46 protein-coding genes and 4 tRNA genes (1 of these 50 running past the window's edge) are annotated in these 57,671 nt (G+C 30.8%); 32 read left to right on the top strand and 18 right to left on the bottom strand.

The genetic code is table 11. From position 1 onward, the window contains the following. The 4 genes from BM072_RS04490 to BM072_RS04475 form a co-directional block, all read left to right on the top strand. Positions 1 to 9 (top strand) — tRNA-Gly (locus BM072_RS04490) (it extends 64 nt beyond the left edge of the window). Between the two features lie 32 nt (positions 10 to 41). Then, positions 42 to 125 (top strand) — tRNA-Leu (locus tag BM072_RS04485). 27 nt (positions 126 to 152) lie between these two features. After that, positions 153 to 225, top strand: a tRNA-Gly gene (locus tag BM072_RS04480). A 20-nt stretch (positions 226 to 245) separates the two neighbouring features. Continuing rightward, a tRNA-Leu gene (locus BM072_RS04475) sits at positions 246 to 329 on the top strand. A gap of 126 nt (positions 330 to 455) precedes the next feature. Here the strand turns inward: BM072_RS04475 and rho are convergent. Next, complete coding sequence (gene rho / locus BM072_RS04470) at positions 456 to 2,108, bottom strand: transcription termination factor Rho (protein ID WP_092906982.1); 1,653 nt, start codon at positions 2,106 to 2,108, stop codon at positions 456 to 458. Positions 2,109 to 2,282: 174 nt separating this feature from the next. Between rho and BM072_RS04465 the strand changes: the two genes are divergently transcribed. From BM072_RS04465 to prfA, 5 genes are all read left to right on the top strand, one after another. Then, positions 2,283 to 2,696 (top strand): DUF4293 domain-containing protein, encoded by a 414-nt coding sequence (locus BM072_RS04465; RefSeq protein ID WP_092906980.1) that lies wholly within the window; start codon positions 2,283 to 2,285, stop codon positions 2,694 to 2,696. Positions 2,697 to 2,902: 206 nt separating this feature from the next. After that, complete coding sequence (locus tag BM072_RS04460; protein ID WP_092906978.1) at positions 2,903 to 5,086, top strand: glutamine synthetase III family protein; 2,184 nt, start codon at positions 2,903 to 2,905, stop codon at positions 5,084 to 5,086. A gap of 184 nt (positions 5,087 to 5,270) precedes the next feature. Then, complete coding sequence (locus tag BM072_RS04455; protein WP_092906976.1) at positions 5,271 to 6,104, top strand: T9SS-dependent choice-of-anchor J family protein; 834 nt, start codon at positions 5,271 to 5,273, stop codon at positions 6,102 to 6,104. 438 nt (positions 6,105 to 6,542) lie between these two features. Beyond that, positions 6,543 to 7,349 (top strand): T9SS type A sorting domain-containing protein, encoded by an 807-nt coding sequence (locus tag BM072_RS04450; protein ID WP_092906974.1) that lies wholly within the window; start codon positions 6,543 to 6,545, stop codon positions 7,347 to 7,349. A gap of 110 nt (positions 7,350 to 7,459) precedes the next feature. Continuing rightward, positions 7,460 to 8,551: a peptide chain release factor 1 gene (prfA, locus tag BM072_RS04445; RefSeq protein ID WP_092906972.1), complete on the top strand. Its 1,092-nt coding sequence runs from the start codon at positions 7,460 to 7,462 to the stop codon at positions 8,549 to 8,551. Positions 8,552 to 8,696: 145 nt separating this feature from the next. Here the strand turns inward: prfA and BM072_RS04440 are convergent, their stop codons facing one another. From BM072_RS04440 to BM072_RS04425, 4 genes are read right to left on the bottom strand one after another with little or no spacing between them, the layout of a single operon-like run. Further along, on the bottom strand, positions 8,697 to 10,268 hold the full coding sequence (locus tag BM072_RS04440) for a DHA2 family efflux MFS transporter permease subunit (protein ID WP_092906970.1): 1,572 nt from the start codon (positions 10,266 to 10,268) through the stop codon (positions 8,697 to 8,699). Between the two features lie 21 nt (positions 10,269 to 10,289). Further along, positions 10,290 to 11,483, bottom strand: a complete 1,194-nt coding sequence (locus BM072_RS04435) for an HlyD family secretion protein (RefSeq protein ID WP_092906968.1) — start codon at positions 11,481 to 11,483, stop codon at positions 10,290 to 10,292. A gap of 11 nt (positions 11,484 to 11,494) precedes the next feature. After that, the gene (locus BM072_RS04430) at positions 11,495 to 12,796 is read right to left on the bottom strand and encodes a TolC family protein (RefSeq protein ID WP_092906966.1); all 1,302 of its coding nucleotides are present in this window, start codon (positions 12,794 to 12,796) and stop codon (positions 11,495 to 11,497) included. After that, on the bottom strand, positions 12,786 to 13,415 hold the full coding sequence (locus tag BM072_RS04425) for a TetR/AcrR family transcriptional regulator (protein WP_092906964.1): 630 nt from the start codon (positions 13,413 to 13,415) through the stop codon (positions 12,786 to 12,788). The genes BM072_RS04430 and BM072_RS04425 overlap by 11 nt, the downstream gene beginning before the upstream one ends. Before the next feature lie 116 nt (positions 13,416 to 13,531). Between BM072_RS04425 and BM072_RS04420 the strand changes: the two genes are divergently transcribed. The 3 genes from BM072_RS04420 to BM072_RS04410 all read left to right on the top strand — a co-directional run bounded on the left by BM072_RS04420 (position 13,532) and on the right by BM072_RS04410 (position 16,345). Beyond that, positions 13,532 to 14,794: a DUF2851 family protein gene (locus BM072_RS04420; RefSeq protein ID WP_092906962.1), complete on the top strand. Its 1,263-nt coding sequence runs from the start codon at positions 13,532 to 13,534 to the stop codon at positions 14,792 to 14,794. Further along, on the top strand, positions 14,795 to 15,016 hold the full coding sequence (locus BM072_RS04415) for a PspC family transcriptional regulator (protein WP_092906960.1): 222 nt from the start codon (positions 14,795 to 14,797) through the stop codon (positions 15,014 to 15,016). It begins immediately after the preceding gene. 135 nt (positions 15,017 to 15,151) lie between these two features. Beyond that, positions 15,152 to 16,345, top strand: coding sequence for a ComEA family DNA-binding protein (locus BM072_RS04410; protein WP_092906958.1), 1,194 nt, complete (start codon positions 15,152 to 15,154; stop codon positions 16,343 to 16,345). 80 nt (positions 16,346 to 16,425) lie between these two features. Here BM072_RS04410 and BM072_RS04405 read toward each other — a convergent pair whose 3' ends face one another. The 6 genes from BM072_RS04405 to dnaN form a co-directional block, all read right to left on the bottom strand. After that, on the bottom strand, positions 16,426 to 19,338 hold the full coding sequence (locus tag BM072_RS04405; protein ID WP_092906956.1) for a M16 family metallopeptidase: 2,913 nt from the start codon (positions 19,336 to 19,338) through the stop codon (positions 16,426 to 16,428). A 79-nt stretch (positions 19,339 to 19,417) separates the two neighbouring features. Further along, complete coding sequence (gene crcB / locus BM072_RS04400) at positions 19,418 to 19,792, bottom strand: fluoride efflux transporter CrcB (protein ID WP_177190253.1); 375 nt, start codon at positions 19,790 to 19,792, stop codon at positions 19,418 to 19,420. A gap of 7 nt (positions 19,793 to 19,799) precedes the next feature. Then, positions 19,800 to 21,368 (bottom strand): NAD(P)/FAD-dependent oxidoreductase, encoded by a 1,569-nt coding sequence (locus tag BM072_RS04395; protein ID WP_092906954.1) that lies wholly within the window; start codon positions 21,366 to 21,368, stop codon positions 19,800 to 19,802. Between the two features lie 121 nt (positions 21,369 to 21,489). Further along, positions 21,490 to 21,921 (bottom strand): META domain-containing protein, encoded by a 432-nt coding sequence (locus BM072_RS04390; RefSeq protein WP_092906952.1) that lies wholly within the window; start codon positions 21,919 to 21,921, stop codon positions 21,490 to 21,492. Between the two features lie 15 nt (positions 21,922 to 21,936). Continuing rightward, complete coding sequence (gene pheT / locus BM072_RS04385; protein ID WP_092906950.1) at positions 21,937 to 24,363, bottom strand: phenylalanine--tRNA ligase subunit beta; 2,427 nt, start codon at positions 24,361 to 24,363, stop codon at positions 21,937 to 21,939. A 37-nt stretch (positions 24,364 to 24,400) separates the two neighbouring features. After that, positions 24,401 to 25,519, bottom strand: coding sequence for a DNA polymerase III subunit beta (gene dnaN / locus BM072_RS04380; RefSeq protein ID WP_092906948.1), 1,119 nt, complete (start codon positions 25,517 to 25,519; stop codon positions 24,401 to 24,403). Between the two features lie 266 nt (positions 25,520 to 25,785). Between dnaN and BM072_RS04375 the strand changes: the two genes are divergently transcribed. The 4 genes from BM072_RS04375 (at position 25,786) to BM072_RS04360 (ending at position 30,335) form a co-directional block, all read left to right on the top strand. After that, entirely contained in the window at positions 25,786 to 26,064 is a 279-nt protein-coding gene (locus tag BM072_RS04375) for a GNAT family N-acetyltransferase (RefSeq protein ID WP_092906946.1), read from the top strand. Positions 26,065 to 26,069: 5 nt separating this feature from the next. Next, entirely contained in the window at positions 26,070 to 26,696 is a 627-nt protein-coding gene (locus BM072_RS04370; protein ID WP_092906944.1) for a carbonic anhydrase, read from the top strand. Positions 26,697 to 26,758: 62 nt separating this feature from the next. After that, positions 26,759 to 29,581: a DUF748 domain-containing protein gene (locus BM072_RS04365; protein ID WP_092906942.1), complete on the top strand. Its 2,823-nt coding sequence runs from the start codon at positions 26,759 to 26,761 to the stop codon at positions 29,579 to 29,581. A 4-nt stretch (positions 29,582 to 29,585) separates the two neighbouring features. Further along, positions 29,586 to 30,335, top strand: a complete 750-nt coding sequence (locus BM072_RS04360) for an SDR family NAD(P)-dependent oxidoreductase (RefSeq protein ID WP_092906940.1) — start codon at positions 29,586 to 29,588, stop codon at positions 30,333 to 30,335. Between the two features lie 46 nt (positions 30,336 to 30,381). Here the strand turns inward: BM072_RS04360 and BM072_RS04355 are convergent, their stop codons facing one another. Both BM072_RS04355 and BM072_RS04350 read right to left on the bottom strand, forming a co-directional pair. Further along, complete coding sequence (locus BM072_RS04355; RefSeq protein WP_092906938.1) at positions 30,382 to 30,834, bottom strand: GNAT family N-acetyltransferase; 453 nt, start codon at positions 30,832 to 30,834, stop codon at positions 30,382 to 30,384. Positions 30,835 to 30,874: 40 nt separating this feature from the next. Further along, complete coding sequence (locus BM072_RS04350; protein ID WP_092906936.1) at positions 30,875 to 33,244, bottom strand: outer membrane beta-barrel family protein; 2,370 nt, start codon at positions 33,242 to 33,244, stop codon at positions 30,875 to 30,877. A 109-nt stretch (positions 33,245 to 33,353) separates the two neighbouring features. Here BM072_RS04350 and BM072_RS04345 point away from each other — a divergent pair, with 109 nt between their 5' ends. Together BM072_RS04345 and BM072_RS04340 are read left to right on the top strand one after the other, a co-directional pair. Continuing rightward, the gene (locus tag BM072_RS04345; RefSeq protein WP_092906934.1) at positions 33,354 to 34,676 is read left to right on the top strand and encodes a sensor histidine kinase; all 1,323 of its coding nucleotides are present in this window, start codon (positions 33,354 to 33,356) and stop codon (positions 34,674 to 34,676) included. Continuing rightward, positions 34,666 to 35,349, top strand: a complete 684-nt coding sequence (locus BM072_RS04340; protein ID WP_092906932.1) for a response regulator transcription factor — start codon at positions 34,666 to 34,668, stop codon at positions 35,347 to 35,349. The genes BM072_RS04345 and BM072_RS04340 overlap by 11 nt, the downstream gene beginning before the upstream one ends. 63 nt (positions 35,350 to 35,412) lie before the next feature. Here the strand turns inward: BM072_RS04340 and BM072_RS04335 are convergent, their stop codons facing one another. Further along, entirely contained in the window at positions 35,413 to 36,006 is a 594-nt protein-coding gene (locus tag BM072_RS04335; protein ID WP_092906930.1) for a DUF937 domain-containing protein, read from the bottom strand. 108 nt (positions 36,007 to 36,114) lie between these two features. On the opposite strand from BM072_RS04335, the gene BM072_RS04330 reads away from it, so the two are divergent. Together BM072_RS04330 and uvrA are read left to right on the top strand one after the other, a co-directional pair. Continuing rightward, positions 36,115 to 37,152 carry a GyrI-like domain-containing protein gene (locus BM072_RS04330; RefSeq protein ID WP_092906928.1) on the top strand — a complete coding sequence of 346 codons (1,038 nt, stop codon included), beginning with the start codon at positions 36,115 to 36,117 and terminating at the stop codon, positions 37,150 to 37,152. Positions 37,153 to 37,326: 174 nt separating this feature from the next. Continuing rightward, complete coding sequence (gene uvrA / locus BM072_RS04325; RefSeq protein WP_092906926.1) at positions 37,327 to 40,152, top strand: excinuclease ABC subunit UvrA; 2,826 nt, start codon at positions 37,327 to 37,329, stop codon at positions 40,150 to 40,152. Between the two features lie 66 nt (positions 40,153 to 40,218). Here uvrA and BM072_RS04320 read toward each other — a convergent pair whose 3' ends face one another. After that, complete coding sequence (locus tag BM072_RS04320) at positions 40,219 to 40,761, bottom strand: hypothetical protein (protein WP_092906924.1); 543 nt, start codon at positions 40,759 to 40,761, stop codon at positions 40,219 to 40,221. 250 nt (positions 40,762 to 41,011) lie between these two features. Between BM072_RS04320 and BM072_RS04315 the strand changes: the two genes are divergently transcribed. Then, a complete protein-coding gene (locus tag BM072_RS04315) occupies positions 41,012 to 41,476 on the top strand; it encodes a Dps family protein (protein ID WP_092906922.1) in 465 nt (154 codons plus the stop codon). 108 nt (positions 41,477 to 41,584) lie between these two features. On the opposite strand, the gene BM072_RS04310 is transcribed toward BM072_RS04315, so the two are convergent. Then, positions 41,585 to 41,911, bottom strand: coding sequence for a YegP family protein (locus tag BM072_RS04310; protein ID WP_092906920.1), 327 nt, complete (start codon positions 41,909 to 41,911; stop codon positions 41,585 to 41,587). 176 nt (positions 41,912 to 42,087) lie between these two features. Between BM072_RS04310 and BM072_RS04305 the strand changes: the two genes are divergently transcribed. Genes BM072_RS04305 through BM072_RS04285 form a run of 5 tightly spaced genes read left to right on the top strand, consistent with a single transcriptional unit; the run spans position 42,088 to position 45,776 of the window. Next, entirely contained in the window at positions 42,088 to 42,549 is a 462-nt protein-coding gene (locus BM072_RS04305; RefSeq protein ID WP_092906918.1) for a hypothetical protein, read from the top strand. Between the two features lies 1 nt (position 42,550). Next, positions 42,551 to 43,429, top strand: a complete 879-nt coding sequence (locus tag BM072_RS04300) for a DUF6175 family protein (protein WP_143080473.1) — start codon at positions 42,551 to 42,553, stop codon at positions 43,427 to 43,429. Continuing rightward, entirely contained in the window at positions 43,429 to 44,358 is a 930-nt protein-coding gene (locus BM072_RS04295) for a hypothetical protein (protein WP_092906914.1), read from the top strand. The genes BM072_RS04300 and BM072_RS04295 overlap by 1 nt, the downstream gene beginning before the upstream one ends. Positions 44,359 to 44,383: 25 nt before the next feature. Continuing rightward, positions 44,384 to 44,959, top strand: a complete 576-nt coding sequence (locus BM072_RS04290) for a hypothetical protein (protein WP_092906912.1) — start codon at positions 44,384 to 44,386, stop codon at positions 44,957 to 44,959. A 1-nt stretch (position 44,960) separates the two neighbouring features. Next, positions 44,961 to 45,776: a CsgG/HfaB family protein gene (locus BM072_RS04285; RefSeq protein ID WP_092906910.1), complete on the top strand. Its 816-nt coding sequence runs from the start codon at positions 44,961 to 44,963 to the stop codon at positions 45,774 to 45,776. Between the two features lie 62 nt (positions 45,777 to 45,838). Here the strand turns inward: BM072_RS04285 and BM072_RS04280 are convergent, their stop codons facing one another. Continuing rightward, positions 45,839 to 47,788 (bottom strand): KUP/HAK/KT family potassium transporter, encoded by a 1,950-nt coding sequence (locus tag BM072_RS04280; RefSeq protein ID WP_092906908.1) that lies wholly within the window; start codon positions 47,786 to 47,788, stop codon positions 45,839 to 45,841. Positions 47,789 to 48,111: 323 nt separating this feature from the next. Between BM072_RS04280 and BM072_RS04275 the strand changes: the two genes are divergently transcribed. From BM072_RS04275 to BM072_RS04250, 6 genes are all read left to right on the top strand, one after another. Further along, positions 48,112 to 48,573: a MarR family winged helix-turn-helix transcriptional regulator gene (locus tag BM072_RS04275; RefSeq protein ID WP_092906906.1), complete on the top strand. Its 462-nt coding sequence runs from the start codon at positions 48,112 to 48,114 to the stop codon at positions 48,571 to 48,573. After that, a complete protein-coding gene (locus BM072_RS04270) occupies positions 48,557 to 50,956 on the top strand; it encodes a 3-hydroxyacyl-CoA dehydrogenase/enoyl-CoA hydratase family protein (RefSeq protein WP_092906904.1) in 2,400 nt (799 codons plus the stop codon). The genes BM072_RS04275 and BM072_RS04270 overlap by 17 nt, the downstream gene beginning before the upstream one ends. Before the next feature lie 3 nt (positions 50,957 to 50,959). Then, complete coding sequence (locus BM072_RS04265) at positions 50,960 to 52,141, top strand: acetyl-CoA C-acyltransferase (protein ID WP_092906902.1); 1,182 nt, start codon at positions 50,960 to 50,962, stop codon at positions 52,139 to 52,141. A gap of 30 nt (positions 52,142 to 52,171) precedes the next feature. Beyond that, entirely contained in the window at positions 52,172 to 53,974 is a 1,803-nt protein-coding gene (locus BM072_RS04260; protein WP_092906900.1) for an acyl-CoA dehydrogenase family protein, read from the top strand. 512 nt (positions 53,975 to 54,486) lie between these two features. Continuing rightward, positions 54,487 to 55,155, top strand: a complete 669-nt coding sequence (locus BM072_RS04255) for an SIR2 family NAD-dependent protein deacylase (RefSeq protein ID WP_092906898.1) — start codon at positions 54,487 to 54,489, stop codon at positions 55,153 to 55,155. Between the two features lie 45 nt (positions 55,156 to 55,200). Next, positions 55,201 to 56,346: a M20/M25/M40 family metallo-hydrolase gene (locus BM072_RS04250; RefSeq protein ID WP_092906896.1), complete on the top strand. Its 1,146-nt coding sequence runs from the start codon at positions 55,201 to 55,203 to the stop codon at positions 56,344 to 56,346. 14 nt (positions 56,347 to 56,360) lie between these two features. On the opposite strand, the gene BM072_RS04245 is transcribed toward BM072_RS04250, so the two are convergent. Then, complete coding sequence (locus tag BM072_RS04245) at positions 56,361 to 57,026, bottom strand: class I SAM-dependent methyltransferase (protein WP_092906894.1); 666 nt, start codon at positions 57,024 to 57,026, stop codon at positions 56,361 to 56,363. Between the last annotated feature and the right edge of the window lie 645 nt (positions 57,027 to 57,671).

Here is a 57,671-nt window from a genome sequence, read left to right as displayed (position 1 = left end):
TTTCCCGCTCTTTGAAATATTAGATTCAAAAATCAAATTTTGCCTTGGTGGTGGAATTGGTAGACACGCAGGACTTAAAATCCTGTGCCCATTAGGGCGTGCGGGTTCAAGTCCCGCCTGAGGTACTTTTTATTTGATTTTTGCAATTTTACGCGGGAATAGCTCAATTGGTAGAGCGTCAGCCTTCCAAGCTGAATGTTGCGAGTTCGAGTCTCGTTTCCCGCTCTATTACTAAGGTAATGGATGCCTTGGTGGTGGAATTGGTAGACACGCAGGACTTAAAATCCTGTGTCCATTAGGACGTGCGGGTTCAAGTCCCGCCTGAGGTACTAAAAGCTCAAGAATTTATTTTCTTGGGCTTTTTTTACGTCCAATAATTTTAGAATTTAATTAAATAAAAAAAATCCATCTTGAGATAATCAAGATGGATTTTTGTGTTGTATAAAAATTAATTTCTATCCGTTCATAGAAATTAAAAATTCGTCATTGTTACGTGTGTTTTTAATACGCGAATGTAAAAATTCCATTGCCTCTACAGGATTCATATCCGATAAATGGTTACGTAAAACCCACATTCTTTGTTGTGTTTTATCGTCAAGTAATAAGTCATCTTTACGTGTAGAAGAATTAACAAGGTCAATTGCAGGGAAAATACGTTTGTTGGCAATCTTACGATCCAATTGTAATTCCATGTTACCAGTTCCTTTAAATTCTTCGAAAATAACTTCGTCCATTTTAGATCCTGTATCAATTAAAGCAGTTGCAATAATTGTTAAAGATCCACCATTTTCGATGTTACGTGCAGCTCCAAAAAAACGTTTTGGTTTGTGTAATGCATTTGCATCAACTCCTCCAGATAATACTTTACCAGAAGCAGGCGAAACAGTGTTGTATGCACGCGCTAAACGTGTAATAGAGTCTAATAAAATAACAACATCATGTCCACATTCAACCATACGTTTTGCTTTTTCCAAAACAATATTCGCAACTTTTACGTGGCGATTTGCTTCTTCATCAAACGTAGATGCAATAACTTCTCCGTTTACAGAACGTTTCATGTCTGTAACCTCCTCAGGACGCTCGTCAATTAAAAGAACAATCAAATAAACCTCTGGGTGATTTTGTGCAATACCGTTCGCAATATCTTTTAATAAAGATGTTTTACCGGTTTTTGGTTGCGCGACAATCATACCACGTTGACCTTTACCTATTGGTGTAAATAAATCAATTACACGATTTGATAAAGCTTTGGAATGACTAAGATTAAATTTTTCGTTAGGGAAAAGTGGAGTTAAATGCTCAAAAGCAATTCTATCACGTACATAATCTGGTGTACGACCATTAATTTCTTTGATTTTAATCAGCGGAAAATATTTTTCACCTTCTTTCGGTGGGCGAACTTCTCCTGTAATTGTATCTCCGGTTTTTAAACCAAATAATCTAATTTGAGATTGAGAAACATACACATCATCTGGTGATGATAAATAATTAAAGTCTGATGAACGTAAAAAACCGTAATTATTATCCGGTAAAATTTCTAAAACCCCTTCTGTTTGTATAATCCCATCAAATTCATAATTCGCAGCGCGGTATTTATTTTTTTGATTTTGATGATTGTTGTGATTATTTTCGTTTTGAGGGCGTTGATCAGATTGATTCGTATTCTTATTGTGATTATTTTTCTTCTGATTCGGGTTTTGATTCGGATTTCTGTTGTTACGATCTTGGTTTTTTTGTGGTTTTTGATCGTTACTTTCTACTTTTTCAACTTCAGTTTCTGTAGTAGTAGAAGTTTCTTTTGTAGTTTCAGCTTTTATTTCGGTTGTTTTAACCTCAACTTGCTGTTCAACTTTTTCGTTATCCGAATTTTCAACGCGCTTACGCTTTGGTTTGTTATCCTCGTTCAGCTTAGCTTCAGGCTTTGCTGTAGTTGGCTTTTTAGGTTCGGCTTTTACTTCTTCAACCTTTGGTTGACTTTGTAATTGCGCTAAAATTGCATCGTGCAATTCACCTTTTTTTAACTTTTTATAACCATCTACCTTAAGTTGCTCGGCAACTTGTTGTAAATCTGGTAATTTGAATGATTTTAATTTTTCGATATCGAACATAATCCTATAACAAAGGTATTAATGTGTATATTTTTTTGAATACAATAAAGTAATTGGGAATCATAACAATAGAATTGTTATAAAGCGTATAAATTTGAGATTTATTAATGCAATAGTACGAATAATTATAAAAACTCAAAATTTTTTTTTACATTTGTATACGAAATAAAAGAAATGATTCAGAGAAAGCAAAGTATTTATTTATTCTTTAGTGGAATAATCTCAAGTATATTCGCAATGAATTTTGATAAGTTATTTGATATTCCATTGCAATGGTTATCAAATCCAGAAAAAGGAGATTATATTTTTTCAATTGCGTTTTTTGCATCAGCTTTAATTTCATTTTTAACCATCATGCTTTTCAAAAAGCGTAACATACAATTAGTATTAGATGGGTTAAACATTGTGTTGAATGTTATATTAATTGGTTCTTTTTTATACTGTCTATTCACATTACCTGGAGAAGAAAATTCTGAGAAGGGTATTTGGGCATTAGTTCCTTTAGCTTCGATTGTGCTTCTGTCAATTGCCAATCGTTTGATTAAGAAGGATAATGACCTTGTAAAATCAGTAGATCGTTTCAGATAAGGCCAACAACTTTTTATATTATGAGTGTCGAGAGCAGTTTTAAAGCAATTTAAAACTGCTTTTTTTGTTTCTATACATTTTTCAGCTACTATATTTAGACGGTTTATGTAAAATAATAGTAAAAATTTTATTTACCCCCTAAAAAAATAGGGGTGTGTATTATTTTTTGTTTTATTTTTGCTTCATCAAACAAAAAAACAACCATAATGTCTACATTACGATTTAAAGCATTAGAAAAAACAGTTAATAAACAAGCTGAAAAGATTGTTATTGAAGAAAGATTATCAGTTTTATTCAATCAAAATGTATTTTCTCATGACACAATGAGAGAATATTTGCCAAAACCAGCTTTTAAAGCAATTATCTCTGCTAAAGAGAAAGGAACTAAAATTCCACGTGAATTTGCTGATCAAGTTGCATCTGCAATGAAAGATTGGGCTATTTCTAAAGGAGTAACACATTTTACACACTGGTTTCAGCCATTAACTGGTACAACTGCAGAAAAACACGATTCTTTTTTCCGTCCAACAGAAGATGGTCGTGCAATTGATACTTTCGAAGGTTCTACATTAATTCAACAAGAGCCAGATGCTTCTTCATTTCCAAATGGAGGAATTCGTAATACATTCGAGGCACGTGGTTACACAGCTTGGGATCCTACATCTACAGCATTTATCATCGGAACAACATTGTTTATTCCATCTGTATTTATTTCTTACACAGGAGAAACTTTAGATTATAAAGTACCATTGTTAAGAGCTTTACAAGCAGTTGATGATGCAGCGACAGATGTAGCAAAATTTTTTGACAAAAATGTAACAAAAGTTCAATCAACTTTAGGATGGGAGCAAGAATATTTCTTGGTTGATTTAAATTTATATAATTCTCGTCCAGATTTACAAATGACTGGTCGTACTTTGGTAGGACATTCTCCTGCAAAAGGTCAACAATTAGATGATCATTATTTTGGAGCAATACCAATGCGTGTAATGGCTTATATGCAAGATTTGGAAGTAGAATCTATGAAATTAGGTATTCCAATTACAACTCGTCACAATGAGGTTGCGCCAAATCAATTTGAGTGTGCGCCAATGTTTGAGGAGGCAAATCAAGCGGTTGATCACAATTCATTGTTAATGGATTTGATGGGACGTATTGCTAAAAAACATGATTTTAAAGTTTTATTACACGAAAAACCATTTGCAGGTGTTAATGGATCTGGTAAACACAATAACTGGTCTTTATCTACAGATACAGGTGAAAACTTATTATCTCCAGGTAAAAATCCAAAGAAAAATTTACAGTTCTTAACGTTTTTTGTCAATACAATTAAAGCGGTTTCTGAATATGGAGATATGTTACGTTCTGCAATTGCAGAAGCTGGTAACGATCACCGTTTAGGAGCAAATGAAGCACCTCCAGCAATTATTTCTATCTTCATCGGATCACAATTAACAACTGTTTTAGATGAATTAGAAAAAGTAAGAGAAGGAAAATTATCTCCTGAAGAAAAAACAGAATTAAAATTGAATGTTGTTGGTAAAATTCCAGAAATTTTATTAGACAATACAGATAGAAACAGAACTTCACCATTCGCGTTTACAGGAAATAAATTTGAAATTAGAGCTGTTGGTTCATCTGCAAACTGTGCAGAAACAATGACGGTTATTAATACAATTGTTGCACAACAATTAAAAGATTTTAAGAAAGAAGTTGATGCTTTAGTTGAAGGTGGATTATCTAAAGATGAAGCAATTTTTAATGTATTGCGCGAGTATGTAAAATCTTCTCGTAATATTTTATTTGAAGGAGATGGATATTCTGATAATTGGGTTGAATTGGCTGAAGAGCGTGGTTTAAACAATTATAAAACAACTCCTGAAGCTTTAAAATTAGAATTAAATCCAAAATATATTGAGATTTACGAGAAAACAGGTGTATTATCTGCTCGTGAAGTTGAAGCGCGTAACGAAATAAAGTTAGAAAAATATTCGACTAAGATTTCTATCGAAGCAAATGTTTTGGTTGATTTAGTTTTATCACAAATTATTCCGGCAGCTGTTACTTACCAAAATGTTTTGGTGAAAAACGTAAAAGGTTTAAAAGATATTTTTGCTGATGAATTTAAAGATTTAGCTAAAAATCAAATTGATATTATCCGTGCAATTTCTACACATATTAATGCAATAAAAGCTGCAACAGATAAATTAGTTATCGAAACAAAAGCTGCAAGTGAAGTTTCTAATCACCAAAAACAAGCAGAATATTATGGTGCTAATGTGAAACCATTGTTTGATATAATTCGTTACAATTCGGATGAATTAGAAGAATTAATCGATAACAATTTGTGGCCATTAACAAAATACCGTGAAATGTTATTTACACGATAAAATATCTAATTATATATTAAAGCCTTCGTTATTGAAGGCTTTTTTTATTTATATTTTCAACAAAAACGTGTTTATTTTGAATAATTATAAAAAAACAAATTTTTGCATTATAATATTGTTGTTTCATTTTTTTTTGTTAGTTTTACAAAAACATTAATATTTAATTAACACTAAAAATTTATTTATGAAACAAATTTTATTTTCTTTTTTAACAATTGCTGCAGTTTCTGCAAATGCTCAAAGTGTAGTTTATTTCGAAGACTTTAATAAAGCAACAACAACTACTCCGCCTGCAGGATGGGTTTTTGAAGACATGGATGGAGATGGTTATAATTTTGGAGATATGTATTTTGTGCCAGATACAGCTGGACAACCATCTACACCAATTTCTTTGATATCAAGATCTTGGCAAGTTGCACCATTAACACCTGATAATGCTGCAACGTCACCATTAATTGATTTAACAAAGGTATCTGGACCTATTAAATTAGAGTGGAAAGTTACAGCAGCTAATAACACAGCATGGAATAGTGAGAATTATTCTGTTTATGTACATACTTTAGAAGATGTTTATGAAGCAGTTTTAGAAACTCCAGTTTTTACTGAAACTTATAAAGGAGCTGGTGGTATTCCAGGGGTGCAAACTAAGAGTGTAGATATTTCAGCATTTGCAGGTAAAAGTGTTTTTGTAACATTTAGACATCATAACGTGACAGATATGGATTATATATCTTTAGATGATGTAAAAGTAACGGGAGAAACATTAGGTGTAAGTGATTTAAATCAAGCTAAAGTTTCTATTTATCCTAATCCAGTTCAGGATGAATTCAAATTAAATTTAAGTCAATCTTATAATTCGTCTAAAGTTCAAGTTACTGTTACAGATTTAACAGGGAAAAAAGTTAAATCATTCTCAGGAAATGAAACTTATAATATTTCTGAATTAAATAAAGGAATTTATATTCTAACTGTTACAGATGGAGTAAATAAATTTACTCAAAAAATTATCAAAAAATAATTTCTAAATTTTTAAAATAATTATAAACCGACGATTAATCGTCGGTTTTTTTTTAATTCAATTTTTAATTGCTAGAGTTATTGAACATTTATATTCAATAAAATAATACGCAGACTTAATTAATGTGTTTGAAGGAGAGTAGATAAATGAAACTGGTTGAATTAACTAAAATCGAAAAAAAAGATGTAATAATCAATAAAATTCAAGAATTAGCAGAACAATTTGTAGGTATTTACAAAGTATATGGAATATTATTTGTACGATAAATATCTAATTAAATGAAAAAATTCTTAATATTAATATGATTCTTTTATATTATTTCAATAAAACGGTATTTATTTTAAATAATTATAAAAAGCAAACTTTAATACAAAAATATTCTTTTTCATTTTTTTTTAAATAAGTTTATAAATCATTAATTAAACATTAAAAAAAATCATGAAAAAATTTTTATTCTCTATTTTAACACTATCTACCTTATCTACATTATCAGCTCAAACGGTTATTTGGTCTGATGATTTTAATGATAAAGACATAAGTGATTGGACGCTGATTGATGCAGATGCAGATGGATTTAATTGGTATGTAGTTCAGATGGCAAATACAAATTTGTATCCTACTCCTGTATTAAGATCTATTTCATGGGCTAATAAAGCATTAAAACCAAATAATTATGCTATTACTCCAAAAATTGATTTAAGTAATTATAAGCAAGGTGAAAAAATTACCTTAAAATGGAAGGTTTCTTCTATTGATAAAAATAGTGATAAAGAACAATATACTGTATGTGTTTCTAAATCAAATGTACAAGCTGATATATTAGCGAGTGACGTTTTTTTTAATGAAAAATCGTTAGATGGCGTAAATGTATTGACAGATCGCTCGTTAGATGTCTCTAAATTTGCAGGAGAAAGCAGTGTTTATATTACTTTTAGACATCATGATGTAACAGATCAATTTTCGATTGAAATAGATGATGTATCTCTTGTTGCAGGAACCTTAGCTGTATCTGAAGTTAATTCTAAAAAAATATCAGTTTATCCAAATCCAATAACAGCCGATTTTAAAATTGATTTACCAGCAACAGCTAAAAATATTAAAGTTGAAGTTGTTGACCTAACAGGTAAAAAAGTCGCTTCATTTTATAAAGCAGATAGTTACAATATCTCTAATTTACCTAAAGGTGTTTACATCTTAAAAGTAAAAGGAGATAGTGAATTTACTCAAAAGATTATCAAAAAATAATTTCTAAATTTTTAAATAATATAAAAAACCGACGATTAATCGTCGGTTTTTTTAATTCAAATTTCTTGAATCCCTTGAGTTATTGTATCTTTGCAATCCAATAAAAGAATATGGCAGATTTAGGTCTATTAGATAAATTAAGAGCAATCAAACAACGTTTCGATGAGGTTTCGGATTTAATTATTCAGCCAGATATCGTGACAGATCAAGCTCGTTACGCAAAATTAAACAAAGAATATTCTGATCTTAAAGACTTTGTAGAAAAGCAAAAAGAATACGAAGATTTGATTAATGTGATTGATGAAGCAGACGAAATAATCGCTGATGGTTCTGATGCTGAGATGGTTGAGTTAGCTAAAATCGAGAAAGATGAAGCAATCAATAAAATTCCAGAAATAGAGGAAGACATTAAAATGATGTTAATTCCGAAAGATCCAGAAGATGATAAAAACGTTATCGTAGAACTACGTTCGGGTACAGGAGGAGATGAGGCTGCAATTTTTGTGGAAGATGTTTACCGTATGTATACAATGTATTTTAAGGAAAAAGGTTGGAAACATGAGGTTTTAAACTCATCTGAATCTTCGGGTAAAGGTTTTAAGGAGCTTATTATGCAGGTAGAAGGTAATGCTGTTTACGGAACTTTAAAATATGAATCTGGTGTTCATCGCGTACAACGTGTTCCAGAAACAGAATCTCAAGGTCGCGTACACACTTCGGCAATTACGGTTGCAGTTTTACCAGAAGCAGAAGAAGTCGATGTAACAATCAATCCGGCAGATTTAGAATATCAAACATCTCGTTCGTCTGGTGCTGGAGGGCAAAACGTAAATAAGGTAGAGACAAAAGTACAATTAACACATAAACCATCTGGTATTGTAATTGTATGTCAAGAAGCACGTTCTCAGTTAAAAAACAAAGAAAAAGCGTTGCAATTATTGCGTACAAAATTATACGAAATTGAGTTTGAGAAGAAACATTCTGAACGTTCTGCTCAACGTAAATCATTGGTATCAACTGGTGACCGTTCGGCGAAAATTAGAACGTACAATTATCCACAAGGTCGTGTAACAGATCACCGTATTAATAAATCTATTTATAATTTGGATAACTTTATGAATGGTGATATTAATGAAATGATTGATGCTCTTAAAATGGCAGAAAATGCAGAGAAATTAAAAGGTTCTGATGACGATTATTAAAATCGAATCAGTCTAAAATAAATAAAAAAGCGTTTCAATTTGAAACGCTTTTTTTGTGAATATAATTTGAAAGAAAAAATCCATCTCAATTAATTGAGATGGATTTTTAGGTATAAAAAACTTGAAAATAAAATAATTATTCTTCTTAATGTCCCGCACTAATTACTTTACCCGCACCTTTTTTGATGAAGAATAAAATAAACGGTATACAGATTAAAAATACAACTCCTAAATACAAGAAAACGTCCATATACGTTAATACAGTTGCTTGTTTGGTTACTTGTAAATCGAGTAAATTGTAAGCTTTATTAAGTGCTTCGTTTGGCGCGAAACCTTTTCCTATAAAACTCATCTGCAAATTTTCGATGTATTTTTGAACATCATAATCAGATGAATCAAGATGTGAAACTAAATTCATGCGATGACCAACAGTTAAACGTGAAATAAAAGTGGTGATAATTGCGATACCAAAAGATCCACCCAATTGACGCATCATTCCAGTAAAAGCGGCACCTTCTCCAATTTGTTGTCCTTTTAAACTTGATAGGGATAAAGTTGTAACGGGTACAAACAATAAGCCTAATCCAACTCCACGTACAATTAATGGCCAAAAGAAATGTTCTGATCCTGTGTCTGGTGTAAGTATTTGTGACGACCAAAAACTGTAACAGAAAAAGATTAAGAATCCTCCTGCAACTAAGTATTTTGGCGAAACACCTTTTTGTAACATTGTTGCAATAATTGGCATCATAAAGGCAGTCATTAATGATGAAGGAATTAATAATAATCCTGCATCAGTAGCTGTCCAACCTAAAATTGATTGCGTATAAATTGGTATAATAAATGTTGATCCGTATAAACCAAATCCTAAAATAAAGGATAAAATTGTACCAATTGCTAAATTAGAATCTTTAAGTACACGTAGGTTTACAATTGGATGTTTGGCAATTAATTCTCTCCATACAAAAAGTATAAATCCAAAAACTGTAGAAATACTTAAAATTACGATTGTAGAATCGCTAAACCAATCGTCTTGTTGACCATGTTCTAACACATATTGTAAAGATCCTACGGCAATTGCTAAAAGTATAATTCCAATAAAATCGACTTGACTTAGTTTAGATTTTTCTGCATATTTAGGACTTTTAACAAACATTATTGTTAACATCGTAGCAACAATTCCAATCGGAATATTGATGTAAAAGATGTATGGCCAAGACCAATTATCAATAATATATCCTCCAAGTGGTGGTCCTAATGTTGGACCAACAATAACACCCATTCCGTAAATTGCCTGTGCTAATCCACGTTTTTCGGGCGGATAACTTTCGGTAATTATGGTTTGCGAGGTTACCAATAATGCACCACCTCCTAAACCTTGTATAAATCTAAAAAGGATAATTTCCCATAATGAAGACGCATTTCCACAAAGAAAAGAGGCGACTGTAAATATGATAATTGAGGCAGCAAAATAGTTGCGTCGTCCAAATTGTTGAGACAACCAACTTGTCATCGGAACCACAATAACATTGGCAATTGCATAGGCAGTAACTACCCACGCAATATCGGTTAAAGAAACACCCAAACTACCTTTCATATCATTCATGGCAACGTTAACAATTGTAGTATCTACAATTTCTAACAGCGCACACATAATGGCAGTAATGGTTATAATTACACGTCGTGAACCATATTCAACTAAATTATTCTCTTCCATAATTTTTCTGAATAGGTGTTATTATTTCGTTGTAGTATTCGATTTTAAAAGAATGTCAGCCTCAACGTTCATACCTGGACGAATTAGTTTTAACATTTCGTCATTCTTATCAACAAACTCGATTTTAATCGGTAAACGTTGAACTGTTTTAACAAAGTTACCAGATGCATTATCGGGTGGCAATAGCGCAAATTTAGCACCTGTTGCTGGAGATAATGAAGTAACTTTTGCTTTAAATTCGTGATTTGGATAAGCATCAACTTTAATTACAGCTTCTTGTCCTTCTCTAATATTTTCTAATTGCGTTTCTTTATAATTCGCAACAACCCAAAGATTATTTGTTTTTACAATGTTGAATAATGCTTGACCAGCTTGTACCAATTGACCTGGTTGTAAGTTAATTTTAGAAACTTGACCATCTTCGGCAGCAATTACATACGTATATGATAAATACAACTTAGCATTTTCGATAGTTGTTTTGCTTTGACCAATTGTTGCTTCTGCAACTTTTATTTGAGCTTTAGAAGCATCTGCTTGCGCTCTCGAAGTATTGACTTGTTTAGCCGTTGCTTCAGCTTGTTTAGCCGTCGCATTCATTTGTGCTTTTGCAACACTTAATTGTTCTTGTACAACTCTCAACTGTTTTTCTGCAGTTTCTTTTGCAGCCAAAGCTTGCTCATATTGTTGTCTTGTAATTGACTGATTTTGGAACAATTTATCGTAACGATCAAAATCATTTTTCGTTCTCCAAACTTGTACTTTTGCAGCTTCTACATTGGCTTGTGCAGTATTTACACTTGCTTGCGCAGTTTCTATTGTTGTATTTGCAGCAATTGCACCAGCTTGTGTAACACCAATTGCAGCACCAGCAGTACTAACGCCTGCATTGGCAACACCTAATTGACCTTCTGCTTGTAACAATGCATCTTGTGATTGTTGTAATTTCAAGGCAAATTCAGATCCATCAATAACAACTAATGTGTCTCCTTTTTTTACCATTTGATTATCTTCAACTAAAATCTTTTTTATGTAACCCGATACTTTTGGAATTACAGGTGTAATTTTAGCTTCTATTTGCGCATCATCAGTAATTTCGTGCGCTTTTCCGTGCAAATATTTATAAACACCATAGCCTCCTCCAATTAGCACTAATGCTACAAGAACAACTATAAATTTGGTATTCATTTTTTTCTTTTGTTGATTATTTTCTTCCATCTTTAAGAGGTCTATTGTATGTTTTCTAATAAAATTCCTGTTGTGTAGTAGTATTCGTAAACAGCTAATTGCTCGTCTGCATCTCCTACAATTTGATTAATTTTTGCTTGTAATTGCTGCACGTCTGCTTCTAGTAAATCATCTGTATCAGCTAAACCATTGTCATATTTATCTTTCACAATACGATAATTTTCATTGGCTTGTTCTACAGCTTCTTTGTAAACGTTATTTTTCTTTTTTGATAAATCAAACTTTTGATAAGCATCGTTCATTTCAACTTTAGCTTTATCAATAGTTGTTTCTTTTTGCAATTCGTTTTCTAATTTCTGCGCTTTTGCAATTTCAACTTCAGCTTTATTTTTGTACAAAGAAGAAAGATCATATTTTAAACCAACACCAACATTTGTAGCATTGGTAACAGAAGCAACTTTATCAATATCCATTGCAATATATCCTGCTGATAAAGCCAATTGTGGATAATAATCTGCTTTTGCAATTTTGATTTGATTTTCTGCCATTTGATTTTTTAAATCGTAGCTTTTTACATCTGTACGACTCATATAATCTCCAGCATTTTGATGAAGCGTGTTTAAACTTTCTACATTTTCTACATGAACAATTTTTGAATCATCTTGTCCAGTCAAAATATTCAATCTATAATTGATGTTTTTGTATTGCGTTTCAGCTTCGTCAATTGCAACTTGTACATTTGATGATTGCAATTTTGCGCGTAACAAATCATTTCTAGAGATAATTCCGTTATCCAAAAAATTCTGAAAATCTTTTACACGTTGATTTGCTCTAACCATGTTTTCATTCAAAACATCAATAGAACGTTGCGTTTTGTATAAACCAAAATATAAATTGATTGCTTGCCAAACCACGTTTTCTTTTGTTCCTTCGATTTGTAGATTTGATAAATCAACCATCAATTCGCTTTGCTTAATTCCGTTTTTAATTTTGAATCCTGCAAACAATGGAACAGAAGCGCTTGCTTGTCCTAATAATAATTGACTTGGCTCTATTCCTCCACCAGAAGAACCTGTCGAATTTCCCATCGGAATTTTTAAATCTACATTTGTTGTTGTAAACAAATGCATGTATTGTCCGCTAAGCGACACGTCTGGTAAACGATTGTTTTTTGCACTTTGCACCTTATACTCACTCGTATTTTTAGCAGCTTCGGCAACTTTTACAGCTTTGCTATTCTGTAAACTTTGTTGAATTATCTCCTGTAAAGACACATTATTTTCTTGTGCCTGAGCTAAAGTTGCAATAACTAAACAAATCGGTAAGAAAAATTTATTTTTCATCGTATAGTAAAATTGCTTTTAAAGAATCAATTAAGTAAGGGTAATATTCGGAATGAATGCGTTGTTTAAACTCTTCATGCGTCTTAATTCCCCATAATTCTAAATATGTTTTTTCGTTTAATATTAAGTAAGAAGTTCCACCAATTACAACCATAACTACAGCTTCTGCTGGCGCTTCTCTTTTAAAAACACCTTTTTGATAACCTTCGCTAATCACTTTTTTGATCGAAACTAAATTCTCTATTTTTAGTCCATTTATTTGTTGTGCAACTTCTAAAATCGAATCTTTTTTAGCATATTCTCTCACCATAATGCGGTGAAATTCATGATTATCTAAAATTCGATTCAAATAAGTTTTTAGTATTTCCTGGAGTTTTTCAAAAGGCGTTAAACTAGAATTTTGCGCAATATCTTCTAATATTGTATTCAAATTATAAATTCGCCAGCTAAATAATGCTTCAACTAATTTATCTTTCGAACCAAAATAATAGCTAATCATAGCGACATTAATTTTTGCTTCTTTCGAAATCTCGCGAACACTTGCCGCATCAATTCCGCGAATACCAAAAACTTTTTCCGCAGCTTTTAAAATCTCTATTTTCTTATCACTTATTTTCATGGTTTTCAAAAAATGAACGCGCAAAGTTAAACAAACGTTTAATTAAATTTAATATTTTAATTAATTATTTTCATAAATTTAATTAACTTACTGTATAAGATTAATTTATGAAATAAATTTTTCTACATTACATCTGGAATTTCAAGCTGTTTACGCATCAAGATTTGCGAACTTATCATGGCGATTACATTGAAATTGTAAATATTGGACAGTATAATATGAATGCTGGTCCAGATTTTTTGCATGCCGAAATTGTAATTGCAGATAAACTTTGGTCGGGTTCTGTGGAAATGCATGTTAATTCTTCGGATTGGAATTTACATCATCATTCAACCGATTTATCGTATCAAAATGTAATTTTACATGTTGTGTGGAATCATGATGTAGAGATTGATTTTTTGAGACAACGAAACGTTCAAACCTTGATTTTACAAGATTTTATTAAGCCAGAAATTGTTTATAATTATGAAACAATTATTCAATCTAAATTTGAAAAAATATATTGCGAAAATTTTATTTCTGGTTTAGACTTTAGCGATTTTTCTTTTTGGTTTGAACGATTATTAATTGAACGTTTTGAAGAAAAAACGGAAGTAATTGAAAAAATGTTAAGTGAAAATCAACAAAATTGGGAAGAAACGTTGTTTAAAAGTCTTGCCAAAAATTTTGGATTAAAAGTAAATGTTGAGATTTTTGAACTTTGGGCAAATTCATTTCCGTTTAAAGTTTTACAAAAAATACAATACGACGCGTTAAAAGTTGAAGCATTGTTTTTTGGGCAAGCTGGATTTTTAGATGAAGTTTATGAGAATGATTATTTTAAGCAATTAAAAAATGAATATAATTTTCTAAAACAGAAGTTTCAATTACATTCAATTTCATCGCATTTATTTAAGTTTTCGAAAATGCGTCCAATTGGTTTTCCAACAATTCGTTTAGCGCAATTGGCTTCTATTTATGCGACGCATCAAGCATTATTTTCGACAATTATTCAACTTAAAAATAGTCAAGAATTTTATAAATTATTTGATAAACTAGAATTAAATCCTTTTTGGGAAACGCATTATACGTTTAAAAATGAGTCAAAATCTGTCAATAAAAAACTATCAAAAGATAAAATAAATAATTTAATCATCAATTCTTTTATTTCGATTCGGTATGCTTTTGAACGAAATAACAATGAAGTTGAGATTGATTTTTACTTGGATTTATTGAATGAAATTGAGCCTGAACATAATTCTATTTTAGATGAATTTGAGCGTTTAGGATTTGTAAATAAATCGGCTAAAGATTCGCAAACCTTAATTCATCTCAAAAAAAGATATTGTCTCGAAAAAAAATGTTTAAATTGCGCTATCGGACATCATATTTTAAGATAAATGAAAGAGAATATTAGAAATTTTACTGAAAATGAATGGTTTAATGTAATCTCACGATTTGCAGATAAATTGGGCGTTCGTGTTTCTAAATTGCGCTTAATTTTTATCTATTTATCTTTCGCAACTTTTGGTTTAACAATTGTTGGATATTTTATTATGTTATTTTTCTTTTGGATAAAAGATTGCTTTGTAATCAAAAGAAAATCTGTATTCGATTTGTAACCACTTAATTACAAATACTTAAAACCTTTTTTATACAATTAATATTGTAACTTTCTTATCTATTGAAGGTTATATTGTTTTGCAATAAAGTGACGTGTTTGATTTGGTCTGTTTATAAAACGTAACAACTATCAAATGAACTATCTAAAAAAGTCTACTTTTTATTTATCAAAATCGCAACGATTTAGTTTGTATTTGCTTTTTATTTTAATCTTATTGTTTGAAATTTTTCAAAATTTTTTCATTCAAAAAGCAGATTTTGAATTAACGCAAGCAGATAGAATTTTATTAGAATCGTACAAAAATCAACTTGATACAAAGAAATCATCGTTTGCTTCGTACTCAAAAAATAATTTTCACGATTCGATAAAAGCATTTAATCCAAATGATTATTCGGTAGAAGATTGGATGAAAATCGGTTTTTCTGAACGACAAGCTGAAGTTATTTTAAAATACAAAGGAATTGTTGGCGGAGAATTTACAAGTAAAGAGCAAATCAAAAAATGTTATGTAATTGATGCTGAAAAATACAAGGAATTAGAGCCTTATCTTTTACTACCCGAAAAATCTGAATCAACTTTTGAAAATAAATATTCGGAACAAAAGATTGCTTACCGAAATTTCGATCCAAATGATTTGCCTCAACAAGGTTGGGAGAAATTAGGTTTTTCGCCAAAACAAGCGGAAGTCATCATGAAATATAAGCAAATAGTTGGTGGAAAATTTACAAGTAAAGAACAAATTAGAAAATGTTTTGTAATAAATGACGAGAAATATAACGAAATGCAAACGTATATTTTATTGCCAGAAAAATCAAAACAAGATTTGAAACAAGATAAATATCAAGCGAAAAAAACAACATATTCAAAGTTTAATCCGAATAATTATAGCGCGAAAGATTGGCAACAAATAGGTTTCTCAGGTAAACAAGCTGAATCTATTTTGAAGTATAAAAATATTTTGGGAGGTCAATTTAAGTCGAAAGATCAATTGAAAAAATGTTACATGATAAGTGATGAAAAATTTACTGAAATGGAACCTTATATTGATTTACCAGAAACTGTAGCGTATAAAATAGAAAGTCCTAAAATAGAGTATAAAGAAGTAAAAGAGACCTCTAAAACGGTCTTAAAAGAAAAATTTAATCCAAATAATTTAGATCATCAAGGTTGGATAAATTTAGGGTTTACAGAGAAACAAGCAAATACAATTATGAATTTTAAACGTTCGCTTGGTGGAAGTTTTAAGGATGCAAAAATCTTGAAAAGATGTTACGCAATAAGCGAAGAAAAATTTAAAGAATTAGAACCTTATTTGGTTTTTGAATAAGGTTAGTTTTCATAAGTAGGTTGAATAATAAACGCGCTTTAGATTTCTAAAACGCGTTTATTTATTGTATTAATTTGAGTTTAATAATTGAATAAATCTTCTAAAGTCAATTCTTTTATTTCTCCTAATTTTTGTACTGCTTGCCAGTCTAAATTTGTTTTATTTCCAATCAATCCGACATTATATTTTTGTCCTTTGATGTGTTGATTAAAGAAATTATTTAACTGATCTAGCGTTAAAGTAGATGTTTGCGTATAAATATCTTTGTTAATATCATAGTTTAAACCTCTATCTTGTAACGACAACCAATAAAAGAAAATATTAGATTTTGTATAACGTTTTGTAGCAATTTGTTTTAGCGCAGCTTGCTTAGAATTCTCGAATTGATTTGGTGCTTTTGGCATATTATTCATCAATTCATTCATTGCTTCTACAGCTTGTGGTAATTTATTGGCTTGCGTCCCAATATTTGCTCTCACATAATTGTATAACTCTTTTTTACTTGCATTTGTATAACTCGCACGTGCCGAATAAGCCAACGATTTTGATTCGCGAATTTCTTGAAAAACAATAGATGATAATCCGCCACCAAAATATTCATTAAAAATTCCAGAAGGCGTTAAAAGAGTAGGATCATACTTTGTATCGCGCGCAATAAAATTAATTTCTGCTTGTACCATATCGTATGGTGCAAAATAAACTTTACCGTCTGTTATTGGCTGAGGAAAATCTTTTTTAGCTGGATAAGCTAACTCTTTTCCAAAGTTATGATATTGCTCAATTGCTTTTTTAGTTGCAACTTCATTATTCCCAAAGTAGAAAATTTGATGTTTATAATTAAAGAAATCTTTGATTAATTGCGTCAATTCTTTTGGGTCAATTGCATTAAGTTCTGCTTCAGAAACAATATCTCTAAAACGATTTTCTGCACCATATTGTGCATAAGTATTTAAAGCAACTGCAATTGCATTTTTATTGTTTTTTGCATTTGCTCTCGATTTGATAATCGATTTTACATATTCTTGGTAAGATTCTTTATTTGCAACAGCATCGTTTAATAAATGCTCAAATAATTTTATGCCTTCAGGTAAATTCTTTTGTAAACCAGTTAAATAAACATACGTTCTGTCAGTTCCTGCATTTACACCGTATTCTACACCAATTTTATAAAACTCTTTTTTCAAGTTTTCTGGCGAATATTTAGACGTTCCTAAATAATTTAAGTAATTAACTGCTAAACCTAATTTCTTGTTATGGTCAGATCCCATATCCGAAATGTAGTAAACAGAACTCAAATCATTTGTTTTATTATCGATTGAAGTAAACTTTGTTTTTTTGATTTTCCCTTCTTTCAATTCTTTTTTGAAATCAACAAAAACTGGCTGAATATCTTTTGTTCCGATTTTCATAAAGTTTTTATAGAAATCAGATTCAGCACTACGATTTAATTGAATTGGCGTAATTCCTGGGTTAGAAACTCGAACCAAATCTTTGTTTTCGCCTTGACGTTTGTAAACAATTACATAATTATCGTTGTAATGTTTTTTCGCGAAATCCATCAATTCTTGCTTCGTTACACGTCCCATATCATTGTATTGATCTACAACTTGCGCCCAAGGCATATCGTTAATGTACGATTTATAAAGGCTTGCAGCTAAAGAACGTGAATTTTCCCAACTCTGTAAACGCGATTTTTTTAAATCATTTACAACAGCATCAATCATCCAATCTTCAAATTTACCGTTTTTGATATTCTCGATTTGAGCAAAAATTAAATCACGAACTTCTTCTAAAGATTGTCCTTGTTTTGGCGCACCAGAAAAAGAATGCATTCCATAATCACGGAAAAATGAAGCACCACTTCCAGCGCTTAAAGCTTTTTGTTGTTGGTTGATATTTAAATCGATTAAACCTGCCGTAGAATTACTTAAAATATAATCAATTAATGTAGCATATTTTGCATCAGAACTTTTTGCACCATCAAAACGATAAGCAAATTGTACTCTTTCTGATGAAGGACTGTAAACTTCGCTTGTAACAATAGTTTTTACAGGTTCTTCCTTCGCTACATATTGTGCTGGCGCAGGTTTTGTTGCATAACTACCAAAATGTTTATCAATTAAAGGAACAGCAGTATCAAAATCAAAATCACCAATTAGCATCACCGCCATATTACTTGCAACATAGTATTTGTCGAAATAATTATGAATTGCAACCATCGATGGATTTTTTAAATGCTCCGAAGTTCCAATTGTAGTTTGCGTACCATAATGCGATTTAGGAAATAATGTTTCCATCATTTTATAATAAACCAAGCGGCTATCATTGTCTTGCGAACGATTAAATTCTTCGTAAACAGCTTCTAATTCGGTATGAAATAAGCGTAAAACCAATTCGTTGAAGCGCTCAGATTCTACCATCAACCATTTTTCTAATTCGTTGTTCGGAATATTATTGTGGTAAATAGTTTCTTCTAAAGACGTATGTGCATTTGTGCCAGACGCTCCTAAAGACGAAATTAATTTATCATATTCATTCGCAACTGCATATTTAGATGCTTCTTGCGAAACTTCATCTATTTTTTTGTAAAGTGCTATTTTTTTGGCTGGATCTTTTTCTGCTTTATGTTGTTCATATAAATCAGAAATTTGCTTGATCAAAGGTTTTTCGGTATTCCAATTTTGTGTTCCAATTTTAGAAGTTCCTTTAAAAACCATGTGCTCTAAATAATGTGCTAAACCAGTATTATCTTCTGGATCATTATTAGAACCTGTTTTCACAGCAATATGAGTTTGTATTCTCGGTTCGTCTTTTAATTGAGCTAAATAAATTTTAAGCCCATTTTTTAAGGTATAAATTCGAGTATTCGAAGGATCATTTTCGACCATCTCGTAAACGTATCCTTTATTATCAGTTTTTTTCACGGTATTTAATTGTGCATAAGTAAAAACGGAACTAAACATAATTCCGCAAAAAAGTAATGATTTCCTCATAGCTTATTTTTAAAAATTTCTTAAAAATAAGGATTTTTTATTATCTATTATTGAGGAAATGTATTTTATTGATAATCTATTATTTAAATAATTTAAAACCAATCATTATAAAAAGTAATCCAACCAAAATACTTGAAAAGATATAAAGAATTGGAATGAATATATTTTGTTGTAAAAGATTAAAGTTTTCGTAAGAAAAACTCGAAAAAGTAGTAAAACCTCCACAAAAACCAGTAATCAATAAAAAATTGAAATATGAGTTTCCTAAATTATTTTTGATCGAATAAGCATACAAAGCGCCAATCAAAAAACAACCAATACTATTTGTCAAAAAAGTAGCCAACGGAAATTGTTGCGTATACACTTTTCCAATTCCATACGAAATCAAAAAACGAGCAATACTTCCAATTGCGCCACCAAGTCCGACAAATAATATTGATTTTATGAGATTCATTTTACAATTATTTCTTGATAAAATTCTTTACGGCGATTGCAACTTTTGCGCCATCCATTGCAGCAGAAATAATTCCACCCGCATAACCTGCGCCTTCAGCACAAGGAAATAATCCTGAAACTTGAATATGTTCTAACGTTTCTTCGTTTCTAGGAATACGAATAGGCGAAGATGTTCTAGATTCTGTTGCGACAACATTTGCGTTTTCTGTAAAATAACCATCCATTTTTTTGCCAAATGTTTGGAAACCTAATTGCAACGATTGATGAACTTCTTTTGGTAAAACATCGCTTAATAAACCAGAAGTTAAGCCTGGTAAATAAGAACAATCATTTAATGAGTTAGATAATTTTCCTGATACAAAATCAGTCATTCGTTGTGCAGGCGCTTTTAAACTTCCGCCACCAACTTGCCATGCTTTTTGTTCGACCATTTGCTGAAATTTCATTCCAGCTAAAGGTCCTGTAAAACCATATTTAGCAAAATCTTTTTCATCAACGGTAACAACCATTCCCGAATTTGCAAAAAATCCATCACGTTTTGATGGCGACCAACCATTTACAACCAATTCTCCTTCGTCTGTAGATGCAGGTGCAATAATTCCACCCGGACACATGCAAAAAGAGAAAACACCGCGACCAGCTTCTTGCGAAACCAAAGAGTAGGATGCAGGTGGTAAATATTCGTTGCGTTCTGTGCCAATTGGACAATGGTATTGCGAAGCGTCGATTAAGTCTTGTTGATGTTCTATACGAACACCCAATGCAAAAGCTTTTGCTTCGAGTAAAATATTTTTTTCATCTAACATTCTGAAAATATCACGAGCAGAATGCCCTGTTGCTAAAATCAATGAAGATGTTTTTATTTTTGTATCGTAATTTAATTCGATTCCTTTTATTTGATTATTTTCGACAAGAATATCCGTCAATTTTGTATCGAATAAAACTTCACCACCACATTCAATAATCGCTTCTCTCATGTTAGCGATAATTCCTGGTAATTTATTTGTTCCGATATGCGGATGCGCTTCTTGTAGAATGCGTTCTGTTGCTCCGAAATGAACAAACCATTGCAAAGATTTCAAGATATTTCCACGCTTTGTAGAACGTGTATATAATTTTCCGTCCGAATAAGTTCCAGCACCACCTTCACCATAACAATAGTTAGATTCGGGATTTACTTTTCCTTCTTTATTCATTGCAGCTAAATCGCGTCGGCGATCACGAACATTTTTACCACGCTCGATTATAATTGGTTTTAAACCTTGTTCAATCAATTCTAAAGCGGCAAATAATCCCGCAGGACCAGCGCCCGCAATATAAACTTCGTGCGCATTTTCTACATTCTGAAGATTTGGATTGAATTGAAAAGCATCATAAAAATCTTCGTTAATAAAAACATTGGCTTGTAATTGATTGACAATATTTCGGCTACGTGCGTCTAAAGAACGACGTATAATTTGATAAGCATTGATGTTTTCGGGTTTCGTTTTTGCGGCAGAAGCTAAACGTTGTTTTAAAATAGTTTCGTTAGCTGCTTCGGCAGGCGAAAGACGAATTGTTACGTTTTGAGGCATATTTATTGACTAAAAATAGACTACAAAATTACGTTAATCCATTCAATAATCATATTTCTTTAAAATTAAAAAAAGCGACCAATTTCTTGATCGCTTTTTTTAGTATGTATATTTTTAAAAACTAAGTAGTTTTAAATGTCAACAATAAAATATTTCCTTTATAAAGATGTAATTCTTTTCCGACAACTTCGTAGCTGTTTACATTTTTTAGCATTGATAAAAAAGCTTTTTCTTTTCCTAAATTAGGGCAAGCCATTTTAGTTTCAGAAAAATTAACAAAACTTGTAACGCCACTAACTTTTGTAAAAGTTGCTGTAAAATTATTGCAACCAGCAAAACCACTAACTGTAGCGTTTGCTTCGTCAATAACAATCGAAACATCTTTGTCATATAAACCTTTTACAACATCGTTTTCATTTACCAAATACCAATTTTGGTTTGCTAAAGAAACTTCGCCTTTTGGTTTTAATTTCGCTGTATTTGCAGTTGTAGAACATGAAGTTGCTACAAATAATGCAAAAAGTGTCGTACAAAAAATAGTTGCTATCTTCATAATTATCGGACTATATTATCTTAATTCTGCGTTGAATTTTTCTTGATACAATTTGATTAATTTATTCATTAATCCATCAATTTCTTGATCGCTTAATGTTTTATTTTCATCTTGAATCATAAAACTTAATGCATACGATTTTTTACCTGCAGGTAATTTATCGCCTTCGTAAACATCAAATAAATTTACGGCTTTCAATAAATTCGTTTTTACTTCTTTCGTTGCTTTGTATAATTCTTCGTACTTAACAGTAGAATCAATTAATAAAGCTAAATCACGACGAGAACCAGGGAATTTTGAGATTTCTTTGTATTTTAAATTGTGTTTATTTGCTAAAGAAACCAATGCATCCCAATTTAATTGAGCAAAATAAACATCTTGATTAACACCAATTTTCTTCGCTAATTTCTTGTTGATAATTCCTAATTTACCTAATGATTGACCATTCGAAATAAACTCGATTCCATCTAAAAAATTATCATCTTTCGCAGGTTTTTCATCTGTAATTTGAATATCTAAACGAACAAAAATTTGTTGAACTAACCCTTTTAAATCAGCAAAAGAAGCTTTGCGTAAATTACCAGTCCAAGATTCGCTGTTAAAATTACCCGAAAGTGTAATTCCTAAACATCTTGTTTCTTCGTAAATTTCGTTTATTTTACGGTAAACTTTACCGAACTCAAATAATTTAACATCACTATTACGACGGTTAATGTTAAACGCAACGTTTTCTAATAATCCGTTTAATAAAGTACGACGCATTACAGCTAAATCAGCAGAAAGCGGATTTAACATAGCAACACTTTCTCCTTCTGGATAAAAGAAAATTTCTTCGTATTCTCTTTTTGTCAAAGAGTTGTTCATTGCTTCATTAAATCCAAAAGAGATTAATTGACGCGCAATAAAATCTTCAATTTTATCTGGACTTACTTTTTGATTTGGAACGTATGAGAAAGAAAATTTTGAAGGAATTTCGATATTATCATATCCATAAATTCTTAAAATATCTTCAATCAAATCTACATCACGTTGTACATCTACACGGTATGCAGGAACTTCTAAATCTAAAATTCCGTCTGTTTCTGATAAAATTTTAATCTCAAGATTTTCTAAAATTGCTTTTATTTTATCTTCAGCGATTTCTACACCTAATAATTCAACCACTTTTGCTAAACGTAGTTTTACGTTAAAATCTTTGATTGGATTAGGGTAAATATCGTCAATATTCGAACCAATTTCAGCACCAGTAATTTCAACTAACATCATCACTGCTTTTTTCAAAGCATCAACGGTAAGGTTAGGATCAATTCCACGCTCAAAACGGAAAGAAGCATCTGTATTTAATGCATGTCCTTTTGCACCTTTACGAATTGTTACAGGCTCAAAATAGGCAGATTCTAAGAAAATATTAGTTGTAGAAGCTGAAATTCCAGAATCTTGTCCGCCAAAAACTCCACCAATACACATTGGCTCGTTTTCGTTACAAATCATTAATTCGTGTCCTTTTAATGTACGTTCAACGCCATCTAAAGTTGTAAATTTTGTGCCTTCAGCTAATTTCTGAACAATTACTTTATTTCCTGCAATTTTATCTGCATCAAAAGCATGTAAAGGTTGACCTAAATCGTGTAAAATATAATTTGTGATATCTACAACATTGTTAATAGGTGATAAACCAATTACTTTTAAACGATTCTTTAACCAATCTGGTGATTCGTTAACTTTTACATTTTTTAAGTAAATACCAGCATAACGTGGTGCAGCTTCTAGATCTTTAACTTCGATAGAAATAGGATTTTTTCCGAAATCTGAAGTTGGATAATTAGAAACATCATACGTTTTGAAGGTTGTTGCGATGTCACGTGTTTTTAAGGCAGCATATAAATCGCGGGCAACACCAAAATGAGACATTGCGTCTGCGCGGTTTGGTGTTAAACCAATTTCGATTTCGTGATCGATTTCTCCATCATTAAAAAGTTGAGAAGCAGGAGTTCCTGGTGTTAGATTTTCAGGTAAAACTAATATTCCTGAATTATCTGTACCAATTCCTAATTCTACTTCAGAACAAATCATTCCGAAAGATTCTTCTCCACGAATTTTGGCTTTCTTTATTTTAAATTCTCCGTCTGGAGATGGTAAAATTGTACCTACTGTTGCAACAGGAACATTTTGACCAGCAGCTACATTAGGAGCGCCACAAACGATTTGTGTTTCTAGACCGTCTCCTAAATCTATTTTAGTTACTTTTAATTTATCTGCATTTGGATGCGGAACAGCTGATAAAACTTTACCAACTAAAACTGTATCCAAGTATTTTTTAGCTCCACCCACTTGTTCTACACCTTCTACTTCAAGACCTGTGCTTGTAAGTGTTGCAGAAATTTCGTCTAGCGTAATATCTGTATCAATGTAGGTTTTTAGCCAATTGTATGAAATTTTCATTGTATTTAAAAAAAATGAATTTATGTATTCTTGTTACTTATGCGTTTAACATAACAGGCATTACTAACATTAGGATTTCTTCGCCTTCTTCTAAACCATCTACTGGTTTGATGATTCCTGCGCGGTTAGGTTCTGACATTTCTAATGTTACTTCTTCTGATTGTAAATTATTCAACATCTCAATTAAGAAACGAGAATTGAAACCGATTTGTAAATCTGTTCCGTTATAATCGCAAGGAAGTCTTTCTTCTGCCTTATTTGCAAAGTCGATATCTTCTGCTGAAATTGTTAATGAATTTCCAACTAATTTTAATCGAACTTGGTTTGTTGTTTTGTTAGAGAAAATTGCAACACGTTTTAAAGATGTTAAGAATAAGTTTCTATTAATCGTTAATACGTTTGGATTTTCTTTTGGAATTACCGCTTCATAATTCGGATATTTACCATCAATTAAACGACAAGTTAACACGATATTTTGGAATGAAAAACGTGTGTTTGTTTTGTTATATTCAATCGTAACATCATCGTTATTACCGCCCAAAATATTTTTCAATAAGTTAAGTGGTTTTTTAGGCATAATGTATTCTGCAGCTTGTAAATTCTCTAAACCAGTACGCGTATATTTTACTAAACGGTGAGCATCTGTTGCTACAAAACGAAAAACATCATCGCTAGCTTGAAAAAATACACCTGTCATAATTGGGCGTAATTCGTCATTTCCTGTCGCAAAAATAGTTTTCAGAATAGCTTCCGATAATACACTTGCTCCTAAAGTAGTTGTACTAGCATCTTCGATGTCTGGTGTTTGAGGATATTCATTAGCGTCTTCAAATGCTAATTGATAGTTACCTTGTTCAGATACAATTTCCAACGTATTTCCTTCTTTTTGAATAAAAGTTAGAGGTTGAGCTGGAAAAGTTTTTAAGGTATCTGTAAGAATTTTAGATGGAATTGCAATTTTACCACTATCATTAGATTCTACTTCTAAAGTTGTCGAAATAGTTGTTTCTAAATCTGATCCAGTAATTCTTAATTGATTTCCGTCTAATTCGAATAAAAAATTATCAAGAATTGGTAGGGTGTTATTTGAGTTAATGACACCTCCTATTAAGTTAACATTTTTTAATAACGTGTTGCTCGATACAATAAATTTCATATGAAGAATATTTCCTAAAATATCTAACAAATGTATGAAATTATCAAGTAAAAAAACTCAAACCTATACAATTATTATAGTATAAAATGCCTTGTTGTTGAATATCAATTAGAAAGATGATTTTTAAATTCTTCAAATATTAGTTAAATTTTGTTTGAATAAGAACCTTTTCGACCTTAAATTTGTGTTGTATTTATACACTTTTAACAAAATATTTGGTAAGCAATTCATTCAAAAAAATTACCTTAATCATAAAAATAAATAACATGAATATCGAATTGAAATTGGATGGAAAAAATGGCGTTTTCGAATTGATGGACGAACAAAATAAAGCCGTTGGCGAATTAACATTTATCTTAAAAGAAGAACAAATGATAATTAATCATACTGGCGTAAATCCCGATTTGAGAGGACAAGGTTTAGCCGAAAAATTAGTGTTAGAAGCGGTAGATTATGCCAGAAAAAATAAGTTAAAAATCATTCCGTTTTGTAGCTATGTAAGTGTTTATGTAGGTAAACATCCAGAAGTGCAAGATGTAATTTAAGTCGTATGAATTTAGAAAAAGTTTTTAAACACAATCAAGAATGGGTTGAGAAAAGATTAAATCAAGATAAAAATTATTTTGATAAATTATCTGCAGGTCAAAACCCAGAAGCCTTATATATCGGTTGTTCGGATAGTCGTGTAACGGCAGAAGAATTGATGGGCGCAGAGCCAGGCGAAGTTTTTGTACACCGCAATATTGCCAATATGGTAATTAGTTTGGACATGAACACAACATCGGTTTTAGATTACGCTGTAGAGCATCTAAAAGTGAAACATATTATTGTTTGCGGACATTATAATTGTGGTGGAATAAAATCTGCAATGGTACCAAAAGATTTAGGAATTATGAATCCTTGGTTGCGAAATATTCGTGATGTTTATCGTTTACATTCAACAGAATTAAATGCGATAGAAAATGAAGGAATGCGCTACAATCGTTTGGTAGAGCTTAATGTACAAGAACAATGTATAAATGTTGTTAAAAATCCTTTTGTGCAACACGCCATGGAAAAAGGCTTGGAAGTACACGGTTGGGTTTTTGATTTATTTACAGGAAAATTGATTGATTTAGAAATCAATTTTGACAAAGTACTTGAAAATATAAAAGAGATTTATGATATTAACGAATAACGTTAATGTTTCGTTAACTTTGGTATAGTAATTGTATTTCACTTGTTAACCAAACTATATCAATGTTTAAGAATCCTTGGACTAAAAAAATCGGTATCGCTTTAATCTCAATTATAGCGATACTTTTTGTTTTAAGCTTTTATATAACGTATTTTCTCAATAATAGACTTCCAAAAATTATTGCAGAAAAAAACGACACGGCTTATAATTTAACCTACGAAGATTTAAGTTTTTCAATCTTTAATTCTTCACTTTCACTCAAAAATATCGAAGTTTCTCCAAAAGATTCAACTTTAATCAAAGATTCGATAGAAGCAACGGGAAAAGTAAAAGAGATAAATATTGTCGGAATTAATTTCTACAAACTAATCACGAAAAAAGAAATTTCGGCATATTCTATCAATGTCGAAAATCCGAGTGTAAATTACTATTTGCGTGATAAAAAAGATACCATAAAAAAAGATACGGCGCAGTCAAAAGTTGGACAAAGCATTGATGTTTCGAATGTAAATATCAACGATGGCGAGTTTAATTTATTTTCTCAATCAGGTAAAAAACATCTTGCAAATGTGTCTAATTTTAGTATTGATTTTGATGGAGTTCGTTTTAACGAGCGAACTGTAGGTAAAAAAATTCCGTTCAAATATTCAGAATTTGAAGTAAAATTGGATTCGATGTTTTTTGTAATTAAAGACCGACAAATTTTACGAGCGCGAAAAGTAAAATGGAATGATACCGATTTTGAGTTGGATAATTTTACGATGAAACCACTTAAAATGAATGGTAAATTTTATGTTCCCACTGATTCTGAAGCTGATTTATTGGATATAGAAACGCCTTTGCTTTCGTTAACAAAAATGGATTGGGGTTTTACGAGTGATGATAAATTGTATTTCAAAACAGATTTAATTCGTTTTAAACAACCAAAAATTACAATTGTTGAAGCAAAATCTGCAAATAAAATTGATAAGAAAGAGATAAAAGTAAAACTTAAAAAAGAAGACGCCGAATTAGTTAACATCAAAAAAATACAGATAGAAGATGGAAAAATTCAGTCTTTATTTTCGAATGCGAAAACTGTAAAATATGCCGTAAATAATGTTGATTTGAACATTGAAGGTATAAAAATGAACGATTTAACACGAACAAATGATATTCCAATTGATTATAAAACGTTTCGTGTAAAGTTAAGTTCGATGTATTATCGTTTAAATGAAATGCATATGTTAACGGCTTCTAATCTTGATTTGACGGAGAAAAAATTAGTCTTGAAAAATTTTAAGATGAAACCGTTGATTTCTAAAACGCAATTCAATCAAAAATATACAAAATCCAACACATTATTAGATGTCGAAGTGCCAATTTTGACGTTGAATAATAACAGTTGGGGAATGCGAAATAACGAATTTTATTTTCATACCAGTTCAATCAAATTAGATGAGGTTAATGTGAAAATATTGGATCAAAAGAATGAAAAAGTTATTGCAAAAAATGTAGACGAAGCTGCTAAAAAATTCTTAATCAATTTTAATTTAGGTATTGATACAATTCAGGTTAAACGTTCAAGATTTATAGCTAACCAAAAGTTTGATTTTAATGATGTTGATTTGACTGTTTTAGGTTTAGTAAATGTTTATGGAAAAGAATTAAATGTAAAACATTTGATTTTGAAAAATCCAAAATTCACACTTTTTGGTCAGCCAAATCGAGTAGCACAACGAGATTCTAAAACTTCGCAAGATTTTAATGATATTATAAAAGTAAACAAAGTTTCGTTGATAAATGGTCATTTAGATATGATTCCTTTTCAAAAAAAATCACCAAATCTTAGTTTAAAAAATATACAATTAACGTTTGACGAGATGAAAGTTGATCCAACAACTATTCAACAATCTATTCCGTTTACGTACAATTCTGTTCTACTAAAATCTTCGGGAGTTGATTTTGATATGGGAGAAGTTTACAAATTAAATACGTCTAATTTGCAGTTGCACAACGGGAATTTGGTTGTAAATAAATTAACGATGACGCCAAAATTATCTCGAAAAGAGTTTACAAATTCTCTGAAAGTAGAAGCAGATTTGTTTACAGTTTCGGTTAATCAACTTTCTGGAAATGGTGTAAGATGGGGAATTTCTTCTTCAAAAGAATTTTATTTAAAAAGTAATTTATTCAAACTAAATGGACTTTACGCGAATATTTACCGCAGTTTATTACCGCCAGATGATACAAAGCGCAAAACATTTTTCTCAGAAAAGTTACGTAAAATGAAATTTGATTTAAGTGTTAATCGTTTAGAATTGGTTAATTCGAAATTAGAATACGAAGAGGAAACTGAGAAAAGTATTGGTACAGGAAAACTTACTTTTTCGGATATAAATGCAACGGTTAAAAATATAAATTCGGGTTATAAAAAGAAATCTTTGCCTGATGTAATTGTTGATTGGCGTTCACAATTTATGCAAGGAGATTTACGTGCGAATTGGGCTTTTAATCCGATGAATACTTCAGAAAAATTTAATATAAATGGCTCTATCACCAATTTGCCTGCTAAAAATATGGATCCTTTTGTAAAACCATATCTTAAAGTTTCGGTTGATGGAAATTTTAATAAAATAAAATTTAATTTTGATGGAAATGATAAACTTGCAGGCGGAAGTTTTGGAATTGATTACAACGATTTAAAAGTAAATGTTTTGAAAGATGATGGTTCTAAACGTAAACTTTTATCAGCCGTAGGAAATGCAGCGGTAAAAAATGATTCGCGCGGGCAAATGAAAAATGTTGAGGTTAAAAATATCGAAAGAAAACAAGATAAATCATTTTTCAATTTCTTTTTAGCTTGTATCTTAGATGGCCTTAAAAAAGCATTATTAATTATTTAAAAAGATGAAAAGAACAGTCTTCATTACCGGAGCAACATCTGGCATAGGAATGGCGACAGCTAAAAAATTAGCGCCAAATTATAGGTTAATATTATGCGGACGTCGTCAAGATAGATTAGATGAAATAGAAGAAGAATTAAGCAAATTAACAGAAGTTAAAACATTGCAATTTGATGTACGCGATAAAACAGCAGTTTTTGGAGCTGTAGAAAGTTTAGAAAACGACTGGAAAACGATTGATATATTGATTAACAATGCAGGAAATGCGCATGGATTAGCAAGTTTTGATGAGGCTGATTTGGAAGATTTAGAAGCAATGATTGATATTAATGTAAAAGGATTAATTTATGTTTCGAAAGCGATTATTCCATTGTTGAAAAACTCATCGAATGCTCATATCATCAATCTTTCGTCTATTGCAGGAAAAGAAGTTTATCCAAATGGCGCAACTTATTGCGCGTCGAAAGCTGCGGTAGAATCTTTGAGTAAAGGGATGCGTTATGATTTGTTGCCTTTCGGAATTAAGGTTTCTAATGTTGCGCCTGGAGCTGTAGAAACAGAGTTTTCTTTGGTTCGTTTTAAAGGTGATCAAGATCGTGCAGAAAATGTATACAAAGGTTACGAGCCTTTGGCTGGAGAAGATATTGCAAATACAATTGAGTATTTATTAAATCAACCCGAACATGTGCAAATTGCAGATGTTACCGTTTTTCCAAAAGCACAAGCTAGTGGAGCCGTATTTTTTAAGAAATAGAGTTATTGAAATAAATAAAAAAAAGAAGCCAATTGGCTTCCTTTTTTTATATCATTTTCTCAAAACAAACGCTCGTTTCATCTTCTTTATATTGACCATAATTTTCGATCTGAATAAAATTATTTCGCTTGTAAAGCGTAATTGCTTCGGGTTGCATCATTCCAGTTTCAAGAATACATTTTTTATAACCCAATTCTTTTGTCCAAATTTCTAATTCATCCAACACTGTTTTTCCAATTCTATTTCCTCTAAAATCAGGATTTACATACATTCGTTTCACTTCCATTGTATCGTCCGAATAATTTTTGATTGCGCCACAACCAACTGCTTTTTCTTCAATGTAAGCAATAACAACGTGTTTTATTAAGTCAATTTTATTGAATTGTGCAAAAAAAGAATGTTTATCTCCATCTCTAATTTTTAGGTCGGCATCTAATTCTTTTACAAGTTTTCTGAAATCAGTATTATCAGAATTTGTACGGATTAATTCAGTTTTCATGTTTGATGTTTAAAACTCAAATTTAGAAAAATATAGTTGACTAAATCCTATTTTGTTCTGCTGTTTTTTCTATTTGTTTGGCCTCTTTTACTTTCTGATTACCAAAGTTGTATTTCAAATTAAGAATAAAATATTGCGTATCTCTATAATCTTTAAAATATTGATTTTGATTCGCATATTTTGTCACAATTGTATTGCGATCTGTTCTAAAAATATCATTTAAAGTCAAACCAATTTCGAAGCGTTTGTCCCATAATTTTTTGTTCAAAATTAGATAAGTATTTTGCGAAGAACCAATGTCAAATGAAGCTTGAATCGCTTTTGAATTGTAAACATAACCAGCCGAAATACTAAATGTTTTTTCGGTATCTAAATCAATTTGAGTATTAAGATTTACATTGTAAAAAACTACATCATTTTTATATGTTTTTTGATCGGTTCCGAAAAAATAATTTTTATTGTATTCTGCCATCGCAAATAAATTAATTTTCCACCACGATTTTAGATTATAATTTTTCGATAAATTAAATCCATACGCTTCACCATTTTTAATATTTGTAAAATGATAAACCGTTTCAAAAGTTTCAGGATTTTGGATAGATAATTCCATCGCAGGATTTTTTTCGTAACGATAATACGCCTCAAAATTCCAATCGCTAATTGTATACGTTAAACTCAAATTGTGAATAATCGTTGATTTTATAGTTGGATCACCCTGAAAATAAGAAAATAAATTATAATATGATTTTGAAGGATTCAAGAAATTATAGTTTGGACGATCAATTCTTTTGCCATAGTTCAACCCAAGTTGACCAGATTTTTCAAAAGAATACATCAAATAAGCCGTCGGAAAAAAATCTGTTTTTGTTCGATTATTTTTAGAATATGGATTATCCGAAATAATATTAATCCAAGTAGTTTCGGTTCTCAAACCAGCTTTTGCTTCCCATTTTTCCCATTTAAAATTTGACGAAATGTAAGCTGCAAAAATCTGTTCTTTGTAATTAAAAACATTACTTTTTTCGGGTTGATAATCAATTTGGTTCGTTGTTTTTTCAAAAAAATCTAAGTCATTGTCATTTTTTACAAAACTATATTTTAAACCAGCTTCTAAACCAAAATTGTCGTTTGTCAACGCATAATCCAATTGTGTTGCATATAAATTGATATCTTGTTTGGCTTTGCTCAAAAAATAATTTTCTTTATACGGTTGATTGATAAAATGTAATTGAGTCAAAACATCTTGACTTTCTTTGTAATGACGTGTACTGAAATTATTGGTCCAAGTCAAATTATTTTTTCCAAATTTTTTGTCATAAGCCAAGTAAGCATTAAAATTATTAGAAAATTCTTTGCGATGATTTTGTGTTAAATAATAGGATTCAATTTCATTTGTATCGAGAGAATAAATTGTTGTCGGAACTTTATAATTTCCGATAGATGCAGGATTGTTGTATCCATTTAATCCAAACTGTAGATTGCTTAAACTATCTATTGTGTACTGCGAAGCAAAATTGTAAATATGTTGTGCTTTTGCTACTGTTTTTCTAACCATATCGCTTTCCCAGCGAGTTTTATCTGCGTCGTAGGTTACCACATCAAAATTAGAACGCATATATTTTCCGTTCACAAAATAATAACTTCCACTTAATTGCCATTTATTTTTATTGTACGATTGCGAAGTTCCAACCATTCCTTTAGCGTATGTTGCTTGATGATAACGCGTAGAAAATTGACCTTTGTAACCAGAAAGTACATTTTGCTTCATCTTTATATTGATAATTGCACTTCCCGAAGCTTCGTATTTTGCGGGCGGATTTGTAATAACTTCCACCGACGAAACTGTAGAACCTTCGGTATTTTCTAACAATTGTTTTAGCTGATCTTCGGTCATCAATGTTTTTTTATCGTTGATGGTTACTAAGATTTGCGTATTTCCACGAACACTTAATTGATCATTTTTAACCAAAACATTTGGCGTGTTTTTTACAATATCCCAAGCGCTTAAATTTTGTAAAGGCGTATTTTCTACATTAAATTCAAGGCGATCAATTTTACGTTTTATCAAAGGTTTTTGACCAGAAATTGTAACCGTTTTCAAGTCAATTGATTCATCTTTTTTAAGTAAAATAGTTAGTGGAGATTTAATTTTATTTGTTTGAAAATTTTGTTCAAATTCTTGAAAACCATATTCTTTAATGTAAATTGTAAAAGAAGAAGCTTGTTCTATTTCAAAATTGAAAATTCCATTTTCATCCGAAGTTAAATCATAATTTTTTTTGGCTGAGGTTTCAATTTCAATAGAAATTGCAGCTAGCGGTTTATTTTCCTCATCTACAAGTTTTGTCGTAATGTTTTGCGCAGAAACAAAACTTGTTGCAAATAAGAAGATATATAGAATGGTTTTCATCGTTATTGTTTTTTACAAAGCTCAATTTAAATGGCTTTGAAGTTGGTTAATGAACGGTTAACGATTGGTTAATGTGAAATTTGTGTAGAAAAACAATGTATTTTTGAATATGAATCATCAGAAAAAATATTATTCTATTTTGTTTGCTTTTGTATTGTTGATTTTAATTGCATTACAAGGTTATTATATCTTTAATTCGTATCGTTTAGAAGAAAAAGATTTAAAAAAATCTGCTACAGATATTGCAATGAAAGTGATGCAGCAGATGGAGAAAAATGAAACTGACGAAACGGATAATAAAGTGTTGGATTATTTTAAAAAACTCAATCATAATAAGGCTTTGAAATACAGCGAATTGCAAGTAATTAGTGATAAATTGATTATGAATCATAAACGATTAACGCCTATTATAGATTCATTATTAAACGAATATTCCAAAGAAAACGGTTTTAAAATAGCTTTGAAAACAGAGATTTATTCGGTTTTTGATGAAATTAATAAGAAAGAATTATTGCCCGATTCGCCGATGATTGTTTACGAATCTTCATCCGAAATTAAAAATCCAGTTAATGTAAATTTGGGTGTTTGGTCGTCTGATGATATTAGTAATGAAAAAGATTCGGATTTAGGAATAGATAAAAGTCAAAGACATAAATATAAAATCCGTTCAAAATCCGATTTTGAATTGATTAATATTCAGTTTTTAGTACTCAAGAAAATCATTCCGCTTATTGTAATTAGCTTATTAATTGTTGCGTTGATTATCTTTTTATATTGGAAAAGTATGCAAAATCTCTCTAAACAAGAAGAAAAAATTAATCAATTACATTTAACAATAGACTCTATTGCACATGAATTGAACACGCCAATTACAACGATGAAATTTGCTTTGCAACAAATTCAGAATTCCGAAACGAAAGAAATAATGAGTCGTCAAATTCATCGATTAGAAAACACAGTCGAATCTATTTTTTTGAATGAAGAAAGTTCGAATGAATTATTAAATGAGTCTGTTTTGAATGAAATTATTCAGCAAACAAAATCATTGTATCCAACAATAGAAATACAAGTTAAAACAATTTTTGAATATAATTTGAAGTTAGAAACACACGATTTTAAGTTGATATTTCAAAATTTAATAGAAAATTCAGTAAAATATGGCGCATCTAAAATTGAATTAGATTTTAAGTTTCAAAAACAAATTGCGTTAAATTTTATTGACAACGGAATTGGAATTCCTGCTAAAGATTTGCCTCATGTTTTTGATAAATATTATCGCGTAGATCGTCAAATTAATCAAAATGTAAACGGTTTGGGTGTTGGTTTATATTTGGTTAAAAATTGTGTAGCGCGTTATAATGGTGCAATTACAGTGCAAAATAAGCTAGAAAAAGGTGTCGAATTTAAAATAGAAATTCCAAATGAAAACTAAATTAATATTAGTAGAAGACGATCAAGATTTGGGAATGGTTTTAAAACAATATCTCGAATTTTCTGATTTTGAAGTTATTTGGTTTGATCATCCACAAAAATTTCTGGACGATTTAGCAGTATTAGAAACTTCAAAATTATTGATTTTAGATGTTATGATGCCTCAAATTGATGGATTTACTTTAGCCAATCAATTAAAAAATCAGCTCAATATTCCTTATTTATTTTTAACGGCGAAAGGTCAAAGTTTTGATCGGGTTTTAGGTCTGAAATTAGGCGGCGAAGATTATATTACAAAACCTTGCGATCCTGAAGAATTAGTTTTGCGAATAAAAAATATTTTGAAAAGAAATCAATCTATTTTAGAAGAAATTGTAAGGATTGGAAATTATAATTTTAACCGGAATCAAATGCGTTTATCGTTTGATGAAAAAGAATTTCAATTAACCGAAAAAGAAGTAGAATTGTTAGAATATTTTATTCTTCATAATCATAAATTGGTCACAAGAAAAGAAATTTTAGAAACTATTTGGGGCGAAAATGATTATTTTATGGGACGAAGTTTAGATGTTTTTATGACACGTTTACGCAAATATTTTACATTGGACGAACGTGTAAAGTTTGAATCTATAAGAGGAGTTGGATTCAAAATTGATTTGCCTTTGTCAAAATAAAAACCAAAAAAAAGCAGGAAAATTTTCCTGCCTTCTAATTTTGTATTTAAATAAAGTATTGTCTTATTTTTTGAAGAAACCTCCTAATAATCCCATTGCATCACCAATACCCAATTGTCCGTCTCCGTCTTGGTCTAGTAATTTTTCGAAACCACCTAAGTTAATTCCACCTTGATTTGCAGTTGATGCCGAAGAACCTCCAACTAATCCACCTAATAAACCAGTAATTCCGTTAGAATCTAATCCTTCTGTTTGTTTTTGTTTTCCTAAATATCCCATTACAATAGGCGCAACTAAAACTAAAATTTGCGTTACTTGTCCCATATTCAAACCAGATTCTTGAGAAATAGCAGCTTCTACATTTTGTTGTTTATTACCCAAAACATGACCTAAAATTCCTAAACCATCTTGTTGATTTCCACCTTGTCCTAAAAATCCAGAAAGATTATCTAAAATACTCCCATCGTGTTGACCTAAAGCAGAAGCAATTCCGTCAGCACCACCGTTTTGAGCATTTTTATTTAAAGCTGATAACAAAAAAGGAACAGCAGCAGAAACAGCAGTTTGCGCTTGCGATTCGTTGATACCTAAATGACTTGCAGCAGAACCAATAATTTGTTGACCAATAGCTCCTTGAATTAAATTTGTAAAGTCCATAAGTTTAAATTAATATTTAAATCAAATATAATCTTTTTTAGATATTAATTTTAAGAAATACAGAATCTCCGATAAAGTATTTTTATTTTTGTACTTTCAATTTTGTAAATGAAACAAATAAATCTTTTTTTAGTCGTTATAATAGCACTTCTTGTGTTAACTCCAATTATTTTACCAAGTCGTTTTGATGAGGATTTTGATTACGAATTTGATGCGCCAGTTGGTTTGGTGTACGATGAATTTTATAATCTTCGTAGATTTTCTAAATGGGAAGAATTTACGAAAGCAGATTCGTTGACGGTCAAAAAGTTTTCTGATCCGCAAGAAGATGAAAAAAGCTTTGTAGCTTGGGATTCTGACAATGCATCGGTTGCGTCGGGTAAATTTACAATTGATAATTTTTCTGTAAATCGTTTTATAAATTATACGATTAAGTATGATGGTTGGGAAAAAATGGACAGTCTTAATGTGAAATTTGACCAAAAAGAAAATGGTAAAACAGTAGCTAAATTGAAATATTTGAGCCAAGAAATTCCTTATTTCTATCGTTATTTTGCTTTTTTTAAGAATCCGAAAACGAAGTTCGAAGAATCGATGAGTAACTTAAATCAACAAGTAAAAATCAGATTGGATAAAGATAAAAAAGAAGGAAAATTAAATTACGGAGAATATCGTATTGTAGAATTAGGAAAAACAAATTTATTAGCCATTCGCAAACAATCTAAATTAGCAGAAACTGATGTGATGGATAAAGTTGATGGTGCTTTCGAAACGATTTATAAATCATTAATTAACCAAGAAGAAGGCGGATTAGATTTCGATTTAGGTTTTCCATATATTTATTTTACAGAATTTGATAAAGAGAAAGATCGCACAACTTTTTTTGCAGGAATTCAGTTAATCGAAGATTTACCTCTACAAAAAGAAATGAAAAAAGTAACCGTTCCGGGCGGACAATATTTGTTGTCTTTGCATCTTGGTCCGCGCTCAAAACGTCAGCAAACTGTAGATAGAATGATTGTTTATGCAAAATCTAAAAAGTTAGCTTTAGATACAAAACAATTAGAAGTTATGCTAAATGATCCTAAAGAAACGGATAGTGTAAAGTTAATTTCACGAATTTATATTCCAATTCTTAAAAAGTAAATTTTCACGAATTAGAATATTTAAAGAATTCTACATTTTATAAATCCGACAAAAAAATCTATAAATATTTTAACATTCAAAAAGCTGTAAAAGAAGCAAATATCAAAATAATAAATAGTCATTATGACTTAAATGTGGCTTTTTTTGTATTTTTGCAACTTCTTACAAACAAACATGAACAAAGATTTTATAGAGATTTACGGAGCAAGAGAACACAATCTGAAAAATATTGATGTTAAGATTCCCCGTAATGAGCTTGTTGTAATCACAGGATTGAGTGGAAGTGGAAAATCGTCGTTGGCTTTTGATACAATTTATGCAGAAGGACAACGTCGTTATATCGAAACTTTTTCGTCGTACGCACGTCAATTTTTGGGTGGTTTAGAGCGTCCAGATGTTGATAAAATTGATGGTTTGTCGCCTGTTATTGCAATTGAGCAAAAAACAACCAATAAAAATCCACGTTCTACAGTTGGTACAATTACAGAAATCTACGATTTTTTGCGCTTACTTTTTGCGCGCGCTTCTACGGCTTATTCGATTGAAACCAACGAAAAAATGGTTGCCTATACAGATGATCAAATTATCGAGTTGATTCGAACACAATACGAAGGAAAAAAAATCGCTATTTTATCACCAATTGTACGATCTCGTAAGGGTCATTACCGCGAAATATTTGTAACATATTCTAAAAAAGGATTTCTACAAATGCGTATTGATGGCGAATTGCAAGACATTGCGCCAGGTATGATGCTGGATCGATACAAAACACATGATATAGAATTGTTGGTGGATAAAGTGATTTTAAATGATAAAATTACGGATCAACGTTTGCGATCAAGTATAGATCAAGCCATGCATCAAGGAAACGGAATTACAATGATTTTGGATTACGAAACCAATGAAACTCGTTTCTTTTCTCGTTCGCTAATGTGTGCAGCGACGGGTGTTTCGTATGCATTGCCCGAGCCAAATACGTTTTCGTTTAATTCGCCAAAAGGTGCTTGTCCAACTTGTACAGGTTTGGGCGAATTAAAAGTGGTGAATAATGATAAATTATTTCAAGATAAAAATAAATCGTTGTTTGATAATTTAGAAGAATTATTTGAAACACTAAAAAGTTCTTCTCGAATAGAAAAACAGCTCGAAACTATTTTTGTAAAATATTCGGTTGATGTAAAAACGCCATTCAAAAAATTACCACAAGAATTGATTGATGATGTGATGAATGGTTTGAAGGAAACATTGAATGTTGACCTTAAATTTGCATCAGTCAAAAAAACATATAAAATCGATTTTGAAGGATTAAATGAGTTTTTATCTGAAATTATGGAAGATAAAAATAATCCTTCTTCTACAACTATAGGAAAGAAATTCGGAAAGAAAATTGTTTGTCCAACTTGTGAAGGAAAACGTCTAAATAAAGAATCTCTTTTCTTTCGAATTGATAATAAAAATATTGGCGAAGTTGCCGAATTAGATTTAAAATCGTTGCAAAAATGGATCGAAGATGCACCAATTTCGATGACATCTAATCAACAAATAATTGCACACGAAATTTTAAAAGAAATTTATACACGTTTATCATTTTTGTTGGATGTTGGATTGGATTATTTAAGCCTTAATCGATCATCTAAAACCCTTTCTGGTGGCGAGGCGCAGCGTATTCGTTTAGCGACTCAAATCGGTTCGCAATTGGTAAATGTGTTGTATATTTTAGATGAGCCAAGTATTGGTTTACATCAACGCGACAATGTTAGATTGATTGATTCTCTAAAAAAATTACGCGATATCGGAAACTCAGTTTTAGTGGTTGAGCATGATAGAGATATGATTTTAGAGGCAGATTATGTGATTGATGTTGGACCAAAAGCAGGTAAAAACGGAGGACAAATTGTTTGGGAAGGAGTTCCTGAAATGATGTTGAAATCGGATACATTAACCTCAAAATATTTAAATAATCAATTAGCAATTGAAATTCCAACCGAGCGTAGAAAAGGGAATGGAAACGTTTTGAAATTAACTGGAGCTTCTGGTAATAATTTAAAAAATGTTAATCTAACAATTCCTTTAGGCGAATTAGTTGTAGTTTCTGGAGTTTCTGGAAGCGGAAAATCGACCTTGATTAATGAGACGTTGTATAGAATTCTGAATCAACACTTTTTTAGAGCGGAAAAAGATCCGATGCCTTATAAAAAGTTAGAAGGTTTAGAGCATTTAGATAAAGTGATAGAAGTTGATCAGTCGCCAATTGGTCGTACACCACGTTCAAATCCTGCAACTTACACGGGAATTTTCTCGGATATTCGTTCGTTATTTACAAATTTACCCGAAGCTAAAATTAGAGGTTACAAACCAGGTCGTTTTTCGTTTAATGTGAAAGGTGGTCGTTGTGAAACGTGCCAAGGTGGAGGTTTGCGCGTAATTGAAATGAATTTTTTACCAGATATTCATGTTGAATGTGAAACATGTAATGGAAAACGTTTTAATCGCGAAACATTGGAAATTCGTTTTAAAGGAAAATCTATTTCGGATGTGTTAGAAATGACCGTGAATGAAGCGGTTGAGTTTTTTGAGGCAATTCCGAAAATCTATCGATATGTAAAAATGTTGCAAGATGTTGGTTTGGGCTATATTACACTTGGTCAGCAATCGACAACATTGAGTGGAGGAGAAGCGCAACGTGTAAAATTAGCAACAGAATTAGCGAAGAAACAAACTGGAAAAACAATTTATATTTTAGATGAACCAACTACAGGTTTGCATTTTGAAGATGTAAATGTGTTGATGAAAGTTATCAATAAAATTATTGAATTTGGAAATACTGTGATTATTATTGAGCATAATTTAGATGTGATTAAACTAGCAGATTATGTAATTGATATTGGTCCTGATGGTGGAAATAAAGGTGGAAAAATTGTAGCTGAAGGTACGCCAGAAGAAATTGCAAATAATCCGAAAAGTGTGACAGGAAAATTTTTAAAAGCAGAATTAAAGTAATTTATATTTTTATAAATTAATATAGAATAACAAAAAAGCATCTCATTTGAGATGCTTTTTTAATTCTTATAATCCTACAGAAACGCCCATAAATGGCTGAAATCCTGAAGAAAATATACCAGTATCATTGTCTTTATATAAAACATTATACATTGCACCAACCTGAAATTTAATAGGACCGCTAGTTTGGTAACCAGCACCTAACCACAAAGCAGATTCTTCTACATTATAGCTTTCAGAAATGGTTTCGTATTGTAAATTTTTGGTTCTATATGTCTCTTTTCCGGTGTAGTAAACGTAATTTGCGCGAACAAAAATATTTTCTATTGGAAAAAAGTTAATATAAGGACCAACATTAAATAAATTACGCTTGTAATAATTGTTGCTCAAATGTTGATAACCTGCAATTCCTCCAACTTCTAAATTAGTCGAAACCATGTATCCAATACTTGGCGAAATATTAAATCCAAAATAACTGTCATTTCCAAACGAAAGACCTAGTCCTCCACCAAAACGCCAATTGTTTGTAAGGTTTTGATTTTGATTAATTTGACCAAAAGCTATCGTGCTAAGGGTTAATGAAATGATAAATAAAACAGCTTTTCTCATAGAAATTTAATTAATTTTTAACGTTTAAATGTGTCTTTTATTGAAAAAACTACTATAAATTTGCCTTATCAAAAACAATAATTCTGTTTTCTATGAATACAGATTAAAATTGATAAAAGAGTCGTTCTATAGTTTTTAATTATAAAGTAATAAGTTTTTAATTTAAAAAATCTATTACACCTGAGATTTATGGTCTTAAATTTGCTTTAGTAAAGTTAATCAAATAAGTACTAAATAAAATTTTAAAAAGATGAAATTATTATCGCCAGAAAACAAAGGAAAAATTGCTGATATTTTAATTAAATTATTGGCTGATGAACACATTTTATATTTAAAAACAAGAAATGCACATTGGAATGTTGAGGGACCAGATTTCCAAACTATCCATGTATATTTCGAATCATTGTATAACGAATTACAAATTGTTATAGATGATGTCGCAGAGAAAATTCGTCAAAAAGACGTTTATGCACCTGCAACGATGAAAGAGTATATGCAGTTAGCTCATTTGTCGGAAGAGCGTAAAACAGAAAACAAAGATAGTTTGAGTTTTATTGCTGATTTGCTACACGATCACGAAGTTATTATTGACTTTTTGTCAGAAGCTGTAGTAGAAATTGAAGCGTTTCATGATATATCAACTTCGGATTTCCTAGTTGGTTTATTAGAACAACATCAAAAAACTGCCTGGATGCTTAGATCGCATCTTAGATAATTTTTGAACATTATTTTACTTCATAAGTTTTTAGTGTTAATTCATATTAGTGTTAATTAGGTTGAGCCTTGGATTTATCCAAGGCTTCAGCTTTTTATAGAGGTTTGGTTATTCCTCAATTTCTTTTACAACTGCATCGGGCGCATTTGTTTTTACAGACAAAATCCCGTTTTTAGCACCAGATTCTGTTTCATAAGATTGGCTTGTTCCTATTACTTGACCATTTGTCGCTTTTAAATTAAAACTCCATTTTCCAGAAGCACCTTCTTTTAATTCAAATTTAGATTCATCTTGCGAGTTTTTACGAACCGATTCTATTCCATTTTCGCAACTTGCCTTTTGCTTGTAACCTTCGCTTGCAAGTATATTTTGTCCATTTTTAGCTTTTAAGCGAAATCTAAATTCACCTGCTTTGTCTTGATAAATTTCAAACATAGTTTTTGTAGTTATTTTAATTATAGTTGTTTATGATTCTTATAAAATTATATAAAAAAATACAAACTTCGTTGATATTTTAAAAAATATCTTAACATAAAATTCAATATATTATTACGGGAAACCGTAAGTTTTTGTTTTATTATTGAAATAACTTTGCGCTTTAAAGATATTGAATGAATAAATATATAGTTAAACTTCTTTTATTTTCAACCATATTATTGCTTTTTATAGGTTGTAGTAAACATATTTCTCCAAATTCATCTAATCTCCACATGATTAATTCGAGTAGCCAACAAATTATTGTAAGTGTTGAGGGAATTGGTAATAATGAAGGTGAAGCGATTTATAACGGAGAATTAAAAATGATAAAGACACTTCTTTTTCAAGGAATTCCCGATACAAATTATTCTCTTCCACTAATTAATGAGAGTGAAGAAAATGTAATGAATAATAATCCTTTTTATTTCGAGCGTTTTTATACAGATAAGTATAAAAATTTTATTGTAAGTAATCAAGTTCTATCAAATACTAAAAGTAAGGGTGTGCATGTACTTCGTATGGAAATAGTAGTGAATACTTCTGCGTTGAGAAGAGATTTAGAGCAGAATAATGTTATTAGAAAATTTGGATTATAATATGAAATCAGTGTTTATAAAATTATTATTTAGTGTATTATGTTTAGGATTTTCTAACACAATATTAGCACAACAAACTGAATTAAAAACAATTCAACCTAAAATTATTGTCATTCCAAATTTAAAATCAGGAGAAGATCTTAGAGCAAAAATTGAGAATGATATAAATTATAGAATAGCGTTAACAAAAATAAAAGAAGCTTTTGATAGTAGAGGTTTTACAACGATTGATGCAATTGCTAAAATAAAAGCGATAGGAACAAATGCTGCTTTATCTCAGGATACACAAACTGATTTGAAATCGGAAATTATTAGAAGTTCTTCGGCAGATATTTATGTAGACGCCGAGATAGATATACAACAGACTTCGTCTGGAAATTCAGTTAATTTTATTTTAACTGCTTATGAAGTTTCGTCAGGAAATTCATTATCAAATAAAGTTGGAGAAAGTGGTAAATTTTATACAGAAGATTATTCAAAATTGACATCAAAAGCGATAGAATCTATTGCAGATGATTTTTTGAATGTTATGCAAACAAAATTTGATCTAATTGTAAAAGATGGACGTACAATTATGCTAAATATTAGTATTGACAAAGAATCAACTTACACTTTTGATACAGAAATTGGCGAAGAATCTTTAGGCGAAAAAATTGAAAATTGGATTGCAGATAATTCTTATAAAAATAATTATGCGTTTCCTAATATTTCTGAATATTTAATGGTTTTTGATCAAGTAAAAATTCCTTTGTTTGAACAAAATGGACGAAATTATTCTCCAAATAAATTCTCTAAATCGTTAGAAAATTATTTAAAAACATACGGAATAAAGTTAAAAACAACTTATTTGGGTAATACTCAAAATGTAATTATACACTAATGAAAAAAATAATAATACTTTTTTTATTTCTGTTTGTAAATTTTTTAAATGCACAGAAAACAGATGCCGCAAACAAGATTAATTTATCGATTGTTTTACCAGATGAAGATGAGATGTTAAGCTATAATGCCCTTGCAAAATTGAATAGCAAAACCATACAATTACTTACATACAACGAGATAGTTTCTGGTGTTAATAACAGTTTCGTTATTTATCCTTCCTTAGTAATTATGGATAGAAATATAGTAGAATCTGGTTTATATAATGTAAATACGATTAAACTTGAGTTTAATTATTATATAAAAAATATGGAGTCTAATACAACTTTTTCTAGTTATACAAAAGAAATTATAGGAACTGGTAAAAGTGAGCGTGAAGCTATAAATAATGCAATAAATAAATTAGATATAAAAGATGAAAAATTGTCACGATTTATATCATCAGGAAAAGAAAAAATTATTGATTATTATAAAAATAGTTGTAATCAAATAATTGCAAAAGCAGAAAATCTGAGCATGCAAGGTAATTATGAAGAAGCACTTTCATTATTAATATCTGTTCCTTCGGAAGTAAGTTGTTTTTCTAAAGCAAAACAAAAAGCATTGGCTATTTACAAGCAATATTCTTCAAAAAAATGTCAAGAACAATTATTAGAAGCACGTGGATATTTAGCTCAAAATGAAAAACAAATTGCAGCTAATATTTTGTCAACCATTAATACTGAATCTACTTGTAGAAATGAAGCTTTACAAATTTTAAAACAATTGGAAGCTAACTTAAATGCACAAGAAAAGAAAGAATGGGACTTTATGTTAAAACAACATAATGACGATGTTGCAAAAGAAAAAGCTGCTATCAGAGCCATTAGAGATATTTGTGTTGCCTATTACAAAAAAAATCCTGTTACCTATAATTATATAATTCGCTAAAAATTAATTAGATAAATAAAATATTATGAAAAAAGTTTTACTAAAATTAACTTTCGTTACTACGTTATTATTGTCAGCAGTTGCATTTGCTCAAACTACAGAAGAATTAAAAGTAGAAAGAGAGATGATTAAGAAAGAATTGAAGTCAGAAAAAACAATTGAGCGCCAAAAGAAAATGGAAAAATTAGAAGAACCAAAACAATCTGGTGTTTCTACTATTGATAATTTAGCTTCAAATTCTGCACTATTATTATTAAACTCAAAAAATCTTTCGGCGCAAATTCCAGAATTATATAAACGTACTGTAGGAGAAACTGTAGAAGGAATTACTGAAGTTACAACTGATAAACCATCTTTAGAAGAATTAGAGAATGTTGCTTTAGCTATAGGAGCACAAGTTTTATTGGTTAATAATTATGCAGGTATTGCAACAGAAGTAGCAGGAGATGTTAAAAAAGCAAATCCATTAGCAGCAGGAAAAGTATTAAAATCTTTAAATTTTTCAAAAGAAGTTTTATCATTAACATTACCAGAATTAAATAATAATTTAATTGTAATAAAAAACTTAATTTCAACAATCAAATCTTCTAATAATTTATAAAATGAAATTATTAAGATTTTGTTTTTTATTTTTATCAGTAATTAGTTTTGCGCAAAAAAATGAAAAACCTGTTTTAGGAATTTCACAATTTTCATCCGCTAGTAATTCAAAATTTAGTCCATCAATTACAGAAATGATTGTTAAAACTGTAACCAATACCAAAAAATTTATAGTTGTTGATAGATCGAGTTATAATCGAGTAAAAGATGAATTAGAGTTTCAGAAATCAGAACAGTTTATAGATTCTAAAAATTTAGCAAAACAAGACGCTGCTTTAGCTTCAGAGTTTTTGTTAGTTGGTGATCTTGTAAAAATGAATGTTTTTGCGATGAAAAACACAGATGGATCGATTAATGGATACAAGGCAAGTTATGCATTTACATTAAAAATAAATAATGTTGAAACTGGAGTAACAACCGAAGCTGCAACTTTTCAGACAAAAGTGAGTGATTTGATGTTTACACCAGAAAGCGCAATTAATGAAGCTTTTAAAACCGTAGAAATAGATGTGATTAATTATTTTAATAAAACATTTCCTTTTGAATCTAAAATTGTAAAGATTATTGAATCTAAAAAAGATCAAGCTTCTAGAGTAATTATAATTGGAGGAAAAAGTGAAGGTTTTTCTGAGAATAAAAAGTTAAAAGTAGAACTGGTTGAAGAAATAGAAGGACGAAAATTAAAAACACAAATTGGTCAATTAAAAATAGTTAAAATCAATGGTGATTTTTCTGATGCTAATGTAATAAGTGGCGGAAAAGAAATTCTAGTAAATTTTAATTCAAATCAAACAATTATTTGCACTTTGATTGATTAAAAAGTAAAGTAATTATATAAAAAAATCCAGATTATAAATCTGGATTTTTTTATATATAAAGGTTAATGTATTCGCGTTAAATCGTCTACGTTGTTTTTGTGAACGTATAACGGAATGTGTTCTACAACCACATCGTTTTTCTCTAAACCAAAACTTTTCGGAATATTAAACTCTATTTTCTTTAAGATATAATATACTTTTAAAGTAAAAAATTCGCGCATTGTAAGCTTTGTTTCTATTGATGGAAATTTCTCAATTAATACAAATTTCATATCAGGATCTTGGTTGTATTTTTTCAAACAAGGACTTAGATATTTTAGCTGTAATTCACCATCTGCATACATATCGTTAATAACTTTTTTGATATATTGTTCTGTTTTCGGTTGTACTCGGAAACCAATATTAAACGTTATTCGATATATTTTTTGATCAACAATTGGCAAAATTTTATAGTTTAAAGTATACGGTTCGTTATCTCGATTTAGGTTTACAAACCAATAAACATCGGCACGTTTTGGGCGTTTCGATAAAATAGATTGTATACTATATTTTTCTACATTTTTTGGATTTGTAGATTTCGTTAAATAGAATAAAAATGTTGAATATTTATTGACTGTTTTGTCTTCGCTTAATTCCGTTAACACATTTGCATAACGTTTTATTTTCACAAATTCTAAGTTTCTTGAGTTCAAGATTTTTCCATAAAAACTACAATACATAACCACAAAGAAAACCCATCCCATCAATAAAGCTAAGTAACCACCTTCTGCAAATTTGACAACATTTGCAATGAAAAATGAGGTTTCTATCGCAACAAAAATAGATAAAATTGCAATGATAAATAGCTTATTAAACTTGGTATAATAGTTTAAATAATAAGAAAGTAATAAAGTTGTCATTAACATGGTGACGGTAATTGCCAGCCCATATGCGGCCTCCATGTGCGATGAATCTTTAAAAAATAACACAATAAATACACAACCAGCCCAAAGTAAAAAGTTGATGATTGGTATATATACTTGGCTTTTGTGCTCGTTGGGTTGTATAATTAATGTTCGTGGCCAGAAACCTAAGTTAATTGCTTCGTTAATTAATGTAAAAGATCCTGTAATTAAGGCTTGCGAAGCTATAATTGCTGCTCCAGTTGCAATACATATTCCTGGAATTAAAAACCAATCTGGCATCATTTCGTAAAACGGATTACGACCATCTAACATTGGATCTTCTTGGTGTAATAACCAAGCTGCTTGCCCTAAATAGTTAACTACTAAACATATTTTTACATAAATCCAGCTAATTCTAATATTCATTTTACCACAATGTCCTAAGTCAGAATACAAAGCTTCGGCACCAGTTGTACATAAAAAAACAGCACCTAAAATCCAGAAACCATGTGGATAATTTGTTAAGAGATTATAGGCATAATAAGGATTAAGCGCACTTATGATATCAGGATATTTTAAAATATATAAAATTCCTAACCCCAATAACATGGTAAACCAAACGACCATAAATGGACCAAATATTTTTCCTACTTTATTTGTTCCAAATCGTTGAAAGAAGAATAAAATGGATAATATAAAGATAACTATGGGTATTGTTGGTATATGTTCTAATCCGTCTATCATTCGCAAACCTTCTACAGCAGAAGAAACCGAAACGGGCGGCGTAATTATACCATCTGCTAATAATGCCGAAGCACCAATAATGGTTGGTAAAATAAGATTTTTACCTTTTCGTCTGATTAATGAATACAACGAAAAAATACCACCTTCGCCATCATTGTCCGCTTTTAGCGTTAACCATACATATTTTATAGAAGTTTGAAAAAATAATGTCCAAAAAACACAAGACACACCTCCGTAAACAATACTTTCCTCTATCACACGATTTTCTCCAATTATCGCTTTCATTACATATAACGGGCTGGTTCCTATATCGCCATAAATAATCCCGAAGGTGATTAATAGCGAGGCAGCCGTTACTTTATTCACCGTATGATTAGATGCCATAAGCTGTATTTTAATTTTCTACGAATGTATGCCGTTGAAAAGAGATTAAATAATTCTATTTATTTATAATGTAAGCTTTGTATAATATCTATTATCGATTTTAATTTGGTGTACTTCTACACCAAGGTATTTTAAGAGAAACTAAAATGAATAAAAAAATATACTATTTATTCATAACGTTTATTTTTTTAACAATCATTTAAATATTTAATTTACTGATAAGTAGTAAATTGATTAAAATTTTATTAAACTAATATTAAATTTTAAACTTTATTATGCTTGCATAGTAAAAAAGATTATATTTGTTATACATACACTAAAACATGTTAAGAGAAGATTTAACGATAGACTATTTATTACGATCAACATGGCTATCTGTTCAGAAAATGTATAATGAGCAAGCCGGCGAATACAATTCGACAATGGTGTATGCATTTACATTATTATCTATAGATCCGCGAGGAGGTACACCAAGTACATCATTAGGACCAAAAATGGGAATAGAGCCAACAAGCTTATCGCGTACATTAAAAAATTTAGAAGCAAGAGGTTTTATTGTAAGAAAACCAAATCCAGAAGATGGACGAAGTGTTTTGATTACATTGACAGAAGAAGGATTACGAATGAGAGATATCTCAAAACATTTTGTTTTACAATTTAATACAGCGATAAATAATCATATCGAACCAGAGAAAATGCAAATTTTCTTAGAAGTTATTTATAAGATAAATCAATTAATATCGGACAAAAAAATATTTAAAAACAATTATGAGAAGACACGTTAAACACGTAACCGTATTAGGTTCAGGAGTAATGGGTTCTGGTATTGCATGTCATTTTGCAAACATCGGTGTCCAAGTCTTGATGCTTGATATGGTTCCTCGCGAGCTTACACCACAAGAGCAAGCGAAAGGACTTACTTTAGAGGATAAAGTGGTTCGTAACAGAACTGCTCAGTCTCATTTAGACACTGCATTAAAAAGCGCTCCTTCGCCTATTTACGACAAAGCATTTGCTTCTCGTATAACGGTAGGAAATTTTGATGATGATTTCGAGAAAATAAAAAACTCGGATTGGGTGATAGAAGTTGTAATTGAACGATTAGATATCAAAAAATCAATTTTTGAAAAAGTAGATCAATTCCGTAAACAAGGAACTTTGGTTACCTCTAACACTTCTGGTATTCCAATTCATTTAATGGCAGAAGGACGTTCAGATGATTTTCAAAAACATTTCTGTGGAACGCATTTTTTCAATCCACCACGTTACTTAAAATTATTCGAAATTATTCCAACTCCAACTACAGATAAATCAGTAGTAGAGTTTTTCCAAAATTACGCTTCATTATTCTTAGGTAAAACACCTGTTTTATGTAAAGATACACCAGGTTTTATCGGGAATAGAGTAGGAGTTTACTCGATGGCAAAAGTAATGGAATTGACGCAAGAGTTAGGTTTAACAATAGAAGAAGCCGATACTTTAACAGGTTCTATACTTGGTCGTCCAAAAACAGGAACATTCAAATTAGGCGATTTAGTAGGTCTTGATACAGCATATAATGTAACAAAAGGTTTACAACAAAATGCGCCAAATGATGCAATGATTCAAGGATTAAAAGATGCTAAATTCTTAGATTTCTTAATCAACAATAAATTTTTAGGAGATAAAACCGGAAAAGGTTTTTATTATAAAGAAAAAGACAAAGAAGGAAACTTAAATCGTTTCGCTTTAGATTTAGATACATTAGAGTATCGTCCAATGGAACGTGCAAAAGTTACGGCTGTAGAAACTGCGAAACAAGCAGGATCTATGCGTAATAAATTAGGCGTTTTATTAAAAGATTCTGGTAAAGCAGGAGATTTAATTCGTAAACATTTTGCATCATTATTTGCTTACGTTTCTCAACGTGTTCCAGAAATTACAGATGTTCTTTATCCAATTGACGATGCCTTAAAAACAGGTTACGCTTGGAAATATGGACCATTTGAAACATGGGATTTTGTTGGATTAGAAAATGGAATAAAATTAGCCGAATCAGAAGGTTTTACAGTTGCAGATTGGGTAAAAGAATTAGCAGAAAGTGGTGCAACTTCATTTTATAAGATAGAAAATGGTAAAAAATTATTCTACAACCAAACTTCAAAACAATTCGAATTAATTCCTGGTCAAGATGCATTTATTATTTTAGACAATATTCGTAAATCAAACGAAATATGGTCTAATGCAGAAACATCTATTCAAGATTTAGGAGATGGAATTATCAATATCGAGTTCCGTTCTAAAATGAATTCTCTTGGAGGAGGAGTTTTACAAGGAATCAATAAAGGAATTGAGTTAGCCGAAAAAGATTATCGTGGTGTTGTAATTGGTAACCAAGCAGACAATTTTTCTGTAGGTGCAAATTTAGCAATGATTATGATGATGGCTGCAGAACAAGATTGGTGGGAATTGAACATGGCAATCAAAATGTTTCAAGACACAATGATGCGCGTTCGTTATTCGGATATTCCAGTTGTTGTTGCTCCTCACGGAATGGCTTTAGGTGGAGGTTGCGAAATGTCACTTCATGCAGATAAAATTGTTGCAGCAGCAGAAACTTACATCGGTTTAGTTGAGGTTGGAGTTGGATTAATTCCTGGTGGTGGTGGTTCTAAAGAATTTGCTCGTCGTGCAACAGAATTTGCGTTGAAAGATGATGTAAAAGTGAATCATTTGAGAGATAATTTCATGAATATCGCAATGGCTAAAGTTGCAACTTCGGCTTACGAAGCGAAAAACATGGGAATTATTCGCGATCAAGATATTATCGTTGTAAATGGAGAACGTCAAATTGCAGAAGCTAAAAAACACGCGATTATTATGGCAGAAGCTGGTTATACACAACCTATTCGTCGTAAAGTACAAGTTTTAGGAAAAGAAGCAATGGGTATGTTTTACGTAGGAACAGATCAATTAGTAGCTGGTCGTTTTGCATCAGATCATGATCGTTTAATTGCAAACAAATTAGGATATGTAATGACAGGAGGTAACTTGTCTGAAGCAAGTGAAGTTTCAGAACAATACTTGTTAGATTTAGAAAGAGAAACTTTCTTATCTCTTTGTGGAGAAAGAAAAACTTTAGAACGTATCCAATACATGTTAAAAACAGGTAAACCTTTAAGAAATTAAAAAATGAAACAAGCATATATTGTTACAGGATACAGATCCGCTGTAGGTAAAGCACCAAAAGGAACTTTACGTTTTACACGTCCAGACGAATTGGCGGCTACAGTTATCAAAAGATTAATGGAAGATTATCCAACATTAGATCCTGCGCGCATCGACGATTTAATCGTTGGTTGTGCAATGCCAGAAGCAGAGCAAGGATTGAATATGGCACGTTTAATCTCGTTAATGGGATTAAAAACAGATAAAGTTCCAGGAGTTACAATTAACCGTTACTGCGCATCAGGTTCAGAAGCAATTGCATTAGCAGCTGCTAAAATCCGCACAGGAATGGCAGAATGTATTATTGCAGGAGGAGCAGAATCTATGTCATATATTCCAATGGGAGGTTATAAACCAGTTCCAGAAACGGATTTGGCAAAAGATCATCCAGATTATTATTGGGGAATGGGATTAACTGCAGAAGCTGTAGCGCAAGAATTTAAAGTTTCGCGCGAAGAGCAAGATCAGTTTGCATTCAATTCTCATCAAAAAGCATTAAAAGCAAATGCAGAAGGAAAATTTGCTTCTCAAATAGTTCCTGTTGAGGTAAATTATAATTTTTTAGATGCGAATGAAAAAATTCAAACAAAGAAATTTGACTTCAAAGTAGACGAAGGTCCACGTACAGATACATCTATAGAAGGTTTAGCAAAATTACGTCCCGTTTTTGCACAAGGAGGATCTGTAACAGCAGGTAATTCTTCGCAAATGTCAGACGGTGCTGCTTTTGTAATGGTAATGTCTGAGGATATGGTAAAAGAATTAGGTTTAGAGCCAGTTGCTCGTCTTATGGCTTATACGGCGGTTGGTGTGCCACCACGTATTATGGGAATCGGACCAATGTTCGCAATTCCAAAAGCATTAGAACAAGCAGGTTTAAAACAAGATGATATTGATTTGATCGAATTAAACGAAGCTTTTGCATCACAATCTGTTGCAATTATGCGCGAATTAAATTTAGATCCTTCAAAAGTAAATGTAAACGGAGGTGCAATTGCACTTGGTCATCCACTTGGATGTTCGGGTACTAAGTTAACGGTTCAATTGTTACACGAAATGGAAGCAAGAAAAGCAAAATACGGTATCGTAACAATGTGTGTTGGTACGGGACAAGGAGCAGCTTCTGTTTTCGAATATTTAAAATAACAAAGTCTAAAATCTAAACAAAAAAATAAAATGTCTACAAATCCAAATAGATTAATCGGAGGTCAATATTTAGTTAAAGACGCTTCATATAATGATATCTTCACTTACGAAGACTTATCAGAAGAACAACAAATGATTCTTCAATCAGCAAAAGAATTTATTGATAAAGAAGTTGTTCCAAAAAAACACCAAATCGAGAAAAAAGATTATGCGTTAATCGAAGATTTAATGCGTAAAATTGGTGAATTAGGATTATTAGGAATTTCTGTTCCAGAAGAATATGGCGGAATGGGAATGGGATTCGTAACAACAATGTTAGTTTGCGATTACATTTCTGGTGCTACAGGTTCTTTGGCAACTGCTTTTGGTGCGCACACAGGTATTGGTACAATGCCAATTACATTATACGGAACTGAAGAGCAAAAACAAAAATATTTACCAAAATTAGCTTCAGGAGAATGGTTTGCATCATATTGTTTAACTGAGCCAGAAGCTGGTTCTGATGCAAATTCAGGAAAAACAAAAGCTGTTTTATCCGAAGATGGAAAAGAATACATCATTTCTGGACAAAAAATGTGGATAACAAATGCAGGTTTTGCAGAATTATTTATTGTTTTTGCTCGTATTGATGATGATAAAAACATCACAGCATTTATTGTAGAAAAAGATAAAGCTGGCGAAGGTTTTTCTTTAGGAGAAGAGGAAGATAAATTAGGAATTGTTTCTTCATCAACTCGTCAAGTGTTCTTTAACCAAGTTCGTGTTCCTGTAGAAAACTTATTAGGAGAAAGAGATGGAGGATTTAAAATCGCGATGAATGCTCTAAACGTTGGACGTATCAAATTAGGTGCGGCTTGTTTAGATGCGCAACGTCGTATTTTAGATAATGCATTGCAATATGCTTCAGAGCGTAAACAATTCAATACATCAATCAATACATTTGGTGCAATCAAAGAAAAATTGGCTGATATGGCTGTTGCAGCTTTTACTTCAGAATCGGGTGCTTATCGCGCTGCGAAAGATGTACAAGATGCAATTGATGATAATGTTGCAAAAGGAATGTCGCATAATGAAGCCGAATTAAAAGGTATCGAAGAATATGCAATTGAAGCGTCTATTTTAAAAGTTTGGATTTCTGATTCTGCTCAAGATTCTGCAGATCAAGGAATACAAATTTATGGAGGAATGGGATATTCGAAAGAAATGCCAATGGAATCTGCTTGGAGAGATGCGCGTATTTCTAGAATTTATGAAGGTACAAACGAAATTAATACATTATTATGTGTATCAATGTTAGTAAAACGTGCTTTTAAAGGTAAAGTTGATTTGATGACGCCAGCAATGAATGTTGCAAACGAATTAATGTCTATTCCATCTTTTGATGTACCAGATTATTCTGAATTATTTGCACAAGAAAAAGAAATCATTGCAAATCTTAAAAAAGCATTTTTTATGGTAGCTGGTTCTGCATTACAAAAATTTGGAGCAGAATTAGAGCAACATCAACAATTAATTTTAGCTGCTTCTCATATCATGCAAGAAATTTATATGGTTGAGTCTGCTATGTTACGTGCAGAAAAAATAGCTAAAGAAAAAGGAGCTGACGCAGCTGCAAATGCAGTAAAAATAGTTCAATTACAATTATTCAAATCTGTAGAAATTATCAAATCAGAAGCTACACGCGGAATTATTTCTTTTACAGAAGGAGACGAGCAACGCATGATGTTATCTGGTTTAAGAAGATTTACACGTTACAATGAATATCCAAACATTGTAAACTTAAAAACTGAGATTGCAGATTTGTTAATTAAAGAAAATAAATATACTTTCTAAATAATAATTTTATAGTTATTTATTCAAAGCACTCAAATTTTGAGTGCTTTTTTATTTTTAACATCTTAAAATATCGTTTGGTATATCGTTTGATTATTTAGAAGACAAGTACTAGTCTTTATATAAGTTAGTTGAGTTTTCATGGTACTTAAGTTTTAGTAGAGAAAAAGCCTCGGTTTTCCAACTGAGGTTTTTTTGTTTATCTATTTTTTATTCATTAAAAATAAAGCAGTTATACGTTTATTTCGTGTTCAGAATTATTATTAAAAGGATTAATCGCGTTAACTTTAATAAAAGATTTAACCGATAAATTAAAAAATATGATAATTAACGCAGCTATTTTAACAATTACCATGTTTGTAACTTTTTGCATCATGTGCTTAGTCAAGATTAACGAATTAAGAAGTTTAAAATAACAAAAAAACGCGCATCATTTTGATGAGCGTTTTTTTTATGGACAATATTTTACAACAAATAAAAAACTGTATTTTTAGTCTTTAATAATAAGGTAAATGAAAATTGTTGTTTTAACGGGAGCTGGAATTAGTGCCGAAAGTGGAATTTCTACATTTCGAGATGCAAATGGATTGTGGGAAAATCATGATATTATGGAAGTCGCTTCGATTGATGGATATTTAAAAAATCCAGAATTGGTACAAGATTTTTACAATCAACGCAGAAAACAATTGTTTGATGTAACACCAAATGCGGCGCATTATTTTCTGAAAGAATTAGAAAATGAATTTGATGTGACCATTATCACACAAAATGTGGACGATTTACATGAGCGCGCAGGTTCTAAAAATATCATTCATTTGCACGGCGAATTGCGAAAAGCAAAAAGTGATAAAGATGAAAATTTGGTGTATGATTGGAATGATGATATAAAAATTGGCGATTTAGCCGAAGACGGAAATCAACTTCGACCAGCAATTGTTTGGTTTGGAGAAATGGTTCCGATGATGGATAATGCAATTGATGAGGTTTTGAAAGCAGATATTTTGATTGTAATCGGAACGTCTTTGCAAGTTTATCCCGCAGCATCATTATTAGATTATGTATCAGCAAAAACTCAAATCATTTGCATCGATCCAAGTGATTTGCCAATTAACAGTAAAATTAAACACATTAAGAAAAATGCAACCCAAGGAATCGAAGATTTAAAAAAGTTATTTAAATAATTTATAAACTTTTTCGTTTGCTATTTGTCGATTAATTAAGATAAAATGAAAAATATATTTTTACAACTTACACTTTTTATTGCCTCAATTTCTGCAAATGCACAAGAGTTTAATCCGTTTTATCAATCAATCGTCACACAAGTAAAATTTGATTCGGTTCAGCAAAAACTACAAAAATTTCAAGATTTCGGAATCAAAACGGTTGGATCTTCTGCGCACAACAATGCGTTTGATTGGTTAAAATCGTATTATAAAAATTATGGTTATACGACTATAGAGCAGCAATCTGTAAATGTTTCTGGGAATATTGGTTATAATTTGATTGTGACAAAACTTGGTAAAAAATATCCTGATGAATTTATAATTATTGATGGACATTATGATACCTTGAATGGTCCTGGTGCAAATGATAACGGCTCGGGAACGGTAACTTTGTTAGAAATTGCTCGATTGATGGCGAATATTGAGACGGATTATTCGATAAAATTTATCCATTTTACAGGAGAAGAACGTGGTTTGATTGGGAGCCAAGAGTATGTGAATAAAATTGCTGTTCCGCAAAACCTAAAAATAAAAGCTGTTTTGAATATTGATGAGGTTGGTGGTGTAAAAAATAAAGCCAACACGATTATTGTTTGTGAACAAGATGAGAGCAATCCGACTTCAAATAATGCGGCTTCATCAGAATTAACAACTAAAATGGCAAATATTTTTCCGTTGTACACATTATTAAAAACCGAAATTTCTAATGCATATAGTTCAGATTATATGCCTTTTCAAGCGGTTGGATATCCTATAACTGGGCTTTTTGAGAAAAATGAAACGCCTTATGCACATACAATTAATGATGTGATTGATAATTTGGATTTGAATTATCTGTATGAAGTTGTAAAAGGTTCTTTGGCAACTTTGCTGCATTTTTCTGAAGCAAAACAACAATTGAATACAATAGATATAAAGAATGAAATTGTAAAATTATATCCTAATCCAATAAAAGATATCGTTTATTTTTCTGAACCGATTGTAAATATAACAGTTGAAATTGTTAATCAAAATGGACAAATCGTTTTTTCTGAATATTTATCTAAATCAACTTCTCAGCTTAATTTAAAACAATTGAAGAAAGGAGTTTATTACGTAAATTTGAAATATAATACTTCACAAAATCAATATAAATTGATTAAAAAGTAAATAAAAAAATGCAATTACTCTTTATAACTTGTGATTATAATTGATTTTCTGTAAACTGATTCTCCAGTTTTACTTACAGTGTCTTCATTTAATTGTCTAATTGTTTCTATTTTGAAATTAGCAAGTTTTAGTAAATCAACAATTTCTTTTTCTGAGTATAATTTAAAACCAAAACGAGTAAAAGGCAAAGTTTCCATAAATTCTTTTGTAGAAAAAGTAAGCGTAAATTTTCCTTTTGATTTTAAAACGCGATAAATTTCTCGGAGAAATGCATTTACATCTTCCCAAAAATAAATTGTGTTTACAGTAAAAATTTTATCAAAACGTTTTTCATAAAACGGAATTGTTTTTCCATTAAATAACTCAAATCTTACATCAGAATTTGAATGTTTCTTATTGAGTTTGATAGCTTCTTGTTGCATCAACTCAGAAATTTCTAATCCAACATACCTAATACTTGTAGCTTGTTGTAATAAAAAATCAAGATGACCACAATTTCCATGACCTAATTCTAATACTTGTTCATTTTGCTTTAAATTTAACTCCAAGATACTTGATTCAGTCATTTTAATATTATTTTCATTCATATTATCAGCAATCGTCACACCGCCTTTCCCGCTAGGATGACGCAGTTGTGTGGCTAATTCTTGTAATTCTGTATCATTTAGTTTGATCGTCATATTTATTTTATTAGAATTTTTATTGAAATTATTAAAAAAATAAATACTTAAAAATGAGTTAAGTCATTTATAATTAAATGATAACTGATGTTTTTGAAAAAAAGAAGTTAAATACATCTATTAATACGTAGTAAATTAATTATAATACGTTTCTAGACTACATCCACTATTTTTCCAAGTCTGCGATAAATTTCTATAATTAAGAACAAAAAATACCTCGCTGTCATTCCGAGCTTGTCGAGGAATCTCTCATTATATATAGAACAATTATTCTTTTTGTCCACCTGAACTCGTTTCAGGATGACATCATTTATATAATAGTCTCACTTTTCCCTCCAATTTATCACCCCAAACGCCCAAAACTCCATCCAAACTAACATCCTCTAAACTTTTTTGAAAAAATATTTTGTTTTGGTTCAGTTAGTTAAGGATTAAATGTAAAATAATTGTAAAAAGTGTTTGGTAAAATGAGAAAAGGGTGCGTATATTTGCAATCCCAATACGAAAGACGAGTAGTATGAAAAGGGATTGAAATGGTAGTTTAAGATAAAGACTTAAAAAAATAAAAACTTTTAAAATTTTTGAAAAAAGATTTGGTAGTTTAAAATTTAATCTTACCTTTGCAACCGCTTACAGATACAGAGA

This window comes from Algoriella xinjiangensis, from assembly GCF_900115015.1.
GTDB lineage: Bacteria > Bacteroidota > Bacteroidia > Flavobacteriales > Weeksellaceae > Empedobacter > Empedobacter xinjiangensis.
This window is presented reverse-complemented; position numbering and strand designations above follow the sequence as displayed.

Coding starts and splice junctions, on each gene's coding strand:
- BM072_RS04395 (WP_092906954.1), bottom strand. CDS start 21,368: ATGCCTCAAAACGTAACAATTCGTCTTTCGCCTGCCGAAGCAGCTAAC.
- BM072_RS04315 (WP_092906922.1), top strand. CDS start 41,012: ATGAAATTATTATCGCCAGAAAACAAAGGAAAAATTGCTGATATTTTA.
- BM072_RS04300 (WP_143080473.1), top strand. CDS start 42,551: ATGAAATCAGTGTTTATAAAATTATTATTTAGTGTATTATGTTTAGGA.
- BM072_RS04330 (WP_092906928.1), top strand. CDS start 36,115: ATGAAACAAATAAATCTTTTTTTAGTCGTTATAATAGCACTTCTTGTG.
- prfA (WP_092906972.1), top strand. CDS start 7,460: ATGGCAGATTTAGGTCTATTAGATAAATTAAGAGCAATCAAACAACGT.
- uvrA (WP_092906926.1), top strand. CDS start 37,327: ATGAACAAAGATTTTATAGAGATTTACGGAGCAAGAGAACACAATCTG.
- BM072_RS04410 (WP_092906958.1), top strand. CDS start 15,152: ATGAACTATCTAAAAAAGTCTACTTTTTATTTATCAAAATCGCAACGA.
- BM072_RS04390 (WP_092906952.1), bottom strand. CDS start 21,921: ATGAAGATAGCAACTATTTTTTGTACGACACTTTTTGCATTATTTGTA.
- BM072_RS04345 (WP_092906934.1), top strand. CDS start 33,354: ATGAATCATCAGAAAAAATATTATTCTATTTTGTTTGCTTTTGTATTG.
- BM072_RS04245 (WP_092906894.1), bottom strand. CDS start 57,026: ATGACGATCAAACTAAATGATACAGAATTACAAGAATTAGCCACACAA.
- BM072_RS04460 (WP_092906978.1), top strand. CDS start 2,903: ATGTCTACATTACGATTTAAAGCATTAGAAAAAACAGTTAATAAACAA.
- BM072_RS04310 (WP_092906920.1), bottom strand. CDS start 41,911: ATGTTTGAAATTTATCAAGACAAAGCAGGTGAATTTAGATTTCGCTTA.
- BM072_RS04415 (WP_092906960.1), top strand. CDS start 14,795: ATGAAAGAGAATATTAGAAATTTTACTGAAAATGAATGGTTTAATGTA.
- BM072_RS04290 (WP_092906912.1), top strand. CDS start 44,384: ATGAAAAAAGTTTTACTAAAATTAACTTTCGTTACTACGTTATTATTG.
- BM072_RS04265 (WP_092906902.1), top strand. CDS start 50,960: ATGAAACAAGCATATATTGTTACAGGATACAGATCCGCTGTAGGTAAA.
- BM072_RS04360 (WP_092906940.1), top strand. CDS start 29,586: ATGAAAAGAACAGTCTTCATTACCGGAGCAACATCTGGCATAGGAATG.
- BM072_RS04335 (WP_092906930.1), bottom strand. CDS start 36,006: ATGGACTTTACAAATTTAATTCAAGGAGCTATTGGTCAACAAATTATT.
- BM072_RS04425 (WP_092906964.1), bottom strand. CDS start 13,415: ATGAAAATAAGTGATAAGAAAATAGAGATTTTAAAAGCTGCGGAAAAA.
- dnaN (WP_092906948.1), bottom strand. CDS start 25,519: ATGAAATTTATTGTATCGAGCAACACGTTATTAAAAAATGTTAACTTA.
- BM072_RS04305 (WP_092906918.1), top strand. CDS start 42,088: ATGAATAAATATATAGTTAAACTTCTTTTATTTTCAACCATATTATTG.
- BM072_RS04365 (WP_092906942.1), top strand. CDS start 26,759: ATGTTTAAGAATCCTTGGACTAAAAAAATCGGTATCGCTTTAATCTCA.
- BM072_RS04375 (WP_092906946.1), top strand. CDS start 25,786: ATGAATATCGAATTGAAATTGGATGGAAAAAATGGCGTTTTCGAATTG.
- BM072_RS04355 (WP_092906938.1), bottom strand. CDS start 30,834: ATGAAAACTGAATTAATCCGTACAAATTCTGATAATACTGATTTCAGA.
- BM072_RS04465 (WP_092906980.1), top strand. CDS start 2,283: ATGATTCAGAGAAAGCAAAGTATTTATTTATTCTTTAGTGGAATAATC.
- BM072_RS04295 (WP_092906914.1), top strand. CDS start 43,429: ATGAAAAAAATAATAATACTTTTTTTATTTCTGTTTGTAAATTTTTTA.
- BM072_RS04435 (WP_092906968.1), bottom strand. CDS start 11,483: ATGGAAGAAAATAATCAACAAAAGAAAAAAATGAATACCAAATTTATA.
- BM072_RS04320 (WP_092906924.1), bottom strand. CDS start 40,761: ATGAGAAAAGCTGTTTTATTTATCATTTCATTAACCCTTAGCACGATA.
- rho (WP_092906982.1), bottom strand. CDS start 2,108: ATGTTCGATATCGAAAAATTAAAATCATTCAAATTACCAGATTTACAA.
- BM072_RS04280 (WP_092906908.1), bottom strand. CDS start 47,788: ATGGCATCTAATCATACGGTGAATAAAGTAACGGCTGCCTCGCTATTA.
- BM072_RS04405 (WP_092906956.1), bottom strand. CDS start 19,338: ATGAGGAAATCATTACTTTTTTGCGGAATTATGTTTAGTTCCGTTTTT.
- BM072_RS04255 (WP_092906898.1), top strand. CDS start 54,487: ATGAAAATTGTTGTTTTAACGGGAGCTGGAATTAGTGCCGAAAGTGGA.
- BM072_RS04260 (WP_092906900.1), top strand. CDS start 52,172: ATGTCTACAAATCCAAATAGATTAATCGGAGGTCAATATTTAGTTAAA.
- BM072_RS04440 (WP_092906970.1), bottom strand. CDS start 10,268: ATGGAAGAGAATAATTTAGTTGAATATGGTTCACGACGTGTAATTATA.
- BM072_RS04350 (WP_092906936.1), bottom strand. CDS start 33,244: ATGAAAACCATTCTATATATCTTCTTATTTGCAACAAGTTTTGTTTCT.
- BM072_RS04340 (WP_092906932.1), top strand. CDS start 34,666: ATGAAAACTAAATTAATATTAGTAGAAGACGATCAAGATTTGGGAATG.
- BM072_RS04370 (WP_092906944.1), top strand. CDS start 26,070: ATGAATTTAGAAAAAGTTTTTAAACACAATCAAGAATGGGTTGAGAAA.
- BM072_RS04450 (WP_092906974.1), top strand. CDS start 6,543: ATGAAAAAATTTTTATTCTCTATTTTAACACTATCTACCTTATCTACA.
- BM072_RS04275 (WP_092906906.1), top strand. CDS start 48,112: ATGTTAAGAGAAGATTTAACGATAGACTATTTATTACGATCAACATGG.
- BM072_RS04250 (WP_092906896.1), top strand. CDS start 55,201: ATGAAAAATATATTTTTACAACTTACACTTTTTATTGCCTCAATTTCT.
- crcB (WP_177190253.1), bottom strand. CDS start 19,792: ATGAATCTCATAAAATCAATATTATTTGTCGGACTTGGTGGCGCAATT.
- BM072_RS04285 (WP_092906910.1), top strand. CDS start 44,961: ATGAAATTATTAAGATTTTGTTTTTTATTTTTATCAGTAATTAGTTTT.
- BM072_RS04430 (WP_092906966.1), bottom strand. CDS start 12,796: ATGAAAAATAAATTTTTCTTACCGATTTGTTTAGTTATTGCAACTTTA.
- pheT (WP_092906950.1), bottom strand. CDS start 24,363: ATGAAAATTTCATACAATTGGCTAAAAACCTACATTGATACAGATATT.
- BM072_RS04270 (WP_092906904.1), top strand. CDS start 48,557: ATGAGAAGACACGTTAAACACGTAACCGTATTAGGTTCAGGAGTAATG.
- BM072_RS04455 (WP_092906976.1), top strand. CDS start 5,271: ATGAAACAAATTTTATTTTCTTTTTTAACAATTGCTGCAGTTTCTGCA.